Below are 47,497 nucleotides of genomic sequence, written 5' to 3'. Positions count from 1 at the left end.
GCGTGAGGCCCTGCAGGTGTGGGTGAACCACTACAACTATCATCGGCCTCATACCTCCTGCGGAGAGGCTCCTCCGGCCTCGTTGGCCCCGGTGCGTGTCAACAACGTCATGACCTCTTACACCTAGTGAGGCCGCCCACGCCTCACCAGGGGACGCCCGCGCCGGGGCCGTGGGCGCGGTCACCCCACCGGGTGAGACCGTCCACTCGGCCGCGTCTCAGGCAGGGAGCCGGCGTGCGGGACCACGTAAGGTCGGGAGGATGAGCGATCCGACACCGCCCTCGACCGAGCCCATGATCCCCGAGCAACCCGGGAACCATCCGTCCTCGGCGACCGCCCCCGACGCCGGCGTCGCCCCTGCCACCTCCGCCGCGGCCGCCCGCGACCGCGTCCTGCTGCCGTGGGTGTTCTGGCCCTCCGCGGTCATCGTGCTCTCCTTCGTGGGGGCCACGCTGCTCGCCCCCGACCAGATGACCGTGGGCATCGGCCTGGTCCAGCAGGCCATCATCACGAACTTCTCGTGGTGGTACGCGCTCGTCGCTCTGTTCTTCGTGCTGTTCTGCGGCTACCTCGCGTTCTCCCGCAAGGGCGGGATCACGCTGGGCAAGCCCGATGAGAAGCCCGAGTTCTCCACGCTGTCCTGGTTCTCCCTGCTCTTCGCGGCGGGCATGGGCATCGGCCTCGTGTTCTTCGGCATGACCGAGCCGCTCATGCACTTCACCGATCCGCGGCCCGACGTGGCGGCCGCCAACCCCACCCAGGCGGAGGCCGCCCAGTCGGCGCTGGCCACCACGTTCCTGCACTGGGGCCTGCAGCCCTGGGCGATCTACGCGGTGGTGGGCGTGGCGGTCGCGCTGGCCATCCACCGGCGCGGCCGTCCCCTCGCGCTGCGCTGGGCCTTCGAGCCGCTGATCGGCGAGCGCCGCGTGCGCGGCGGCTGGGGCCACCTGATCGACAACATCGCCCTCATCGGCACCGTCTTCGGCGTGGCCACCTCGCTGGGCCTCGGGGTCACCCAGATGTCCGCGGGCCTGCGCGCGCTGGGCATCGTGCCCGAGGACAGCCCCTGGCTCGAGTACGCCATGATCGGCGCGGTCACCTGCGTGGTGCTCTACACCGTGGTCTCCGGCGTGGAGCGCGGCATGAAGTGGCTGTCCAACACCAACCTGATCCTGGCCGCCGGCCTGCTGCTGTTCATCGCGATCGTGGGACCCACCGCGTTCCTGTTCAAGGAGATGGTGCAGTCCCTCGGCTCCTACATGCAGTACTTCTTCGCGAACTCGCTCAACGTCTCCGCGTTCTACGGCGCCGAGGGCGACGCGTGGCAGGCCGGCTGGAGCGCGTACTACTGGGGCTGGTGGATGTCCTGGACGCCGTTCGTCGGCATCTTCATCGCCCGCATCTCGCGCGGTCGCACCGTGCGCGAGTTCATCGCCGGCGTGCTGCTGGTGCCCACCATGGTGGGCGTGGTCTGGTTCGGCATCCTGGGCGGCACCGCGATCTTCCTCGAGACCACCCGCCCGGCCGGGTACACCTCCGTGGTGGGCGCGGACGGCGCCATCGACTCGAACACCGCGCTCTTCCAGGTGCTCGAGCAGCTGCCCGCGGGCACGATGCTCGTGGTCGGCGCCATTATCCTCTCGGGCATCTTCTTCATCACCTCCGCCGACTCGGGCTCGCTCGTGATGGGCATGCTCGCCACGGGCGGCGACGTGAACCCGAAGGCCACGGTGAAGATCTTCTTCGCCATCGCCACCTCGCTCATGGCCGCGGCCCTGCTGGCCGCCGGCGGCCTGTCCGCGATCCAGGTCCTGGCCATCACCATCGGCCTGCCGTTCTCCGTGATGATGCTGCTGATCTGCCTGGCCACGTTCCGCTCGCTCGGCTACTCCGTGGCGCGGGTGGAGGCGGTGCGCCGCCAGGCCATGCTGGCCTCCATCAAGGACCGCCTGGGCCTCGAGTCCGACGACGACGAGGTGATCGACGCCGGCCCCGTGGCGGCGTCGCAGTGGTGGGCCTCGCTCAGCCGCGACCACCAGCAGCGGATCGCCGATGCGGCCGCCGGCGTCCCGGCCTCGGAGGGGCCCCGCCGCACCCGGCTGCGCCGCCACGAGCACTGACGTCCGCCCCCGGGCGCCCTCCCGGCCCCGACGAGAACGGCCCCTGTCCCGCGCGGGACAGGGGCCGTCGTCGTCGTGGGGGTCAGTCCTCGTGGGACTGGCGGGTGCGGACCACCGGCAGGGTGCCGGTGCGGCTGTGGGCCGCGGCCGACGTGCGGGTGCCCGTGACGAACCAGGCGAGGGTCAGGACCGCGACCCACACGAGACCGATGATGAGCGCGCGGCGCGAATCCGGGATGGTAGCCATGGTGATCACCACGGTGGCCACAAACGCCAGGCCCAGGTAGGTGCCGACGTTGCCCAGCGGCATGGGGAAGGGGGACGGCTCCGCGCCCTGCTCCGCGACGCGCCTGCGCATGGCGCGGTGGGACAGGAAGATCATGGCCCAGGTCAGCACCACGGCGAACGAGGCGACGCCGGCCACCAGGCTGAAGGCGTTCGGGTCCACGGTGATCAGCACCGCGCCGAGCACCATCACGCCCAGCGTCACGGCCACGGACAGCCACGGCACGCCGCCGCGGTTGGTGTGGGTGAAGGCCCGGGGCGCCTGGCCGTCATGGGCCATCGCGTAGAGCAGGCGACCGGACGCGTAGATGCAGGCGTTGATCGCGGAGACGGCGGCCGTGAGCACCACGAAGTTCAGCAGGTGCGGGGCGAAGGGGACGCCGAGGCCCTCGAAGATCTGCACGAACGGGCTGGCCTTGCCGTCCACCTGGTTCCAGGGGACGAGGGCCATGATGACCGCCATCGTCAGCACGTAGAACAACAGGATGCGGATCGGCACCGTGTTGATGGCCTTGGGCAGCACCTTCTCCGGGTTCTTGGCCTCGCCCGCGGCCACGCCGAGGGTCTCGATGCCGCCGAAGGAGAACGTCACGATGGTGAGCGCGGTCAGCACGCCCAGGATGCCGTGCGGCAGGAATCCGCCGTGGTCCACGAGGTTCGCCAGGCTGGCTTGGGTGCCGTCCGCGGTGGAGGCGCCGGTGAAGAGCAGGATCACACCGCCGAAGATCATCGCCACGATGGCCCCGACCTTCACGAGCGTCAGCCAGAACTCGGCCTCGCCGAAGTTCCCGACGTGCGTGAAGTTGATCAGGCCGACCACGAGGATCGTGGCGGCGACCCAGGCCCAGGCCGGGACCCCCGGGAACCAGAACGCCATGTACGTGGTGATGGCGGCGGTGTCCGCGATGATCACGACGGCCAGCTCGAAGACGAAGGTCCAGCCGGTCACGTAGCCGGCGAAGGGGCCGAGATAACGGGAGGCATAGGCGGCGAAGGAGCCGGAGACGGGCTCACGGAGCGTCATCTCGCCGAGGGCGCGCATCACGAGGAACACGGCGGCGCCGGCGACGAGGAAGGACAGGATCACGCCCGGCCCGGCGGCCTGGATGCCGCCGGCCGAGCCGTAGAAGAGGCCGGTGCCCACCGCCGTGCCCAGGGCGATGAACATGATGTGCCGCTGGCTCAGGCCGCGGTGCAGCTGCCCGCGGTCCGTGGTGGCCGCGTCGGGCTCGGCGACGCGGGAGCCGGAGGGGGAGGTGCTCACGTGAAGTCTCCGCTCGAAGGGGGTGGATCAGGACACGCCATGGTGACTCGTGACACAGCGTTCATGCCACTTTGTCCGGTGTGATGCGAGTCATCGTGGACGTTACGTCGAGTTCATCCGACCGTGCCGGATGATGTGGCCTCGGCCACCGCTGATTCCTCGCGGAAGATCTGTGGCGCCCCGGCGGGTCCCGGGGCGTGCCCGGCTCAGTCCATGAGCAGCCACGCGGCGGCGTCGTGCGCGAGCTGCCCGTCCTGCACGGCCTCTGCCTCCTCGAGGGAGAACAGGGCCCGGGAATGGCCCGCGGGCAGGTCGACGGGATCGGTCGACAGGTTCGCCATCACGAGCACGGTGCGCGCCGGGATCGGCTCGCCCGAGCCCAGGTGCCGGCCACCGCCCGAGGTGACCGTGAACGCCAGCACCCCGCGTGCGGGGTCGTGGTGCTCGGACCACGCGAACGTGCCCGTGCCCAGGTCGAGCTCGCCGCGGATCTGCAGCAGACGCCGGTACAGCTCGAACACGGAGCCCTCGACGCCGACCTGCCGGTCCGCCGCCAGCGCCCGGAAGGACGCGGGCTGGGGCAGCCACGGCGCGGCGACGCCCTCGGCGGCGGACGCGGGGCCGTCGTCGTCCGCGGGGGTCGAGAAGCCGTAGGACGTCTCGTCCGCGGCCCACGGCAGAGGGATGCGGCAGCCGTCGCGGCCGGGCTCCTTGCCGTCCGTGCGGAAGAAGTACGGGTCCTGGCGATGCTCGGCGGCGAGGGTGGTGTGCTCGGGCAGGCCCAGCTCGTCGCCCTGGTAGATGTACGCGGAGCCGGGCAGGCCCAGCTCCACCATCGCGGCGGCGCGGGCCCGACGGCGACCGACCGCCTCGTCTGGCTGCTCGTCCTCGGCCGTGATGCCGGCGGGGTAGGAGCTCGGGTCGGCGAGGCCGTAGCGGGAGGCGTGGCGCACCGTGTCGTGGTTCGAGAGCACCCAGGTGTTCGGGGCGCCGACCCGGCCGGCCTGCTCGAAGGACCGGTCGATCGCGTGGGTCAGCGAGGCGGCGTCCCAGCCGGCCATGAGGTAGGTGAAGTTGAAGGTCTGGTGCATCTCGCCGGGGCGGACGTACCGGAACATCCGCGAGAGCGGGGCCACCCACGCCTCGGCCACCATCATCGGCTCGTGGTCGTAGGAGTCCAGGACCCGCCGCCAGTCCCGGTAGACTTCGTGGACGCGGTCCTGGTCCATGAACGGGGTGAGCGGCTCGAAGGTGTCCGGGTCGAACGTGGGGTCGGCGTCCTCGCCCGCGTCCGTGACCATGCCCATGCGGGAGTGCTCGGCGTCCGGGTAGCCGGGCTGCTTGATGAGCCCGTGGGCCACGTCCACCCGGAAGCCGTCCACGCCGCGGTCCAGCCAGAACCGCAGGATGGAGCGGAACTCCTCGCGCACCTCCTCGTTCTCCCAGTTCAGGTCCGGCTGCGTGGTGTCGAACAGGTGCAGGTACCACTGGCCCGGGGTGCCGTCCGCCTCGGTCACACGGGTCCAGGCCCCGCCGCCGAACGTGGACTCCCAGTTGTTGGGGGGCAGCTCGCCGTGCTCGCCGCGGCCCTCGGCGAAGTGGTAGCGGGCGCGCTCGGGGGAGCCGGGGGCGGCGGCCAGGGCGGCCTGGAACCACGCGTGCTCGGACGAGGTGTGGTTCGGCACGAGGTCCACGACCACGCGGATGCCGGCCTCGTGCGCGGCGGCGATCATCTCGTCCGCGTCCGCGAGCGTGCCGAACCGCGGGTCCACGGCGCGGTAGTCCGCGACGTCGTAGCCGGCGTCGTGCTGCGGGGAGAGGTAGAAGGGCGAGAGCCAGATCGCGTCCACGCCGAGCTGGGCCAGGTAGTCGAGGCGCGAGGTGACGCCGCGCAGGTCGCCCATGCCGTCCCCGTCCGCGTCCGCGAAGGAGCGCGGGTACACCTGGTAGATCACGGCGTCCACCCACCACGGTGTGACGGGCCGGTTCCGGGCTTCCGAGGGCGGGGTGCTCAGGCGCTGCGTGGTCATGGGATCCACCCTAGGCCCGACGCGGGAGCGCGCGCCCCGCGTGAGCGGCGTCGGCGGCGTGGTGTGCGTCTCGGCCGCCTCGGGGCGGCCCCACCCCGGTGCGCCGGGCCGGCTCAGGTCAGCCGGGCCAGCATCCCGACGGTGGCCCAGCGACGGTTCAGCCGTTCCTGCGCGACGCCGGCGGTCGCCTCGTCACCCTCCTCGAGGGCGTCGATGAGCGTCCACAGGTCGAAGACGGAGTCGTCCGGCCACACGTGCCGCGTGAGGCCGCCGTAGTCCAGCTCGATCCACGAGTCGGGGTGGAACGCGCCGAGCCACTCCACCATCACCGTGAGCTCGCCGATCAGCTCCGCATCCGGGGCGTGCCGCGCGAGCACCGCCGCCGCGTGCCCGGCCCGCTCCCGGGCGGCCACGATCGGGGCGCGCCGGTACGCCGTGCGCTCGCCGTCCACGAGGCGCTTCACCGGCTCCTCGGGGTCGAACACCGTGAGCCAGCCGTGCGGCACACCCCACGTGGCCGTGCGCGTCTGCACGCGGTGGTGCTCCGGCGCGCCGCCCTCGTCCTGCGGGTCCTGGCCCGCCGCGTCCGGGTCGGGGGAGAGGCCCCACTCGTCCTCGAGCGCCACGAGCGCGCGGCCGCGGTTCATGGCGCGCGCCGCCGGCGGGATGGCGGCCTCGTGCAGCCGCGGCAGCATCGTCTCCTCGAGCATGGCCGCGGCCATCTCGGCGCGCAGGCCCCGCTCGTCCGGGCAGTAGAAGGCGGAGCGGTGCTCGTCCTGGAGGACCCGCACCAGGTCGTCCTCACCGGGTTCCGGGAACGGGTCGGCCACGGGCCGGGCCAGGCGACGCCGGGCCCGTTCGGCCGCCTCGGCCTCGACCTCGGCACGGGTGCGGTGGCCGCCGGCGATCAGCCGCGCCTGGACCGCGTCCGGGAACGCGGCCAGCGGCTGGAAGACGCGCAGGTGCGCGGTGCCGCGCGCGACACCCGGGGGCGGGCCGCCGTCGTCGTGGGTCATCGCGGGCTCGTCCGTGGTTCAGCCCAGCTCGACGACCACGGGCGCGTGGTCCGAGGCGCCCTTGCCCTTGCGCTCCTCGCGGTCGATCCAGGCGTCCGTGACCGTCCGTGCGAGGGCGGGGGAGCACAGCTGGAAGTCGATGCGCATGCCCTTCTTCTTGGGGAAGGCCAGGCCCGTGTAGTCCCAGTACGTGTACACGCCGGGGCCGGGGTGGCGCGGGCGCACCACGTCCACCAGCCCGGCGTCCTCGAACGCGTGGAACGCCGCGCGCTCGGCCGGGGAGACGTGCGTGTAGCCCTCGCGCTGGAACAGCTCGATGTCCCACACGTCCTCGTCCTGCGGAGCGATGTTCCAGTCGCCGGCCAGGGCGAGCCGGGTGTCCGGGTCCTCGGCGAGGCGCTCGGCCGCGTGCTCCTGGAGCACGCGCAGCCACTCGAGCTTGTAGCCCATGTGCTCGTTCTCCAGGCCGCGCCCGTTGGGCACGTAGAGGCTCCACAGGCGGACCGGGGCGACGCCGTCGGCCGCCTCGGCGCCCACGGTCGCCCCGATGGCGCGGGACTCCTCCTGCGGGTCCACGCCGCCCTTGCCGAAGTGCGGCTGGCCGGGGAAGCCGCGCTGCACGTCGCTCAGGCCGACGCGGGAGGCGATGGCCACGCCGTTCCACTGCGAGGTGCCGTTGTGGACCACCTCGTAGCCGGCGCGCTCGAAGAGCTCCCACGGGAAGTTCTCGTCCCGGCACTTGGTCTCCTGGATGGCCAGGACGTCGATGTCATGGCGCTCGAGGAAGGCCTCGACGCGGTCGGCGCGGGCACGGAGGGAGTTGACGTTCCAGGTGGCGATCTTCACCCGGCCAGGCTATCGAAGGGCGCGGACACCGTGGGATCGGCGCCTCAGCGCCACCAGTCGTCGTGGATCGTCACCGGCGTGGTGCGCTTGTGGCGGCTGCGGAGCCAGATGCCCTCGAGCTTCTCCGCGACCTCGGTCGGGACGTCCTTGCCCTCGAGGTAGTCGTCGATGTCCTCGTACGTCATCCCGAGTTCGGCCTCGTCCGTCTGGCCCGGCGTGCCGTCCAGCAGGTCCGCGGTGGGCACCTTGTTCCACAGGGGCTCGGGGGCTCCGAGTTCGCGGCCCAGCGCCCGCACCTGCCGCTTGTTCAGGCCGGCCAGCGGCAGGACGTCCGCGCCGCCGTCGCCGAACTTCGTGTAGAACCCGGTGACGGCCTCGGCCGCGTGGTCCGTGCCGATCACCAGCTGCCCGTGGGCGCCGGCCACCGCGTACTGGGCCGTCATGCGGATGCGGGCCTTCACGTTGCCCTGGTTGTAGTCCGAGATCGGCTCCCCCACGGCCTCAGCGAAGGCGGCGGCCAGACCCTGCACGGCCTCCGCGATGTTCAGGGTGACGTCCTGATCCGCACCCACGAAGTCCATGGCCGCCCGGGCATCCGCCTCGTCGTGCTGCACCTTGTAGGGCAGGCGCACGGCGGTGAACCGGGGGTTCTCGCGGGAGGGCACGACGTCGGCGCCCACCCCCGCCTCACCCGGCGGGGCGGTGCCGGGGCCGCCCAGGGCGACGGCGTCCGTGACGCCGAGCTGGGCGCGGCGACGCTCGACGGCGAGCTGGGCCAGCCGGCCACCCACCGTGGAGTCCACGCCGCCGGAGATGCCCAGGACGAAGCCGGACGCGCCCGTGGCCGCGAGGTAGTCGGCGAGGAAGGCCACGCGCCGTTCGACTTCGGCCGCCGGGTCGATCTCGGGGAGGACGCCCTGCTGGGCGATGATCCGCTGCTGGAGTTCACGCATGCCGGTCAGCGTAGGACCGGCCCCGCGCACGGGGACAGGGTCGGTCGGCGACGACGGCTCACGCGTCCGGGTGCCCCAGGTTGCGGGCGATGCGGCGCAGGACGCGGACGGCGTCGTCGATCTGGTCCCGCGGGACGTCCGCCGTCGCTTCGGCACGCAGGGCCTCGACCGCCTCGCCCACGCGGGCGCCCGCAGTGCGGCCCGTGGCGGTGAGGGTGTAGAGGTCGCCCTCGACCGTCACCCAGTGGGACTCGACCAGCTCCTCGATCTGACCGGGCACCGCGCCGCGCTGCTCCTCCTCGAAGCCGGCCTCGAGCTCGGCGCGGGACTGCGGGGCCACCGTGAGGGTGTTCAGCAGCTGCCACTGGGCGCGGGTGAGGCCGTGCTCCTCGAGGCTCTCGGCCACGCGCGCCGCGATCAGGCCCTCGGTGAGGGTGAGCCAGTGCGCCAGGGGCAGGCCGGAGGGGTGCTGGACGGCGGCGTCGTCGTGCGGGATCTCGCTCATGACCCGAGCCTAGCCAGGCCGGGACGGAAGCGGCAGGGGCGGTCGGGCCCGCACTAGCATGGGCGGCATGACCGACGCGCAGACCCCCACCGTCCCCACGCCCGAGCAGGACCGCGAGCGGCTCAAGCAGCTCATCCAGGAGCTGGCCGTGGTGCACGGCCGCGTGACCCTGTCCTCCGGCAAGGAGGCGGACTACTACGTGGACCTGCGTCGCGTCACCCTGCACCACGAGGCCGCCCCGCTGATCGGCCGCGTGATGCTGCGCCTGCTCGAGGAGAACGGGATCGGGTTCGACGCCGTGGGCGGTCTCACCATGGGCGCCGACCCCGTGGCCACCGCGATGATGCACCAGGCCGGCGCCGCGGGCCGCGCGCTCGACGCGTTCGTGGTGCGCAAGGCGCAGAAGTCGTACGGCATGGGCCGGCAGGTGGAGGGCCCGGGCGTGGACGGCCGCCGCGTCGTCGTGCTGGAGGACACCTCGACGACGGGCGGCTCCGCGCTCACCGCCGTCGAGGGCGTGCGCAACGCCGGCGGCGACGTCCAGGCCGTGGCCGTGATCGTGGACCGTGCGACCGGCGCCGCCGAACGCGTGGCCGAGGAAGCGGGGGTGCCGTACCTGTACGCGTTCGGCAAGGACGAGCTCGGCCTCGACTGAGCCTCGGACGGCCCCGCGCGCCGCCCGCCTAGAGCCAGTCCGCGCGCTTGAACAGCACGAACAGCGTGAGGGCCACCGCCAGCATGAGTCCCAGGGCGAACGGATAGCCGAACGCCCAGTGCAGCTCGGGCATGCCGTCGAAGTTCATGCCGTACACCGAGCCCACCAGCTGCGGCGCGAAGATGATCGCCGCCCAGGACGAGATCTGCTTGACCTGCTCGTTCTGGGCGATCGACTGCTCGGCCAGCCGCTTCGAGGCCAGCGTCGAGTCCAGCTCGAGGGCGCTGTTGAGCATCTGGCGCATGGTCATCACGCGCTCGTTGATCTGGACGGCGTGGTCGTGGACGTCGCGCAGGCGGCGCAGGTTCTCCACCTCGAGGCGCGCCTGATCGCTGAGCTCCTCGTCCTCCCAGGCGTGGGCGTCGTCGCGCCGGGGCAGGCCGTCGGCGTCGAGGCGGCGGGTGTCCTCGTGCAGGCGGGTGCGCACCTCCTCCTGGAGCTGCTCCACGATGAACGGCAGCGCGCGGATGGCGTGCTGGAAGTTCAGCACCTCGCGGGAGAGCTCGTAGATGCGCCGGGAGACGTGCCCGTCGCCGGCGAAGACCTGGTCCTCGATCTCCGCGATGTCCTGTTCGAGGCCGTCGGCCACCGGGAAGTAGTCGTCCACGACCCGGTCCAGGATCTCCAGGGTGACCTGCCACGGCCCCATCGCGAGACGCTCGCGGCCCTCCGTCTCCAGGGACCGACGCACGGCGGCCAGGTCCGGCTCCTCCGCGTGGCGCACCGTCACCACGTAGTGCTCGCCGGTGAAGACGCTCAGCTCGCCGAACTCCACGGTCTCGGTGCGGTCGATGTAGCGGGCCGGGTGCAGGACCATGAACGAGTCCTCGCCGTAGCGGTCCAGCTTGGCGCGCTCGCCTCCGGCGAGGGCGTCCTCGACGGCGAGCGGGTGCAGGCGCAGCTCCTCCGCGACCGCTTGGAGCTCGGCCACGTCCGGGCGGTACAGGCCCAGCCAGGCCATGCCGCCGGTGCGCTCGCACTCCTCCCAGGTGTCCTCGAGGGTGGAGGGGGCGTGGACGCGCCGCCCGTCCACGTACACGGCGTTGTCGATCATGCTCACCAGGACATTCTCCCCGACGGTGGCCCCCGGCGTATTCCAGGATGCGCGCGCTACGGTGGCGCCATGAAGACTCCGCGCCATGCCCCGCCCGTCGTCCGCGACGGCAAGACCCTGCTCCCCGCCCACGCCGTCTCCACGGCCCCGGTCACCGCATTCGGTCTGATCGGCGGCTACCTGACCGCCCGTGAGACCGGCATCCGCCCGCTCGGCGGCGTCGTGCTGGCAGCCGCCGGCCTGTACGCCGGCCGGACGTGGCTGGCCAAGCGGGGGCCGGCCGTCGCCGGGGGCCTGGCCGCCCTGTACCTCGGCGGCTTCGGCGCCTCCCACCCGCTGGCCAAGAAGATCGGCGCGTGGCCGGCGGTGCTCTCCGTGGCCGCGGTGTCCGCCGGGGCCGCCTGGGCCGCCGTCGACCGGTCCGAGGCCGGCCGCTGAGCGAGCCCGCGCCGGCCGAGGACGGCGCCGCGCCCCGCGAGGTCGGCGTCGGCCCGTGGACCGGCCCGTGGCCGGAGGACCCCCGCTACGACCCGGAGCTGCTCGCGCTTGGCGACCGCCGCAACGTGCTCGACCGCTACCGCTACTGGAGCCTCGAGGCGATCGTCGCGGACCTCGACGCGCGGCGGCACCCGTTCCACGTGGCCATCGAGAACTGGCAGCACGACCTGAACATCGGCACCGTCGTGCGCACCGCCAACGCGTTCAACGCCGCCGGGGTGCACATCATCGGGCGGCGCCGCTGGAACCGGCGCGGCGCCATGGTCACCGACCGGTACCTGCACGTGCGCCACCACGAGACGGTGGCGGCGTTCACCGGGTGGGCGGCGGGGGAGGGGCTGCCCGTGCTCGGCGTGGACCTGTTCCCCGAGTCGGTGCCGGTGGAGACCTTCGACTTCCCGCGTGCCTGCGTGCTCGTCTTCGGGCAGGAGGGGCCGGGACTCTCGGCGGAGGTGCGCGCGGCGTCGAGCGCGGTGCTGTCCATCGCGCAGTACGGCTCCACCCGCTCGATCAACGCGGGCGTGGCCGCCGGCATCGCGATGCACGCGTGGATCCGGCAGCACGCGGCCGTCCCCTGAGTCCGGCGCGAGCCAGACGATTCCGCGCTGAAAGGAGCCTCTGGACCGCAGATTCGTCTGGCTCGCCGCGCAGAACGGCGCAGGACCGCGCAGGACCGCGCCGACGACGTGCGGCGTGACGGCCTCAGCCCGCGAAGGGCCGGGCCGGCAGACCCGTCACCCCCGGGCGGACGGCGAACAGGGCCCCGGCCAGCGGGTCCTCGCCGCGCTCCAGGTTCTCCCAGGAGGTGGTGATGTAGAGGGTGCCGAGGTCGTCGCCGCCGAAGGTGCACGCCGTCGTCTTCTGCACGGGCACCTCGACCACCTCGTCGAGCGTCCCCTCGGGCGTGTACCGGTGGATCTGCCCGTGGCTGATCACGGCCACCCAGATCCCGCCCTCGGCGTCCACGGTGAGTCCGTCCGGCTTGCCCTCCCCGTCGAGCACGTCCACGAGCACGCGGCGGTTCGTCAGGCCCTCCTCGCGGGAGTAGTCGAACACGGCCACCTGCCGTGTGGGGGTGTCGTTGTAGTAGGCCCGCGTGCCGTCGGGGCTCCACTCCAGGCCGTTGGACGTCGTCGCGCCGGTCAGCACGACGTCCACCTCGCCGGCGCCGCCGTCGGGCCCGGGGGCGAGCCGGTAGAGGTTCGCCGCGCCGGGGGTCTTGGCGTACGCCATGGTGCCGCAGTGGAACCGGCCGTCCGGGTCGCAGCCGCCCTCGTTCATCCGGATCCCGGCGTCCGCGCCCCACAGCTCGGGCAGCGTCGTCAGCTCGCCCTCGGGCGAGATCAGGGCGAAGCCCCGCTCCACCGCGACGACGGCGCCACCCCCCGCACGCGGGCGCAGCGCGGCGGCCACGTCGCCGACGTGCGTGCGGTCCACCGTCCCGTCGGTGCGCAGGGACAGGACGTCCCCGGCGAGCATGTCCACCCAGCGCAGGCCGCCGCCGGCGGTCACGCCCTCGGCGGCGCTGCCCCACGAGGCGGCCCAGACGGGGCCCTCGCCGTGGTAGGCGATGGGATCGGTGACCTGCTCGGCGCGCATGACTGCTCCTTCGGTGGGCGGGACGGTCCTGGCCCCGACGCTAGCCGAGGCTCAGAACCACCCGCACGAGTCGGCGGTCCAGCGGTCGGCGAGGGTCGCGTCCAGGAACGCCCCCATCCGCGGCAGCGAGGCCACGTGGCCGCCCACGTGGGTCGGGGTGAGGAGCGGGTCGAAACGCACCCGCGCGCCCTCCGCGCACCAGCGGCGGCCCAGGTCGCGGCCGGTGCGGTACGGGATGACGTCGTCCGTGACGGAGTGCGCGATCATCACCGGCACGTCCGGACGGCGGCCCGGTGCGCCGATCCGCTGCTCGGCGAGGATCCCGGCCAGCTCGGCATCGGAGCGGACGAGCTCAGGGAAGTCCTGCCCCGTGTGGGTCAGTGTGGCGGAGTCGAGGTGCGCGTAGGCGAGGCTGCCCACCATGCAGGTCTCGGCCGCGCCGGCGAGGGCCGTCAGGCCGGTCTCGTTGAGGTGCGTGGCCGGGTCCACGTCGTACGCGGCGAGCTGCCCGGCCATCGCGTAGAGCAGGAAGGCCGCGTACAGGCCGCCGTCGATCCGGTCCGCGACCTGCACGAGGTCGGCCGGCGGGGCGCCCACGTAGGCGCCCTTGAGGTCCAGCTCCGGGGCGTAGTCGGACGCGAGCTCGGCGGCGGCCGCGGCCGCCCCGCCGCCCTGCGAGTAGCCCGCGAGCGCGACCGGCGCGGTCGCGGTGACGCCCGACCCCGACACCTGGGCGGCCGCGCGCACCGCGTCGAGGACGGCGTGCGCCTGGGCCTCCCGGACCATGTAGGTGTGCGTGCCCGGGGTGCCCAGGCCCTCGTAGTCGGTGACCACCACGGCGTGGCCGCGACTCAGCAGGGAGGTGATCCCCACGCCTTCGTACTGTTCGCCGGTCGAGAGGGTCCGCGAGGGGGCGCAGCGGTCCGCCGCCCCCTGGGTCCCCACCGCGTAGCTGATCACGGGACGCTCGCCGCTGCCCGTCCAGGGCGCGGTGGGGGTCAGCACGGTGCCGGTCACGGCGATGGGTCGGCCCTGGGCATCCTGCGAGGCGTACATGATGCGCGTGGCGTGCGCCGGCACCTGCACCAGCCGCACCGGGTCCAGGTAGAAGGCGGTGGGCTCGGTGCGGATCAGGGCGCCGGGGGTCGCGGGCACGGTGGCGGGCGGCAGGTAGAAGGGGTCGTCGGCCGAGGCCGCCGCCAGGGTGTCCCGGGCCGCGTTCCAGCGGGCGTCCTCGGCCGTCGTGGCCGGCTGCGAGAGGTCCGCGACGGCGGAGCTCACCTCCGGTGCGTCCGGGGCCGGGGCGGACTCCTGGGCCAGGGCCGCGTGTGGCGCGCCGAACCCGGCGACGACAGCCAGGGCGGCGGCCAGGGCGAGGGGGCGGGAGGGGCGGTGGGCGGGGGCCATGGCGGTCTCCGGTCTCTCGGATGCGAATGTGACGCCGCTCACCCTAGGCAAACGGCGGGGTCGTGCCCAGGCCGGCGTCGCCGTCGGGTCCGGGACCCTGGGGCGGGTCCGGCCGCGCGGATAGGATGTGCCCGAGGGTGTCGCGCTCGCCGCGCTCCCCCGCCTGCCCGAGTCGACGACGCCTAGGAGCTGCAGCATGCCCATCGCATCCCCGGAGAAGTACGCCGAGATGATCGACGCCGCCAAGAACGGCGCCTTCGCCTTCCCGGCGATCAACGTCACCAGCTCCCAGACCCTGAACGCCGCCATCCGCGGCTTCGCCGAGGCCGGCTCGGACGGCATCGTCCAGGTCTCCACCGGCGGCGCCGCCTACTTCTCCGGCTCCTCCGTGAAGGACATGGTCGCCGGCTCGCTGGCCTTCGCCGCGTTCGCGCGCGAGGTCGCCAAGAAGTACTCCGTGAACATCGCCCTGCACACGGACCACTGCCCCCAGGACAAGCTCGAGGGCTTCGTCCTGCCCCTGCTGGACGCCTCGGAGGCCGAGGTGAAGGCCGGGCGCGACCCGATCTTCAACTCCCACATGTGGGACGGCTCCGCCGAGACCCTCGAGGAGAACCTGCGGATCGGCCGCGAGCTGCTCGCGCGCACCCACGCCAACAAGCAGATCCTCGAGGTGGAGATCGGCGTCGTGGGCGGCGAGGAGGACGGCGTGGCCCACGAGATCAACGAGAAGCTCTACACCACCGTCCAGGACGGCATCGCCACGGTGGAGGCCCTCGGCCTCGGCGAGCACGGTCGCTACCTCACCGCGCTGACCTTCGGCAACGTGCACGGCGTCTACAAGCCGGGCAACGTGAAGCTGCGCCCGGAGATCCTGCAGGAGATCCAGCAGGCCGTGGGCGAGAAGTTCGGCAAGGAGCGCCCGTTCGACCTCGTGTTCCACGGCGGCTCCGGCTCCGCCGCCCAGGAGATCGCCGACTCGGTGGAGTACGGCGTCGTGAAGATGAACGTGGACACGGACACCCAGTACGCGTTCACCCGCCCGGTGGCCGGGCACATGTTCGAGAACTACGACGGCGTCCTGAAGGTCGACGGCGAGGTCGGCGACAAGAAGCAGTACGACCCCCGCGTGTGGGGCGCCAAGGCCGAGGAGGCCATGGCCGCCCGCGTGGTCCAGGCCTGCACCGAGCTGAACTCGGCCGGCAAGAGCATCGGCTGACCCCGCCGTCCGCCGCGCCGGCCCGCACCCTCGCGTGAGGGTGCGGGCCGGCGTCGTCCTCAGCCCTCCCGCTCCTCCTGGGCCTGGAGGAACTCGAAGACCTCGCGCTCGTCCACACCGGGGAAGGTCTGCGTGGGCATGGCCGCCAGCAGATGCGCGTGCATGCGGGCCGCGGGCCACACGTGCCCGCCCCACGCGGCCTCGAGCTCGGGGTCGGGGCGGCGGCAGCAGCGCGGATCCGGGCACGTGGAGGTGACCCGGTGGCGGGTGTCCGCGCCGCGGAAGTACCGGGCATGCTCGAACGGGGTGCCCACGGAGAGGGCGAACAGTCCGTCGGGGCCGTTCTCGATCATCGAGGTGCACCAGAACGTCCCGTTGGGCGAGTCCGTGTACTGGGCGTGGGCGCGGAACCGGTCGTTGCGGGAGAACGCCTGCCGTGCGCCCCACTTCCGGCACGCCTGCTGGCCCTCGATCGCACCGGTGTGGTCGGCGGGGAACACGATCCCGTCATTCTCGTAGGCCTTGTGGATCACCCCGGTCTCGTGGACCTTCTGGAAGTGGCAGCGGATGCCCAGGTCCACGGTGGCCAGGTTGGTGAACCGGTGCGCGGCGGCCTCGTAGGAGACGCCGAACGCGTCCTTCAGGTCGTCCACGGACAGGTCCCGGCGCTTCTGGGCGGCCCGCAGCAGCGACGACGCCGCCCGCTGCGGCATGAGCAGCGCGCCCGCCAGGTAGTTCACCGCCACACGCTGGGCGAGGAAGTCCTCGTAGTCCCGCGGCTCGCCGTGGCCCAGGACGGCGGCGGCGAGGGCCTGGAGCACCACGGTGCGGCGGTCATGGTCTGAGGAGCGGGAGCCGCTGATGTGGATGCGCCCGTGCTTGAGGTCCGTGACGGAGCGCGTGGAGTGCGGCAGGTCCGGGACGAAGCGCAGGGTGAAGCCGAGGTGCTCGGCCAGCTCCGAGACCGCGTGCAGGCCCAGCGGCCCGCCCGTGTGGCCGATCGCGTCGAGCAGCCGATGCGCCTCGGCCTCGAGGTCGGGGTAGTGGTTGTCCACCGCGCGCATCTGGGCGCGCAGCTGGGCGTTGGCGCGGCGCGCCTCCTCGGGGGTGGCGGCCTGCTCCTCCAGGCGACGGCGCAGCTCGGCCTCCAACCCCGCGATCACCTCGAGGACCTCGGTGGGGGTGCGGGGCCCGATGCGCAGCGGCGGCAGGCCGAGGGAGGCGTAGTGCTCCGAGCGCGCGAACCGTTCGACCTCGATCTCCAGTTCGGCCCGCCGGGTGGGGGCCCGGCCGGTGAGCAGGTCCTCGACCGGCACGCCCAAAACCTCGGCGATCCGCTGGACCAGCGAGAGCCGCGGCTCGCGGCGGGCGTTCTCCACGAGGGACAGGTGCGAGCCGCTCACTCCCGTGCGCTCCGCGAGCTGGTCCAGGGTGAGGCCGGCCTGCTTGCGCAGGTGCCGAACGCGGCGGCCCAGCGCGACGGCGTCCACGGTCGCGCTGTCCTCGGGAAGCGGGCGGGTCATCATGCGCGGAACTGTAGACGGAACCGGGGAGGAGATCACGTGTTTCGGAAAGAAAGTCACATTCTTGACAAGCGGGGGGCCGTTGCCGTGATCCAGGCCACATGGGGGCGCAAGGACCGTCACGTTCTGACCCAGTGGCAGGAACAGCCGGAGTTTCCACCGATTTTGTGCTCCAGAGGGCCTTGCCCGGGGCCAAGGTGGATGTCAACGGCAGCGACGGACACGTCGCACCGAACCCTTCACGAACCGGACCGATCCTCAGGAGGACGTCATGACCACCCAGCCCCACCACTCCACTCCCGCCTCCGCCGAACAGCTCCAGCACGACTGGGACAACAACCCCCGCTGGGCCGGCGTCGAGCGCAGCTTCACCGCCGAGGACGTCGTCCGTCTCCGCGGCCGCATCCAGGAGGAGCACACGCTGGCCCGCCGCGGCGCCGAGAAGCTGTGGACCCAGCTGAAGGACGAGAACGCCCGCGGTGAGTTCACCAACGCCCTCGGCGCCCTCACCGGCAACCAGGCCGTCCAGCAGGTCAAGGCCGGGCTGCGCGCCATCTACCTCTCCGGCTGGCAGGTCGCCGCGGACGCCAACCTCTCCGGCCACACGTACCCGGACCAGTCCCTGTACCCGGCCAACTCCGTGCCGCAGGTGGTGCGCCGCATCAACAACGCCCTGCTGCGCGCGGACCAGATCGAGCACGCCGAGGGCGTCAGCAGCGTCGAGGACTGGCTCGTGCCGATCGTGGCCGACGCCGAGGCCGGCTTCGGCGGCCCGCTCAACGCCTACGAGCTCATGAAGTCGATGATCACCGCCGGCGCCTCCGGTGTGCACTGGGAGGACCAGCTGGCCTCCGAGAAGAAGTGCGGCCACCTCGGCGGCAAGGTGCTCATCCCCACCGGCCAGCACATCCGCACGCTCAACGCCGCCCGCCTGGCCGCCGACGTCGCCGACGTGCCCAGCGTGATCATCGCCCGCACTGATGCCGAGGCGGCCACCCTGATCACCTCGGACGTGGACGAGCGCGACGCCGAGTTCATCACCGGTGAGCGCACCGCGGAGGGCTTCTACAAGGTCCGCAACGGCGTCGAGCCCTGCATCGCCCGCGCCAAGGCCTACGCCCCCCACTCGGATCTGATCTGGATGGAGACCGGCACCCCGGACCTCGAGCTGGCCCGGAAGTTCGCCGAGGCCGTCAAGGCCGAGTTCCCGGACCAGATGCTGGCCTACAACTGCTCGCCGTCGTTCAACTGGAAGAAGAACCTCGACGACGACACCATCGCCAAGTTCCAGCGCGAGCTGGGCGCCATGGGCTACACCTTCCAGTTCATCACGCTGGCCGGCTTCCACGCCCTGAACCACTCGATGTTCGACCTGGCCAAGGGATACAACGAGCGCCAGATGTCCGCGTACGTCGAGCTGCAGGAGCGCGAGTTCGCCGACGAGGCCCGCGGCTACACCGCGACCAAGCACCAGCGCGAGGTCGGCACCGGCTACTTCGACGCCGTGTCCACCGCCATCAACCCGGACAGCTCCACGGTGGCCCTGGCGGGCTCCACGGAGTCCGGCCAGTTCCACTGATCCGCTCAGCCGAGACCGCGAGGAGGCAGTCCCATGAGCCCGCAGACCACGACCCCCACCCTGCACGAGATCCATGCCGACGACGTTCGGGAGCACACGCCCCTGCCGCATGACGTGAGCACCCAGGCCATCCCCGTCGTCATCCCCGAGGGCGCCGCCCCCGTGGTGACCGTCCACGGGCCGGTCGACGGGCGGCAGGCCGAGATCCTCACGGACGAGGCGCTGGCGTTCCTCGGCCGCCTGCACCGGCTGGCCGAGGACCGCCGCCGGCGGCTGCTCGAGGAGCGGGAGTACACCCAGCGCCGCATCACCGACGGATGGAACCCGCACTACCTGCGGTCCACCCGCCGGGTCCGCGAGGACGACTCCTGGCGTGTGGCGCCGCTGGCCCCCGGCCTGCAGGACCGCCGCGTGGAGATCACCGGCCCCGTGGATCGGAAGATGACGATCAACGCCCTCAACTCGGGCGCCTCGGGCTGGCTCGCCGACTTCGAGGACTCCTCGACGCCGTCCTGGGACCGGATGCTGGACGGGCAGGTCAACCTGTTCGACGCGATCCGCGACCAGATCGACTTCACCTCCCCCGAGGGCAAGGAGTACCGGCTGCGCGAGCGCGAGCTCACGGACCGGCCGACCATCATCGTCCGCCCGCGCGGCTGGCACCTCATCGAGGACCACATCCGTGTGGACGGCGAGCCGATGGCCGGCGCCCTCGTGGACTTCGGCCTGTACTTCTTCCACAACGCCCACGAGCTGATCCGCCGCGGCCACGGCCCGTACTTCTACCTGCCCAAGCTCGAGTCCCATCTCGAGGCGCGGCTGTGGAACTGCGTGTTCGTGGCGGCGCAGGACGAGCTGGGCATCCCCCAGGGCACCATCCGGGCCACCGTGCTGATCGAGACGATCACCGCGGCGTTCCAGATGGAGGAGATCCTGTACCAGCTGCGCAACCACGCCGCGGGCCTCAACGCCGGCCGCTGGGACTACATCTTCTCCATCATCAAGAACTTCCGGGACCGCGGGGCCGAGTTCGTCCTCCCGGACCGCTCGGAGGTGACCATGACCCAGCCGATGATGCGGGCCTACACGGAGCAGCTGGTCCGGGCCTGCCACCGGCGCGGCGCCTCGGCGATCGGCGGCATGTCCGCCGTGATCCCGGACCGCCGGAACGAGGAGGCCAACGCCGCCGCGCTGGAGAAGGTGCGCGCGGACAAGGCCCGCGAGGCCGGCGACGGCTTCGACGGCTCGTGGGTGGCGCACCCGGACCTCGTGCCGGTCGCCCGGGAGGAGTTCGACGCCGTGCTCGGCGAGGCCCCGAACCAGATCCGCACCCGCCGTCGCGAGGACGTGGAGCCGGACGAGGCCGCCCTGCTCGACGTCGCCGCGACCACGGGCTCGGTGACCGAGGCCGGCGTGCGGATGAACATCGAGGTCGGGATCCGCTACATCGAGTCCTGGCTGCGGGGGAACGGCGCCGCCGCGATCCACGGACTCATGGAGGACGCCGCCACGGCGGAGATCTCCCGGTCCCAGATCTGGCAGTGGGCCCACAACGGCACCGGTGTGCAGCTGACCGAGGGCGGCGTGCGGACCGCCAACCGCGGCTGGATGGAGCAGCTGATCCGCGAGGAGCACGCTCGGATCCTCGCCGGCCCGCTGCCCGAGGGCCACCGGTTCGAGGACGCGGTGCGCGTGTTCTGCGAGTCGGCCCTGCCGCCGGAGTACCCGGCGTTCCTCACCCTGGGCGCGTACCGCCGGCACTTCGCCAGTCAGGACGACGCCGCGGCGAAGGCCTGATCCGCCGGGCCCCACGACGACGGCCGGTCACCTCACGAGGTGACCGGCCGTCGTCGTGCCGGGACGTCACTCCCCGGACGTGGAGGGGGACGGCGAGGCCGAGGCCGAGGCCGACTTCGTCGGTGACGGGCTGGCCGACGCCGAGGCGGACGCCTCCGCGGCCCGCTGGGATTCGGCGGCCTCCCGCGCGGCGCCCTGGAACGGCCGCGGCGGCTGGCCGGGGGCCACGGGGCCGGGGGCGCCCTCGGGGCGGTCGATCGTGGACTGGTTGTTCAGCAGCTCGTCGGGCACGCGGCCGGTGGGGATCTCCCGGGCCTGGGCCAGGGTCTCCTCGTCCATCTGCGCGTTCAGGAAGAACGGCGAGCTGAGCTTGATGACCTCCTGGAAGTCCCCGGCGTCCTTCAGCACGGTGTCCGCGAGGTGGTCGCGGGTCTCGGTGACGAGGGTGGTGCTCTGCGCGACCGGCGAGTTCTTCACCTGGGTGAGGCCGCCGTTGGCGTCGCCGAAGCCCTCCATGGAGCCCATGGTCACGGAGACCATCTCGCTGCCGTCCTCGGAGCAGGCCCACGCGGTGCGCTGGGGCAGCAGGGGGGCGCCGTCCTGGCCGCCGACCATGCCGGGGCGCAGCAGGGCGAGCAGCCCCTTGCCGGTCTTCGGGTCGAACGTGTACTCGTCCGCCACGGCGGCGGGCTCCTCCTGGCACCACTCCAGGCGGGAGCCGTCGAGGTTGTGCTGGTAGTGGACCTGCGCCAGGGGCATGCCGGGGCTGTACTCGAAGTAGCCGTTGTAGACGCAGGTGAGGAACTCGTGGGTCTCGTCCTGCGAGGCGAACAGCTGCACGATCTCGATGTTCGAGCTGTCCGGGATGTGCGTGGCGACGGCGTCCAGGGTGCGCTGGTCCAGGACGTCGCGCGTGCAGTCCATCACGGAGACGGTGTCGTTGCGGACCGCGGCCGTGTTCTTCCAGGCCTCGGTGGCGGCGCCGTCCTTGATGCCCGGGCCGACGGTCTCGAACGCCTGACGCGGCTCGGCGCGCGGGGTGCCCTCGGCGGACTCCGACGCGAGGGCCTCACGGACGCGGGACGCCGCGGCGGACGCGGGGTCGGTGGGGCTCTCCGTGGCCGAGCCGGCCGCGGCCGAGGCCGCCGATCCGCTGGGCGCCGCGGCGGTCGACGAGGCGGGCTCACCGGACTGGCCGGCCGAGCCGCAGCCGGCCAGGGCGAGGGCGAGGGCGGCGACGCCGACGGCCAGCGGGGCACGGCGGCGGGCGGGCGCGGGGTGGGTCATGGAGGCTCCTTCGACGGCATCGGCGGCCCGGCCCCGGGAGCGTGGGGCGGCGGACGGACGCTGCGCCTACGGTACCGGACCGTCCTGGACGCGGGGACGGCGATCCGTCCGGCGTCCGGCGCCGTCGATAGACTCGGCCGCGACCGCATCGTCCGCGAGGAGAAGAGGCATCCCATGTCCGAGTCCCTGATCGGCAAGAACCTGATGGAGCCGCCGGCCACGCGCCTGCCGGAGGAGCCGGAGGTGCTGGCCCGGCTCGAGGCAGGTGACCTGCCCGAGGACATCGTGCCGGTGGCGCCCGAGTCCTCCCTGGTGTGGGCGCTCATGGCGGAGGACGCGTGGGCCGAGGGTCGGACCGTGGACTCCTATGCGTACGCCCGCGTCGGCTACCACCGGGGCCTGGACGCGCTGCGCCGGGCGGGGTGGCGCGGCGCCGGCCCGGTGCCGTACGCCCATGAGCCCAACCGCGGCTTCCTGCGCGCCCTGTACGCGCTGGGCCGCGCGGCCGCCGGGATCGGGGAGTCCGAGGAGGTCGAGCGCATCCGCACCTTCCTGCGGGACTCGGACCCCACGGCCGCGGAGCAGATCGAGGCCGACCAGGGCCGCGCCCAGGGCTGAGCGGAGCCGTGGCCAAGCTCTACTTCCGCTACGGGGCCATGAACTCCGGCAAGTCCACGGGCCTGCTGCAGGCCGCCTTCAACTACGAGGAGCGCGGCCAGCGGGTGCTGCTGGCCAAGCCGGAGGTCGACGTGAAGGGGGAGGGCGACGTCGTGTCCCGCCTCGGTGTGACCCGCGCCGTGGACTTCCTCGTCCCGGCGGGAGCGGACGTGCGGGAGCTGTTCCGCCGGCACGCCACCGGTGACGACCCGGACGCCCTCGTGGGGCACGTGGAGGCTCCGCCCGTGGCGTGTCTGCTCGTGGACGAGGCACAGTTCCTCGAGCCGGCGCAGGTGGACGACCTGCTGCGCATCGCCGTGCTCGACGGCGTCCCCGTGATCGCCTACGGGCTGCGCACCGACTTCCGCACCCGCTCCTTCCCGGGCTCCGCGCGGCTGCTGGAGCTGGCGCACTCCCTCGAGGAGCTGAAGACCATCTGCCGGTGCGGCCGGAAGGCGGTGTTCAACACGCGCAAGGTCGTGGACCCGACCACGGGCGCCGAGCACTTCGTGTTCGAGGGGGACCAGGTGGCGATCGACGGTGTTCAGGTGACCTACGAGTCTCTGTGCGGCACGTGCTACCTGGCCGAGTCCGGCGGTGCACTGGGCTGAGGCGGCCATTGCCAGGCAACTGCCAGGCTGCGTGACGGCTGCGCCCATGCTCGGTTCGTACGGTGGAACCACTTCATCGAGGTGCGAGTGATGAAGGTGCGAGTGATGACAGGCGAAGGGCCCCGGTGATCCCGGGGTCCTTCGTCTGTCCGGACCCGGCCCGCATCGGCCGGCCGGCTCAGAGCGAGACGAGCAGGAGTGTGCCGCCGAAGACGAGCCCCGACGCGAGCAGCACGACCGTGGTGTACCCCAGGATGTCGCGCATCTTCAGGCCGGCGATCGCCAGAAGGGGGATCGCCCAGAACGGCTGGATCATGTTGGTCCACTGGTCGCCGTAGGAGACGGCCATGATGGTGATGGCCGGGTCCACGCCGAGCGCGTCGCCGGCCTGGAGCATGATCGGGCCCTGCACGGCGAACTGTCCGCCGCCGGAGGGGACGAAGAAGTTCACGAGGCCCGCGGCCAGGAACGCCAGCAGGCCGAACGTCACCGGGTTCGAGATCGCCACGAAGGCGTCCGAGAGCACCGCCACCAGGCCGGTGGTCGTCATCATGCCGAGGATGCCCGCGTAGAGGGGGAACTGCAGCAGGATCTCGCCCACGTTGGACGCGGCCCCCTGGGTGAGGCCGATCAGCTCGTGCGGGCTGCGCACCAGCAGCAGGATCAGCGCGAGGAAGGACCAGTTGACGATGTCCAGGGTGAGGGTGCCGCCGCCGACGAAGTGCATCACCAGATAGGTCACGAGCATGGCGCCGACGAGGAGCGTGGGGACACGGGAGGCGTCGAGACGGTCCGCCGGCGTCTCGATCTCCGGTGCGGACACCGCGTCCTGGTCCCGCGCGTCGATCTCCAGCTCCACGATCCGGTCCCCGGCGCGCGGGGCGACGAGGAACAGGGCCAGGGCCACGACGAGCACGGTCACCACGGCGGCGGTGATGTTCCACCAGGAGAAGGTGGTCTCCGAGACCGGGACCGTCCGGCCGTCCAGGCTCTCCGTGAGGAACGAACCGGGGGTGGCGGCCGTCAGCGGGCCGGAGCCCGAGTACCCCATGTGCCACACCACGAACCCGGAGAACCCGGCGGCCACCAGCATCGGGAAGTGCAGGACCAGCCCGCGCTCACGGGCCTGCGCCGCGACCTCCTTGGCCAGCAGCGCACCGACCACCAGGCCCAGGCCCCACGTGATGAGGGAGGCCGCCGCCACCACGAACACGAAGATGTAGGCGGCCAGGGGCGTGCGGGGAATGCTGGCGAGCCGGGCGAGCAGGCGGCGCACCGGACCGGTGTTCGCCAGGATGTGGCCGAGCATGAGCACGAGCGCCATCTGCGTGATGAACGCCAGCAGTCCGGACAGGCCGTCACCCCAGCCCACGACGACGTCGGCCGGCCCGGCCGGAGTGAGCAGCGAGGACCTCCTCTGTTGTGAGGCGGGCCTCGGCGCTGGAGATGGCCTAGGGCGTGTCTGAGAATGGCTCCAGGGACCCGCTGAGATCCGGGGAGCCATGTCCCGGTTGCACGTCGTCTCCGATGCCCGATCGGAGCTGATCGCCCCGCTGCTCCAGACCGCACGGGCCGGCAGGGTCGACCCTTCTCGAATGTCCACACGATGGTCGAAGCGATCATCTGCCGGTGCAGGTGCGGGACTCCGTGGCGGGATCTGCCCGAGGTCAACGGGCCCTGGCAGACCGCGTGGACCTGGCATCGACGCAGGGTGTGGGCACTGGTCTGTCCGGGGGCTGACTCGAGGACTCTTGTTCGTACCCTGTCTGTCATGGCCACCCCTCTCCTGGAGCTCGCCGCGAGTCGAGGCGTCTGCTTCCCGCTGCGAGCCCGCCGGCTGACCCTCACTCCGTTCCGGGGTCTCGATGCGCCCGCCGTGTGGAGCTTCTGCCGTCTCGAGCAGGTGTGGTCGTGGACCTCCGGCCGCCCGGAGAGTGAGAACGCGCTGCGCGAGTCCTACCTCGGGGCGGGGGACCGCCTCACCGTGCGGGCCGGAGACGTCATCGTCGGTGTCGGGAAGGTCGCGGTGCGGGACGCGTGGAGTCAGGGCGGCCCGCGGGAGGAAGGCCGGGACGCCCAGGCCGAGATCGGCTGGACGATCGATCCGCGCCAGGCCGGGCAGGGCTATGGCACCGAGCTTGCGCGAGCCCTGCTGGGCTTCGCGTTCGACGATCTGGGTGTGCGACGCGTGGAGGCTCATGCCTTCGCGGACAACGCTCCGAGTCTGCGCATCATGGAGAAGGTGGGGATGCGTCACGAGGGCACGTTCAAGGAGGAGTCTCTGCATCTCACGCGCGGCTGGGTGGATGGTGCCACCTACGCGATGCTCGCCTCGGAGTTCCATTCGCCCCTTACGCAGGAGTGATCCCGGCGGCCACGACCGCATGATCTGCCGCTCCACCGCCGAGGGCCGTGTGCCAGCAGGGGGCTGTGAGCCGGGTGGGGAATGAGCGTGAGTGGCGGTGGCGCATCGGTGTGGCGTCTGCCCTGGTGGGTTCGACCGGTGTGTTCGCGGGGCTGCGGCAGGACCTGGGGCTGGGCTGGGGTCTGACGCTGGTGGCCGTCACGGCCCTCGGAGCGATGCTCGCCTTGCGAGGGGTGCATCACCGGGTCGAGGCGGAGCAGGCTCGCCGCAACGTGTTCGACGCCGGAGCCGGCTCCACCGCGTGGGTGATGCTGCTGATGGGGGCCGCGGTCATTCCGGGGCTGGCGCTGAACGTGATCGGCGACGCCGGCGTCCGGGCGGTCGTGGCCGGTCTGCTCGGCGCGGTGCTCGCTGCCGCCGCCCACGGCATCCTCGCGGCGACGACGACGCTCGAGGAGCAGCCTCGGCCCGAGCCGGTCCCTCTGGACCGGCGCAGGCGCTGACGTCGGGGTCATGGTCCCGCGCTCCTGAACACTGTTCAATGAACACTGTTAGAGTCCCTCGGGTCAGACCCGCCCGGGGCCGAGCCCCGCCCACCGGAGAGGCCATCATGACCGCCACCCAGGACGCCCCCGCCGTCGACCCCCGCCCCGCCGCCCTCGACCCCGAGGCCCTCGTGGACCGCATCGAGGCGGGCCACGTGCTTACCGCTGAGGAGGCCGTCGCTGTGCTGGACGCCCCGGACGCGGACACGTTCCGCATCGTCGCGGCGGCCTCGCGCCTGCGCGAGAAGCACTTCGGCCGCACCGTCAAGGTCAACTACCTGGTCAGCCTCAAGACCGGCCTCTGCCCGGAGAACTGCACCTACTGCTCCCAGCGTCTCGGCACCGAGGCCGAGATCCTGCGCTACACGTGGCTCAAGCCGGAGGAGGCCGTCCGCCAGGCGGGCCTGGGCATCGCCGGCGGCGCCTCGCGCGTGTGCATGGTCGCCTCCGGCACCGGCCCCACGGATCGCGACGTCGACCGCGTGGCCGGCATGGTCGGCGACCTCAAGGCCCAGCACCCGGACGTCGAGGTGTGCGCGTGCCTCGGCTTCCTCAAGGACGGCCAGGCCGAGAAGCTCAAGGACGCCGGCGTCGACGCCTACAACCACAACCTCAACACGGCCGAGTCCCACTACGAGTCCATCTGCACCTCCCACACCTACGAGCAGCGCGTGGACACCGTGCAGCGCGCCGGCGCCGCCGGCCTGTCCTCCTGCAGCGGCCTGATCGCGGGCATGGGGGAGACGCACGAGCAGCTCGTCGAGGCCGTCCTCGCGCTCCGCGACCTGGACTCCGACTCCATCCCCGTCAACTTCCTCATGCCCTTCGACGGCACCCCGCTGCAGGGCCACCAGCAGCTCACCCCGCTCGAGTGCCTCCGGATCCTCGCCATGGTCCGCCTGGCCTGCCCGGACAAGGAGCTGCGCATCGCCGGCGGCCGCGAGATGCACCTGCGTTCCCTGCAGCCGGTCGGCCTGCAGGTGGCCAACTCGATCTTCCTCGGCGACTACCTCACCTCCGAGGGCCAGGACGCCGAGGCGGATCTGCAGATGATCGCCGACGCCGGCTTCACCGTGCTCGGCGCCGAGGAGCGTGCACAGCAGGCCGCGGCCGACGACGGCGCCCCGGCCGGCGGCTGCTGCGGCGGCACGGACGACGCCGGCCCGTGCGGCTCCGGTGCGGCCGTCACTGCGGAGGCCGGGGCCGCAGAGGACGTCCGCCCCGACACGGGCGCCGAGGGCACCGTGAAGCCCGAGCTGCGCCGCCGGGGCGCGGGCACGGCCGAGCCCGCCAACGCCTGAACCCGCGCTGACCGCCGTCGTCGGGAGCGTGCTCAGCGAACGGCGCGGATCCGCCGCACCACGCACACCACGATCACCGCGAGACCGGTGACCGCGCTGACGGCCACGAGGGCGAGGCCGCCCACGATGCCGACGTCCATCGCGGTGCTCGTGCCGAGCAGGTCCATGAGCACCGGGGTCGTGGCGCCGGAGTCCGGGTGGTCGCCGCCGTCGGGGAAGATGATCGCGGCCAGCGCGAAGGACCCCCAGGAGACGCCCAGCAGCGTGTGCAGCAGGCGCCCCAGCCGGATGCCGCCCCGCTGCTCATCCTGCGGGTTCACGCGGGGCAGGAGGAACAGGCTTCCCACCAGGACCATGAGGACGAGTTCGTGGGGCAGGGCGCCGAAGACCATGTAGATGACCGTCATCCAGCCGTTCGCGCCGAAGTTGGAGCGCAGGGCGAGCGCGATCAAGGGCAGGGCGAGGAGGGCCAGCGCCCACGGCAGCACGGCCCAGGGACGCCACGTGCCCACGCTCGGACCCTTGCGGGTGGGGGTCGGGGAGGGGAAGTCCGAGTGCTGGGTGTGGGGCGCTGCGGTGCTCATGGCGTCAGCGTAGCCAGAGGGTGGCATCCGTCACGCTGGTAGGATTCGGGGGTACGGCCTCCGTGCGCACCGCAAGGGGGCGTTTTCCATGTACGGGCCGGTCCGGGACGACCCGCCGCCCTGAGGAGAGATGCAGATGCCAGCGATCGCGATCGTCGGAGCCCAGTGGGGCGACGAGGGCAAGGGCAAGGCCACCGACCTGCTGGGCGGGCGAGTGGACTACGTCGTCAAGCCGAACGGCGGCAACAACGCCGGGCACACCGTCGTCGTCAACGGGGAGAAGTTCGAGCTCAAGCTGCTGCCCGCCGGCATCCTCTCGCCCAACGCGGTGCCGGTGATCGGCAACGGCGTGGTGGTGAACCTGGAGGCGCTGTTCGAGGAGATCGACGGGCTCGAGTCCCGCGGCCACTCGTGCGAGCACCTGAAGATCTCCGCCAACGCCCACCTCGTGGCGCCGTACCACCAGACCATGGACAAGGTGACCGAGCGGTTCCTGGGCAAGCGTGCGATCGGCACCACCGGCCGCGGCATCGGCCCCACCTACATGGACAAGGTGGCCCGCCTGGGCATCCGCGTGCAGGACATCTTCGACGAGTCGATCCTGCGCCAGAAGATCGAGGGCGCCCTGCGGCAGAAGAACGAGCTGCTGGTGAAGCTCTACAACCGCCGCGCCGTCACCGTGGACGAGATCGCCGAGTACTTCCTGGGCTACGCGGACCGCCTGCGCCCCATGGTCGTGGACTCCGTGAACCTGCTCAACGACGCCCTGGACGAGGGCAAGGTGGTGCTCATGGAGGGCGGCCAGGCCACCTATCTGGACGTGGACCACGGCACCTACCCGTTCGTGACCTCGTCCAACCCGACCGCCGGCGGCGCGGCCGTGGGCGCGGGCATCGGCCCCACCCGCTTCTCCCGCACCATCGGCATCGTGAAGGCCTACACCACGCGCGTCGGCGCCGGCCCGTTCCCCACGGAGCTCTTCGACGAGATGGGCGAGCAGCTGCGCACCACCGGCGGCGAGTTCGGCGTGAACACCGGCCGCCCGCGGCGCACCGGCTGGTACGACGCCGTCATGGCCCACTACGCCGCGCGGATCAACGGCTTCACGGACTACTTCCTCACCAAGCTGGACGTGCTCACCGGCATCGAGAAGATCCCGGTGTGCGTGGCCTACGAGGTGGACGGCGTGCGCCACGACCGCATGCCCATGACCCAGACCGAGTTCCATCACGCGAAGCCGGTGTACGAGCACTTCGACGGGTGGACCGAGGACATCTCCGGTGCCCGCGCGTTCACCGACCTGCCGCTGAACGCCCAGCGCTACGTGGAGGCCCTCGAGAAGCTCTCCGGGTGCCGGATCTCCGCGATCGGCGTGGGCCCGGGCCGCGACCAGGTGGTCCAGGTCCGGGACCTCATCGAGGACTGACCCGGCCCGCCGCCCCGGCCCGGCCCGCCCTGGCCTGCACTTTCGAACGTGAAAGAGGGCGAATGGGCGCTTTCGAACGTGAGATAGGCCCTATCTCACGTTCGAAAGCGCCCGGGGGTCCGCCGGTCAGTCGGCCAGGCGGCCCGTCGTCGGGAAGCGGTCCCACACGCGGTGCGCGGGCAGCAGCTCCGTCAGCCGGCTGACGGCGGAGGCGCCGTCCGCCGCGGACTCGACGCCCTTGCCGGACACCTGGGCGGCCGCGAGGACGGCCTCCGCCGGCTCGAGGGCGAGGATCGCCTTGGAGTGGCGCCACATCTCCTGCAGCACCTTGACGACGCGCGGGTCCACCGCCTCGGGGTCGGCGGCGCCGGCCTTCTGGTCCAGGCCGGGGGCGGCGTCGGCGGCGGGGGCCGCCGGCGAGGCCACGACCACGGCATCCAGCTCGATGGACGCGGCGGTCAGGTAGGTCCGCTGGGCCACGATCTCCCCGGCCACGGGGCCGCCCTTCGGCGCGATGACCAGCGGGACCATGCCCGCACCGTGGATGCCCTGCACGAGGGCGTCCAGCTCCTTCTCGTCCACGGACTCGCCCACCACGACGCCGACCTGACGGCCGTCGAGCGGCCACGCGCCGCCGATCTGGGACAGCACGGGGGAGGGCTGCACGTCGGCCGGGGTCTCGGTCGGCGCGGGAACGGGGATGCCCAGGCCGTCCGCGACCTGCTGGGCCAGTCGCGTGTCGATCGCGGCGAGGTGGGCCAGCTGGCGCTCGCGGATGGTCTGCTCGTAGCACTTGCCGAGCTCGAACGTGTACGCCTGCGCCACGTGCTCGCGCTCCACCTCGGAGAGGGAGAGGAAGAACAGGCGCGCCTGCGAGAAGTGGTCGTCGAAGGACGCGGCGTGCGCGCGCTCCTTCACCGACGCCGGCAGCGGCTCCGGGTGCTCGATGAACGCGTGGTCGTCCGCGGGGGTTTCGTACGGCAGGCCGCCGTCGAGCGAGTTGGGCCGGTACGGCGCCACGCCGCGATGCACGGCGCTCTGGTGGAAGCCGTCACGCAGCATGTCGTTGACCGGGGCGTGCGGGCGGTTGATGGGCAGCTGGTTCCAGTTCGGCCCGCCGAGGCGGGTGAGCTGCGTGTCCAGGTAGGAGAAGAGGCGGCCCTGCAGGAGTGGGTCGTTGGTGACGTCGATGCCGGGCACGAGGTTGGCCGGGTTGAAGGCCACCTGCTCCGTCTCCGCGAAGTAGTTGGACGGGTTGGCGTTCAGCGTCATGCGGCCGAGGGGCTGCACGGGGGCGAGCTCCTCCGGGACCAGCTTCGTGGGGTCGAGCAGGTCGATGCCCTCGAACATCTGCTCCTCGTTGTCCTCGAACACCTGCACGCCGAGCTCCCACTCGGGGAAGGCGCCGGCCTCGATGGCGTCGGCGAGGTCACGCCGGTGGAAGTCCGGGTCCATGCCGTTGGTGAGCAGCGCCTCCTCCCAGGTCACGGAGTGCACGCCGAGCATCGGCTTCCAGTGGAACTTGACCAGCACGGTGGAGCCGTCCGCCGCGATCAGGCGGTAGGTGTGGACGCCGAAGCCCTCCATCATGCGGTAGGAGCGCGGGATGCCGCGGTCGGACATGTTCCACAGGGTGTGGTGCTGGGCCTCGGTGTGCAGGGACACGAAGTCCCAGAACGTGTCGTGCGCGGACTGCGCCTGCGGGATCTCGCGGTCCGGGTGCGGCTTCACCGAGTGCACCACGTCCGGGAACTTGATGGCGTCCTGCACGAAGAACACGGGGATGTTGTTGCCCACCAGGTCCCACGTGCCCTCGTCCGTGTAGAACTTGGTGGCGAAGCCGCGGGTGTCGCGGGCCAGGTCCATGGAGCCGCGGGAGCCGGCCACGGTGGAGAAGCGGACGAACACCTCCGTCTCCTTGTCCTTGGCGAAGAGCCCGGCCCGGCTGATCTTCGCGGCGGTGCCGTAGCCGCGGAACACGCCGTGGGCGCCGGCGCCGCGGGCGTGGACCACGCGCTCGGGGATGCGCTCGTGGTCGAAGTGGCTGAGCTTCTCCCGCAGGTGGTGGTCCTGCAGCAGGGTGGGGCCGCGGCGGCCGGCCTTGAGCGAGTGGTCCGAGTCCTGCAGGCGGACGCCGTGCGCGGTGGTCAGGTACGGGCAGCCCTGCGCGGCGGTCGCGGGGTCGGCGCCGGTGTCCTGGCCGGTGGGGGAGACCTGTGCCGGACCGCGCTGGTCCGGGGCCGGGACGGCCACGGGCTGGTCCGGGTGGGTGAGGGCGGTGTGCTCCTCGAGGTCGGGGGTGATCGGCCCCGGCGTGCCGGGGATGTCGGGCTGCTGGGTGGTCATCGCGTCTGCTCCTGTGGTGTCGACGTGCCGCGCGGTGCCGCGCGGATCGGGGGCGGAGGACGACGGCGGCCGATGCGGGCCGACGTCGTGCCCGGCTTCCAGCGTGGCGGCTGGCCTCGGCGCTGACCAGGGCTGACGGCCACCGGCAGGGGCCTGGCTACCCTGGGGGCATGAGGATCAGCGTCGGACAGTTCGGGCCCGTGGGCGACGTCGAGGAGAACCTGGCCGTGATGGCCCGCCTCGCCGCCCGCGCCGCGGGCGAGGGGGCGGACCTCCTGGTGCTGCCCGAGGAGGCCATGCTCGGGGCCCGCGAGGTGGGGGAGGAGTTCCCCGGCGCCGTCGCCGCGGCCTGGGAGCCGTTCGCCGCGGGCCTGGCCGCGCTGGCGCGGGAGCACGGGATCGCCGTCGTCGCGGGCGGTTACGAGCCGGGACCGGACCGGCGTCCCTACAACACGCTGCTGGCGGTGGGCGCGGACGGCGCCCGGCTGGGCGCGTACCGCAAGCTCCACCTCTACGACGCGTTCGCGCACCGCGAGTCGGACCGGATCACCCCCGGCGACGGCGGCGTCGCCGCGATCGAGCTCGGCGGGCTCCGCCTGGGCCTGCTCACCTGCTACGACCTGCGCTTCCCCGAGCTGTCCCGGCGTCTCGCGGTGGAGGGCGCGGACGTGCTCGTGATCCCCGCGGCGTGGTTCTCCGGCGAGCACAAGGTGGAGCACTGGCGCACCCTGCTCAAGGCCCGCGCGGTGGAGAACACCGTGTGGGTGGCCGCGGCGGACACGTGCTCGGACGGCACCGTGGGCCACTCGATGATCGTGGACCCGCTGGCGCTGCCCGTCGCCGAGCTCGCCGACGAGCGGGAGGCCGTGGCGACCGCGGAGGTCACCCGCGAGCGGATCGACGAGGTCCGGGAGTTCCTCCCCTCGCTCGCCAACCGCCGCACCGACGTCCTCTGAGCCGTCCCCGCCCGGCGGACGGGTCACCATTACCCCCTCGGGCTGGGAAAAGCCTAAAATCGCGTCAGACGTGCAACCAGACGGGCGCCCCGGCGCTCGGAACGCGCCCCGCCCGGGGCGGGACGGGAGATCAGAGATGACCATCAACGCCGACGGCAGCCACGCCGTCCAGCCCCACACCGCGGACGCCCACACCGCCCCGGCCCGCCCCGTGCGCCACGCCGTGGTGGAGGAGGAGGTGCTCGAGCCGCTGCGCCCGGTGGACGGCTGGGGCTTCACCAACCGCGTCATCCTCGTCTCGGTGCTCGTCGTGATCATCGGCGACGTCGTGCGCGTGCTCACCGGCGGTCTGGGTGATCCGAACGGCTCCGTGGCGCTGGGCGAGACCGGCCGCGGCTGGGTCGTGCTGGTGCAGTCGTTCATGTTCGGCCTGGTGGGCGGCGCCCTGGCGGGCGCGGCCGGCTACCTGGTCGTGCTGCTGATGGGCGGGGCCGCCCGCTCCGTCGTGCGCTACGTGGTCGGTGGCGTGGTCGGTGGCTTCCTCGGTGCCGTGGGCCTGTTCGCGGTGTTCTCCAACACCGTCCTCTACGGGTCGGGCGTGCACCTGTTCTGGATGCTGCCGGTGGCCGGCCTGCTCGGCGGCCTCTGGGCGGGTCTCGTCTCCTCCCGCCGCTGATCCCGGACCCGGCGCCACCGGCGCCGGCCGCAGAGAAAGGCCCCGGTTCCGGCTCTCGCCGGGCCCGGGGCCTTCTCCGTCATCACTCGCACCTTCGATGAGGTGGCTTCAGCCTAGGAACGCGCCTTGGGCTTTCCAGGGGAATCGGCTGGGCGTTCCCTGGGAGTGTCGACCGCCCCGAGCAGGTGCGCCAGCTCGTCGGTGGCGGCGACGAGGGCCGCCCCGCACCGGTCCGCCAGCTCGTCCGTGCAGCGGTAGGCCGGCACGAGCGTGCTGAGCGCCCCGACCACCGTGCCTGCCACGCTGATGGGGGAGGACAGCGAGGTGACGTCCTTCTCCACGGAACGGGTGCGCAGCGTGTAGTCCCCCGCGGCCACGCTGCCGCGCAGGGCGTCGCCCACGGCCGTGCCCGCCAGGGGGACGGTGCGTCCGACCCAGTTCGTGTGGCGGACCGAATGCGTGCCCTCCACGATCGCCAGGTAGACGGCGGAGTCCGGAGGGGTCGTCACCGAGAGGTAGACGGATTCGCCCGTGGCGGCCACGACGTGGTCCATCGGCCCGCGGGCCAGCTGCACGAGCGAGTCCCGGGAGAAGGCCCGCGCCCCGAGCTGGATGAGGCGCACGCCGGGGCGGTAGGCGCCGTCGTCGTCGCGGGCCACGAAGCCGGATCCCTCGAGGCTGCGCAGCAGGCGCAGCGCCGTGGACGCCGGCAGCTCCGTGGCGCGGGCGGCCTCGGCCAGGCTCAGCCGGGGCTGCTCGGTGACGGCGGCGAGCAGGTCCAGGGCCCGGTCCACGGTGCGCGTCGAGGCGGTGGGGGTGGTGGTCATGAGAGGGAGCGTAACGGGTGCGGGACACGCGGATCGGGCTTGCGCGTGAGCCGAGTCACTGTTTCAATGTTCGGAAAGTGCATGCCGAGCCGTGAAATCACCGGGGCTACCCGTCCCGGCGGCGCACGCACCCCGTCGAGAGGAACTGCCATGGCCGAGGGCTTCACCCAGCACGACCCGTCCCGCACCATCCGCGCCCCACGCGGCACCGAGCTCTCCGCCAAGTCCTGGCAGACCGAGGCCCCGCTGCGGATGCTCATGAACAACCTCGACCCCGAGGTCGCCGAGCGTCCCGAGGACCTCGTCGTCTACGGCGGCACCGGCCGCGCGGCCCGCTCCTGGGAGGCCTACGACGCCATCGTCGCCACCCTCAAGGACCTCGAGGAGGACGAGACCCTCCTGGTGCAGTCCGGCAAGCCGGTGGGCGTGTTCCGCACCAACAAGTGGGCCCCGCGCGTGCTGATCGCCAACTCCAACCTCGTGGGCGACTGGGCCACGTGGCCGGAGTTCCGCAAGCTCGAGGCCGAGGGCCTGATGATGTACGGCCAGATGACCGCCGGCTCGTGGATCTACATCGCCACCCAGGGCATCCTGCAGGGCACCTACGAGACCTTCGCCGCGATCGGCCGCAAGCGCTACGACGGCTCCCTCCAGGGCACCCTCACCCTCACCGGCGGCTGCGGCGGCATGGGCGGCGCCCAGCCCCTGGCCGTCACCCTCAACGGGGGCGTCTGCCTGATCGTGGACGTCTCGGAGGACCGCCTGCGCCGCCGCATGGGCAAGCGCTACCTGGACGAGGTGGAGACGGACATCGACAAGGCCGTCGAGCGCGTCATGCAGGCCAAGAACGACGGCGAGGCCGTCTCCGTGGGCCTCGTGGGCAACGCCGCCGAGGTGTTCCCCGAGCTGCTCGAGCGCCAGAAGGCCGGCACCGTCGAGATCGACATCGTCACCGACCAGACCTCCGCGCACGACCCGCTGTCCTACCTGCCGATCGAGATCGACGAGAAGGACTGGCACGCCGAGGCCGAGGCCGACCCGGACACCTTCACCAAGAAGGCCCAGGAGTCCATGGCCCGCCAGGTCGAGGCCATGGTCGGCTTCCAGGACATCGGCGCCGAGGTGTTCGACTACGGCAACTCCATCCGCGACGAGGCCCGCAAGGCCGGCTACTCCCGCGCGTTCGAGTTCCCGGGCTTCGTCCCGGCCTACATCCGCCCGCTGTTCTGCGAGGGCCTCGGCCCCTTCCGCTGGGCCGCGCTCTCCGGCGACCCGGAGGACATCCGCGTGACCGACGAGGCCCTGAAGGAGCTGTTCCCCGAGAACGAGCACCTGCACCGCTGGCTCGACGGCGCCGCCGAGTTCGTGGAGTTCGAGGGCCTGCCGGCCCGCATCTGCTGGCTGGGCTACGGCGAGCGCCACAAGGCCGGCCTGCTCTTCAACCAGCTCGTGGCCGAGGGCAAGGTCAAGGCGCCGATCGTGATCGGCCGCGACCACCTCGACTCGGGCTCCGTGGCCTCCCCGTACCGCGAGACCGAGTCCATGCTGGACGGCTCCGACGCGATCGCCGACTGGCCGCTGCTGAACGCGCTGACCGCCACCTCCTCGGGTGCCACCTGGGTGTCGATCCACCACGGCGGCGGCGTCGGCATCGGCCGGTCCATCCACGCCGGCCAGGTGGGCGTGGCCGACGGCACCGAGCTGGCCGCGGCCAAGCTCGAGGCGCTGCTCACCAACGACCCGGGCATGGGCGTCATCCGCCACGTCGACGCCGGCTACTCCCGCGCCGCCGAGGTGGCGAAGGAGCGCGGCGTCCGTGTGCCCATGGAGGCCACGATCCGGGACTGACCCCGGTCACGTCGTCGGACGACGACGGTGCCGCCGCGCCGTCGCCGTCCGACGACTTCACCGCCGCGAGCCGGACGGGCGTCCGCCCGTCCGGCTCGCGATCGAAAGGACACCACGATGGACTCGTCCCGCCCCGCAGACCACGAGCTGCACACCGACACCACCGCGATGGCCGCGATCGAGGCCGACGCGCCCCGCCCGCCGGCGCGCTGGCGCATGATCGTCTACTCGGCGATCGGCATCGTCATGTTCTTCGTGCCCATCACGATCAACGGGGCGAGCTCCATCCCCCTGGACCACCTGGTGACCTGGGTGCGCGGGCTGCTCGGCCCGGCCGACCGCTGGGTGGGCCTGGCCATCATCGCCGCCGGCGCCGTGTACCCGTTCGCCTCGGGCCGCTGGCGGACCAGCACCACGCGGACGGTCTTCGCCCTCCTCGCCGTGCTCGGCCTGGTCGCCTCGGCGATGGTCGTGTTCGGCGTGGGCCCGAGCTGGATCCTGGACAAGAGCATCGGCCCGTTCCTGATGGACAAGCTCGTGGTGCCCGTGGGCCTGATCGTGCCCATCGGCGGCGTCTTCCTGGCCCTCGTGATCGGCTACGGCCTCATGGAGTTCGTGGGCGTCTACCTGCGCCCGGCCATGCGGCCGATCTGGCGCGTGCCCGGCCGCGCCGCCGTCGACGCCGTGGCCTCCTTCGTGGGCTCCTACGCCCTGGGCCTGCTGCTCACGAACCGCATGTACACCGGCGGCCGCTACACGGCCCGCGAGGCGGCGATCATCGCCGCCGGCTTCTCCACGGTGTCCGCGACCTTCATGGTGATCGTCGCCAAGACGCTGGGCCTGATGGACATCTGGCTCTGGTACTTCTTCGGCACCCTCCTGGTGACGTTCGTGGTCACGGCCATCACCGTGCGCATCCCGCCGCTGAGCCGCATCCCGGACGAGGTGTACCCCGGCGCGGTGCACTCGCCCGAGCAGGCCGTCACCCGGGACCGCTTCCGCGTGGCCCGTCGCGCCGCCGAGCAGACCCTCGCCGAGGCACCGTCCCTGCCGAAGAACATCTGGGTCAACTTCCGGGACGGCCTCGTGATGGTGCTCCAGATCCTGCCGTCCATCATGTCCGTGGGCCTGATCGCCCTGGTCCTGGCCACGTACACGCCCGTGTTCGAGTGGATCGGTGTGATCTTCTACCCGCTGTTCTGGGCGTTCGGGTACTCCGACCCCGGCCTGCTGGCCTCGGCCTCCGCCACCTCGATCGCCGAGATGTTCATCCCGGCCACGATGGCGGCCGGCCACGAGGACCTCGTCGCCCGGTTCGTGATCGGCGTCGTCTGCGTCTCCGCGATCATCTTCTTCTCCGCGGTGGTGCCTGCCATCCTGGCCACGGACATCCCCGTGAAGATGTGGCACCTCCTGGTGATCTGGGTCGAGCGCGTGGCGCTCACCATCGTGCTGGCCACGCCGCTGGCCCACCTGGTGGTCGCGCTCACCTGAGGCCCACCCCACCGCCCCACCCCCCGTCCGTCCCGCAGAGAGAGGCCCCATGCGCTCCACGCTCATCACCGACATCGCCGAGCTGACCACCGTCGACCCCGAGGGGCGGGTGCTCACGGACGCGGCCGTCGTCGTCGAGGACGAGCGGATCGCCTGGATCGGCGCCGCCGCGGACGCCCCGGACGCGGACGACCGGGTGTCCGTCGAGGGCCGCGCCGTGCTGCCGGGTTGGGTGGACTCCCACACGCATCTCGTGTTCGACGGGGACCGCTCCGCCGAGTTCGAGGCCCGCATGGCGGGCGAGTCCTACGCGGCCGGCGGCATCGGCGTGACCACCTCCGCCACCCGTGCCGCCTCGGACGACCGCCTGGCCGAGCTGGTCCGCGGCCGGGTGGCCGACGCGGTGGCCGGCGGCACCACGTACCTCGAGACCAAGACCGGCTACGGGCTCACCGTGGCGGAGGAGGCGCGCCACGCGCGCCTGCTGGCCGGGCTGCGCGAGGAGGGCCTCGTGGACGAGGTGACCTTCCTCGGCGCCCACCTCGTGCCCCCGGGCCGGGACGCGGAGGACTACCTCGACGACGTCGTCGGGCCGATGCTCGAGGCCGTGCGGGAGCACGCGGGCTGGGTGGACGTGTTCTGCGACACCGGCGCCTTCGACGCCGAGCAGACCCGCCGCGTGCTCGCCGCGGGCGTGGCGGCGGGACTGGGCGTGCGCCTGCACGGCAACCAGATCGAGCAGGGCCCGGGCGTGGGCGTGGCCGTGGAGTTCGGCGCCGCCTCCGTGGACCACGTCAACCACCTCTCCGACGCGGACGTCGAGGCCCTGGCCGGCACCTGGGCCGGCTGGGACCGCGCCTCGGCCACCGGCACGCCCGGCACCGTGGCCGGCTGCCTGCCCGCGTGCGACCTGTCCACCCGCGCCCCGCTGGCGCCCGCGCGCCGCCTGCTCGACGCCGGCATCGAGGTCTCCCTGGCCTCGAACTGCAACCCGGGCACCAGCTACACCACGTCCATGAACTTCAACGTGGGCACCGCCGTGCTGCAGATGCACCTGACCCTCGCCGAGGCCGTGCGCGCCGCCACCCTCGGCGGGGCCATCGGCCTGCGGGCGCAGGACCGCGTCGGCAGCCTCGAGGTCGGCAAGCGCGCCGACCTGCACGTGCTCGACGCCCCCGCCGCCATCCACCTGGCCTACCGCCCCGGCATGCCGCTGACCCATGCGGTCTGGCGCGCGGGCCGCCGCGCCGTCTGATCGACCGACATCAAGGAGAACGCATCACCATGACCACCCCTCCCGTCACCGTCACGCTCGGCACGTCCGGGGCCACCCTGGACGACGTCGTCGCCGTGGCCCGCCACGACGCCCGCGTGGTGCTCGCCGACGACGTGCTCGAGACCGTCGGCGCGGTGCGCCGCCACGTCGAGGCGCTGGCCGAGGCCGAGACCCCCACCTACGGCGTCTCCACCGGCTTCGGCGCGCTCGCGGACAAGCACATCCCGCTCGAGTCCCGCGCGCAGCTGCAGAAGTCCCTGATCCGCTCCCACGCCGCCGGCATGGGCCCCGTGGTGGAGCGCGAGGTCGTCCGCGCGCTGATGTTCCTGCGGGCCACCACGCTGGCCTCCGGCCGCACGGGCGTGCGCCCCGTGGTGGTCGAGACCTTCGCGGCCATGCTCAACGCGGGCATCACCCCCGCCGTGCGCGAGTTCGGCTCGCTGGGCTGCTCCGGTGACCTCGCCCCGCTCTCCCACGTGGCCCTGGCGCTGATGGGCGAGGGCGACGTCGTCGGGGAGGACGGCGCGCTGCGTCCGGCCGGCGAGGCGCTCGCCGAGGCCGGGATCGAGCCGGTCGAGCTGCGGGAGAAGGAGGGCCTGGCCCTCGTCAACGGCACCGAGGGCATGCTCGGCATGCTGATCATGGCGCTGGCCGACCTCGAGGAGCTCGCCGACACCGTGGACCTCACCGCCGCGATGTCCGTGGAGGCGCTGCTCGGCACCGACCGCGTGTTCGTGCCGGAGCTGCACCTGCCGCTGCGCCCCCACCCGGGCCAGGCGGCCTCCGCCGACCGGATGCTGAAGATCCTGGCGGGCTCGCCGATCGTGGCCAGCCACAAGGAGGGCGACTCCCGGGTGCAGGACGCCTACTCGCTGCGCTGCGCCCCGCAGGTGGCCGGCGGCCTGCGCGACACCCTCGCGTACGTGCGCACCGTGGCCGAGCGCGAGCTCGCCGCCACCGTGGACAACCCGGTGGTGCTCGACGACGGCCGGGTGAGCTCGAACGGCAACTTCCACGGGGCGCCCGTGGCGTACGTGCTGGACTTCCTGGCCATCCCGGTGGCCGACGTCGCCAGCATGTCCGAGCGCCGCACCGACCGCATGCTGGACCCGGCCCGCTCGCACGGGCTGCCCGCGTTCCTCGTGGACGACCCGGGCGTGGACTCCGGCATGATGATCGCCCAGTACACGCAGGCCGGGCTCGTCTCGGACATGAAGCGCCTGGCCGTGCCCGCGTCCGTGGACTCCATCCCGTCCTCCGCGATGCAGGAGGACCACGTCTCCATGGGCTGGCATGCCGCCCGCAAGCTGCGCTCGGCCGTGGAGAACTTCCGCCGTGTGCTCGCCGTCGAGCTCGTGGCCGCCGCCCGCGCGATCGAGCTGCGCGCCCCGCTGCAGCCCTCCGCCGCGACCGGTGCCGCCGTCCGCGTGATCCGGGAGGCCGGCGTCCCCGGCCCCGGCCCGGACCAGTACATGGCCCCGCAGCTGGCCGCCGCCGAGCAGGCCCTGCGCGACGGGTCCGTGCTGGCCGCCGTGGCGGAGGCGCTCGCGGGCGTGTCCGCCGACGCCGAGCCGCAGGACCTGGCCGAGGAGTCCGAGGGCGCCGAGGCCGAGGGGCACTGACGCCGCAGCGTGGTCCGACGCCGCAGAGTGGTCACGACACGCCGCGTGCGTCTGCGCGAGACGGCGTGTCGTGACCACTCTGTGTGTGGAGGGGCGGCCTGCGGGTCGGGTCGGTTGGCCCCGGCTCAGGCCGCCAGGTCCACGTCCTTCGTCTCCTTCATGAACAGGCCGGTCAGGCCGGTGAGGCCGCCGACCACCATGAGGTAGATCGGGAACGCGCTGGTCCACCCCTGCGCCGTCAGCCACGTGATCAGGTACGGCGCCGTGCCGCCGAAGATCGCGGTGGCCAGTGAGAGCATGGTGGCCACGCCCTTGGCGCGCACCGCCGTGGGCAGCGCCTCGGACCAGACGGCGCCGTTGACGCCGAACAGCAGCGCCACGGCCAGCAGGGCGATGGTCTGCACGAGCAGGAACGAGGCGAAGGTGCCGTCCAGCATGCCGAACAGCGGGAACGGCAGCACCACGAAGAGCAGGCCGAAGGCGATGACCAGCGGACGGCGGCCGACCCGGTCGCCCAGCAGGCCCGCCCCGAGGATGGCGGCCAGGAAGATCACCTGGGCCACGAGCGAGGCCGAGAGGGTGGTGGACTTGTCCATCTGATGGGTCACCTGCGCGTGCGTGGGCAGGTAGATCAGCCACGTGTAGAACATCAGGGAGCCGCCCGCGGAGACCAGGAAGATCGTCAGCAGGCCGCGCCGCACCGCGCCCGGCTCCCGGCGCGGGGCCTCGTCGGCGGTGGGCACCACCTGCTGCGCCGCCGTGAAGTGCTCCGACTCCGTCAGGCTCCGTCGCAGGTACAGCGCGTAGAGGCCGAGGACGCCACCGATGCCGAACGCCACGCGCCAGCCCCAGGACGCCACCTGCTCGTGGGAGAGCAGCGTGTTGATGGCCAGGCCCACGAGCGTGGCCAGGATCGTGCCCACCACCACGGACACCCACGACGTCGCCCCGAACAGCCCGCGCCGGCCCTGCGGCGCCCGCTCCACGAGGTAGGTCACGGAGGTGCCCATCTCGCCGCCGTGCGCCAGGCCCTGCAGCAGACGGGCGATGACGAGGATCACCGAGGCGAGGACGCCCACCGTGCCGTAGGTGGGGGTGAAGGCGATGATCAGGCTGCCGAGCGCGGTGATCATCATCGCCGCGAAGAGGCTGCGCTTGCGGCCCACCCGGTCCGCGTAGGCGCCGAACACGTAGCCGCCGATGGGGCGGGCGACGAAGCCCACCGCGAAGACGGCCAGGGTGGCGAGCAGCTCGGAGGTGGGGTTGTCCGCGTGGAAGATCTGCGCCGCGAAGACCGGGGCGAAGATCGTGTAGACGTTCCAGTCGTACCACTCCAGCGCGTTGCCGAAGTTCACGGCCAGCATGTCCTTCAGGCTCCGGGGGCGGGCCCCGGGCACGGGAGCGGGCCGGGCCGCACCGGTGGCCGCGGTGCTCATGACCGCCCCTCGAGGCCGGCCTGGGCATCGCCGTCGGCGCCGGGCACCCGCATCTCGAAGGTCTCCCGCACCACGGTGTAGTCGAAGTAGCCCAGGCGGGCGATCGGCTGGATGCGCGGGATGTCGATGCGCCCGTCGGAGGTGATGACGTCGTCGTCGATGTGGATGGTGTCCACGTGGGCGAAGACCACGTCGATGGTGCCGACGTTCGAGTCGCCCTTGATGCGGTGCGTCGAGTGGTAGCGGCACTCGAAGCGCACGGGGGACTCGGCGACCATCGGGATGGGGTGGTTGTCCGCGTAGACCTTGGTGACGCCGTGCTCCGCGATGCGGTCCCACTCGCTCTCGCCCGGCTCCAGGGCCATGGCGGAGACGTTGACGGCCTCGCGCAGGTCGTAGGTGGCCATGTTCCACACGAACCAGCCGGTCTGCTCCGCGTTGAGGACGGTGTCCTTGCGGCGTCCGTCCGGGTACTGGTTCGCGGAGAACATCACCATGGGCGGGTCGAAGGTGAGGTTCTGCCACTGGCTGTAGGGGGCGATGTTCTCCCGGCCGTCTGTGCTCACGGAGGACAGCCAGCCGATGGGCCGCGGCACGGTGGAGCTCTTGAAGGGGGAGAAGGGCAGGGGGTTGGCCTCGTGCTGCGGGCGGGTACTTCACGGGTCCTCCATGTGATGCCGGTAACAGGATGCGGGCCACGCTACGCCGCATATTCTGGATATATCAAGCGGAGGGGGGGGTAGCTGACTGCCTAGGCTGGGCCCCATGAACAAGTCGGAGGAGGCCTACGCCCGCCTGACGCAGAAGATCGAGACCGGGGAGCTGCCACCGGGCGCCATCCTCAGCGAGGCGGACCTCATCGCCGCCGCCGAGACGGGGCGCACGCCCCTGCGCGAGGCCGTGCAGCGCCTCATCCGAGACCACTGGCTCCTGGCCGGTGGGGGACGTGGCCTGCAGGTGCCCCCGATCTCCGTGGACGACCAGCTGGAGAGGCTGGAGGTGCGGCGGTCGCTCGAGGCGCTGGCCGTGGGACTGGCCTGCGCGCGGGCGGACGAGGAGCAGCTGGCCGCCGTCGCGGCCCACGTGCGGCACCTGCGCACGGTGGAGGACCTGGCGGCGTACGTCGCTGCCGTCGGGCGCTCGCACGAACTCCTGCGCACGATCGCGAACAACCGCTATCTCGCCGATTCCCTGGTCCCGCTCCAGGGGCTGTGCCGCCGGTTCTGGCTCGCCACCACGAAGGGCCTGCCCGACGAGGTCGAACGCGGCCGGGCGTTCTACGTCCCGGCGCTGGAGGCGGTGACCCGGAGGGACTCGGCAGGAGCCCGGGCCGGGGTGCTGGCCCTGCACGACTTCCTGGCACGCTCGGCACTGGACTACGCCGCCCGACGCGCGGCCCACGGCAGCGCCGAGCCCCCGGCCCCGTGGGCGGAGGGACGCTGACGCCCGCGGCCCCCCGCGCCGGAAGGGACCCCCGGCCCGCTCAGGCCAGCAGCGACGCGTCCGTCCGGTGACGGCTGACGATCGTGTGGATCAGCCGGGCCGCGGCCTTCGCCGTGCGGCCGTCCACGTCCAGGGCGGGGTTGAGCTCCACGACGTCGGCCAGGGCCAGCTTCCCGGACTGGGTGGCCTCCAGCGCGCACGCGTGGATCACCTCGTACGGCACGCCGAAGCCGGCCGGTGCGCTCACCCCCGGGGCGACGGCGGCCGGCAGCACATCCAGGTCGATCGTCAGGTAGAGCACGTCCACCGCGTTGATGAACGAGCGCACCCAGCGGCGGACGCCGGTGACGTCGGCGGTCTGGGCCTGCTCGTCGGTCACCCACGTGACCCCGCGTTCGCGCGCGGTGTCGAACAGGGCCCGGGTGTTGTTGGCCTCGCTGATGCCCACCACCGCGTAGGAGAGCTGATGCTCCGCCCCCTCGGCGTCCCGCAGCGCCTGCAGGAACGGGGTGCCGGAGCTGGGCCGCGGCGCCTCGCGCAGGTCGAAGTGCGCGTCCAGGTTGAGGATGCCCACGCGCGTGCCCGCGCCCACGCGCGTGGAGCCGGTCAGGCCCGTGATCGAGGCGTAGGCGGTCTCGTGTCCGCCGCCGAGCACCACGGCCAGGTCGTGGGCGTTCAGCAGCCCGCTGACCACCGTGCCCAGCTCGGCCTGGCCCGCCTCGAGCTCGCCCGGGGCGTCGTCGTCGCCGCGGTCCACGGACACGTCGCCCGCGTCCACGAGCGCGCCCGTGCCCTCGAGGTACGCGAGCGAGGCGAGCGCACCGCGCAGCGCCTCCGGGCCGTCCTCGGCGCCCACGCGGCCGTGGTTCCGGCGCACGCCCTCGTCCGAGGCGAAGCCGACGAGCGCCGTGGACCGCGCGCCCGACGTCGGAGCGCCGGCACCGGGGTGGCGCTGCGTCGTCGTGGGCTCGCCGCGGCCGTCGGCGGGGCGGACGACCTGGTGCCAGCGCAGGTGCTCGGGGGTGTCGCCGTCGGTGCGGCCGGTCCAGGCGGGGGAGAGGGACGAGGAGGGGAGCTCGGAGGTCATGGGCCCATCTCACGCCATCGACGGGCGGGTGCGCAACGAGGGCCGGACGACGCCCGACACGGGGCGTCGTCCGCCTAGCGGTCCAGTTCCTGGCGCCGCGAGCTGATCACGCCGGTGACGAAGCCGGCGAGGTTGAGCCCGCCGTGGAAGCGGGCGTGCTCGATCTTCACACAGCGGTCCATCACGACCTCCAGGCCCGCGGCCTCGGCCTGACGCGCGGCGTCCTCGTTCCAGATGCCCAGCTGCAGCCACACGGTCCGGGCGCCCACGCGGGCGGCGTCCGCCACCACCTCGGGGGCGTCGGAGGACTTGCGGAACACCTCCACGAGGTCCGGGGTGACGGGCAGGTCGTCGAGCGAGGCGTACACGCGGTGGCCGAGGATCTCCTTGCCGGCCGCGGCGAGCACGGGATTCACGAAGTAGACGTCGTACGTGGTCGAGCTCAGCAGGTACGTGGCCACGAAGTACGACGCACGGGCCGGCTTGTCCGAGGCGCCGACGATCGCGATCGACCGGGTGCGCCGCAGGATCGCCAGGCGCTCGGGGGCGCCGGGGCCGGTCCAGGTGCGCTCGGGGTGGGTGGTGCTCATGGCTCAGGCCTCCTGCTCTGCGGGGACGACGGCGCCGTCGCGGGCGCGGCCGGTGGCCTCGGTCAGGGCCTGGTCCAGGTCCCAGAGGATGTCCTCGAGGTCCTCGATGCCCACCGAGATGCGGATGAGGTCCGCCGGGATGCCCGCGGCCACGAGCTGCTCGGCGGTGAGCTGCTGATGGGTCGTCGTGGCGGGGTGCAGCACCAGCGTCTTCGCGTCGCCGATGTTGGCCAGGTGGGAGGCCAGCTGCAGCGCGGAGATGAAGCGCGACGCCGTCGCGCGCCCGGCCTCCGGGCCGGAGGCGCCGTCGTCGGTGTCCGTGGCTGCCGGGGCCACGCCGAAGCTGAACACCGAGCCGACGCCCCGGGGCAGCAGCTGCTGCGCGCGGGCGTGGTGCGGGTGGTCGGGCAGGCCGGCGTAGCGGACCCAGGAGACGCGCGGGTCCTCGTCCAGCCACTGCGCCACGGCCTGCGCATTCGCCAGGTGGGCGTCCATGCGCGGGGCCAGCGTCTCGACGCCGAGCAGCAGCTGGAACGCCGACTGCGGGGCCAGCGACGGGCCGAAGTCGCGCAGCTGCTCCGAGCGGAGCTTGGTGAGGAAACCGTACTCGCCGAAGTTGCCCCACCAGGAGACGCCGCCGTACGAGGGCACGGGCTCGGTCATGGACGGGAACTTGCCGTTGTCCCACGGGAAGCGGCCGGACTCCACCACGACGCCGCCGAGCGTGGTGCCCTGCCCGCCGAGGAACTTCGTGGCCGAATGGATGACGATGTCCGCGCCGTGCTCGATCGGCCGGATCAGGTAGGGCGGGGTGAGGGTCGCGTCCACGACGAGCGGCACGCCGTGCCGGTGGGCGACGTCGGCCAGGCCCAGCAGGTCCACGACGTCACCGGAGGGGTTGGCGACGATCTCCGTGTAGACGGCCTTGGTGTTGGGCTGGAGGGCGGCCTCGAAGTCCGCGGCCTCGGCGGAGTCCACGAACGTGGTCTCGACGCCGAACCGGCGCAGGGACACGTCCAGCTGGGTGATCGTGCCGCCGTAGAGCTTCGAGGACGCCACGATGTGGTCGCCGGCCCCGGCGAGGGCCGCGAAGGTGACGAACTCGGCAGCCATGCCGGACGCCGTCGCGACGGCCCCGATCCCGCCCTCGAGCGTGGCGACCCGCTCCTCGAACGCGGCGACCGTGGGGTTGCCGATCCGCGAGTAGATGTTGCCGTACTTCTGCAGCGCGAAGAGGTTGGCGGCGTCCTCGGCGGACTCGAACACGAAGGAGCTGGTCTGGTGGATCGGCACCGCGCGGGAGCCGTGGACGGCATCCGGGACGGCGCCCGCGTGCAGCGCCTGGGTGCGGAAGCCGAACTCGTGGTCAGCCACGGGGGTCCTTTCGATGGAGGCTTCGGGACAGTCCGCCCCATTGTCCCGGGCGAGGCGCGCCGGGGGCAGGGTGGGCACGTCGCAGAGCGTCACGCGGCGCCGGCCGGTGCCGTGCAACGCGGGTTGAGTTATCACCGGTTACGCGGGCCTGGACCCGTGACAACTCAACCCGCGTTGGACGGGACCCGTGACAACTCAACCCGTGTTGGCCGCGGGGGCGGATCAGCGCGTGCGGGCGAGCCGACGCCGGACCAGCCCCACGATCCGCCCGAACCCAGCGCGCTGGTCCTCCCAGGTGCAGCGCAGGGTCGTCCATTCCCGCTCGAGGCAGTACGCGTCCCGACGGGCGTCCCTCGCCTGCTGCTGAGCCGTGCGGTGGCCGGCGCCGTCGTACTGGAGGGCCAGGCGCGCCCCCCGGTACCCGAGGTCCACGACGGGCGAGGCCGGGTCGGCCGGGTCGACGGCGACCTGCAGCTCCGGCTCCGGCAGCCCGGCCCGGATCAGCGCGAGCCGGAGGAAGGTCTCGGGCGGGGAGTCGGCCCCGACGCGCACCTCCGCCAGCGCGGCACGTGCGAGACGGACACCCGGCCGGCCACGGCAGCGGGCGAGCACCTCCGACAGCTCGGACACGGTGGCCACGGGGTCCGCCCGGCCCGTCGGCGTCCACGGCGGACGCACCACGTGGTCGCCGGCCGCGATGAGCCAGTCCACCTCGTGGGGGCGGAGCATCCCGGCGAGGTCGAACCAGGTGCGCGCCGCCGTCGTGACGCGCTGGCCGTCGGGAAGCTCGAGCACGTGGTCGGAGGGCAGCCGCACCCGGTGGCTGACGACGCCGTCCAGGTCGGTCCGGTGCGTGCGCGCGGAGCGGTCGAAGGTCAGGTGCAGTCCGGCGGGCCGCGCGAGGCGGGGCGGCAGCGGCAGTCCGTGCCAGAGGGCGGCAGAGACGTGGGAGACCACCCCGCCCGTGAGGCGGACCAGCGCGGCCGCGCCGTCCGGGGCGCACGGGTCGGGGATGCCCGCGGTGTGCACGCCGCGGCAGATCCGGGCGAGGTCTGCCGCGAGGGTGCGGCGCCACGGCAGGCCGGCGGCGTGCAGCTCGGCCGTCGTGAAGGCGCCCGCGGCGAGGGTGGACGGCAGGGGCGTGCGCGCGGTCATGGGGTGAGCCTGCCGCCCCCGGGCCCTGCGACGGACCGGACCGACGCGCCCTGGGGAGGGCCGCCGTCGTCGTGGTGGCTGTGCAGGAGCGGCCGGCCCGCCGGACACGGCGGCCCCGGCGCGACGCGGGTTGAGTTATCACGGGTGCGCGCCGCCTGGACCGGTGATAACTCAACCCGCG

41 protein-coding genes and 2 pseudogenes are annotated in these 47,497 nt (G+C 72.6%); 22 read left to right on the top strand and 21 right to left on the bottom strand.

The window, feature by feature from the left end:
* Positions 1 to 127: integrase core domain-containing protein (locus tag MF605_RS05495; RefSeq protein WP_242821245.1), on the top strand; the 127-nt coding region annotated here is incomplete at its 5' end.
* 133 nt (positions 128 to 260) lie between these two features.
* Positions 261 to 2,120, top strand: a complete 1,860-nt coding sequence (locus tag MF605_RS05490) for a BCCT family transporter (protein ID WP_134416820.1) — start codon at positions 261 to 263, stop codon at positions 2,118 to 2,120.
* Positions 2,121 to 2,202: 82 nt separating this feature from the next.
* Here MF605_RS05490 and MF605_RS05485 read toward each other — a convergent pair whose 3' ends face one another.
* The 6 genes from MF605_RS05485 to MF605_RS05460 form a co-directional block, all read right to left on the bottom strand.
* A complete protein-coding gene (locus MF605_RS05485) occupies positions 2,203 to 3,669 on the bottom strand; it encodes an amino acid permease (protein WP_134416819.1) in 1,467 nt (488 codons plus the stop codon).
* 206 nt (positions 3,670 to 3,875) lie between these two features.
* Complete coding sequence (locus MF605_RS05480) at positions 3,876 to 5,699, bottom strand: glycoside hydrolase family 13 protein (protein ID WP_134416818.1); 1,824 nt, start codon at positions 5,697 to 5,699, stop codon at positions 3,876 to 3,878.
* Between the two features lie 113 nt (positions 5,700 to 5,812).
* Positions 5,813 to 6,715, bottom strand: a complete 903-nt coding sequence (locus tag MF605_RS05475) for a DUF8083 family protein (RefSeq protein WP_041103609.1) — start codon at positions 6,713 to 6,715, stop codon at positions 5,813 to 5,815.
* Positions 6,716 to 6,733: 18 nt separating this feature from the next.
* Positions 6,734 to 7,561 carry an exodeoxyribonuclease III gene (locus MF605_RS05470; RefSeq protein WP_041103610.1) on the bottom strand — a complete coding sequence of 276 codons (828 nt, stop codon included), beginning with the start codon at positions 7,559 to 7,561 and terminating at the stop codon, positions 6,734 to 6,736.
* A gap of 44 nt (positions 7,562 to 7,605) precedes the next feature.
* The gene (gene nadE / locus MF605_RS05465) at positions 7,606 to 8,514 is read right to left on the bottom strand and encodes an NAD(+) synthase (protein WP_134416817.1); all 909 of its coding nucleotides are present in this window, start codon (positions 8,512 to 8,514) and stop codon (positions 7,606 to 7,608) included.
* Between the two features lie 58 nt (positions 8,515 to 8,572).
* Positions 8,573 to 9,019: a MarR family winged helix-turn-helix transcriptional regulator gene (locus tag MF605_RS05460; protein WP_134416816.1), complete on the bottom strand. Its 447-nt coding sequence runs from the start codon at positions 9,017 to 9,019 to the stop codon at positions 8,573 to 8,575.
* 58 nt (positions 9,020 to 9,077) lie between these two features.
* Here MF605_RS05460 and pyrE point away from each other — a divergent pair, with 58 nt between their 5' ends.
* Positions 9,078 to 9,674, top strand: a complete 597-nt coding sequence (pyrE, locus tag MF605_RS05455) for an orotate phosphoribosyltransferase (protein WP_073116238.1) — start codon at positions 9,078 to 9,080, stop codon at positions 9,672 to 9,674.
* Between the two features lie 28 nt (positions 9,675 to 9,702).
* Here the strand turns inward: pyrE and MF605_RS05450 are convergent, their stop codons facing one another.
* On the bottom strand, positions 9,703 to 10,788 hold the full coding sequence (locus MF605_RS05450) for a magnesium and cobalt transport protein CorA (RefSeq protein ID WP_134416824.1): 1,086 nt from the start codon (positions 10,786 to 10,788) through the stop codon (positions 9,703 to 9,705).
* A 69-nt stretch (positions 10,789 to 10,857) separates the two neighbouring features.
* On the opposite strand from MF605_RS05450, the gene MF605_RS05445 reads away from it, so the two are divergent.
* Together MF605_RS05445 and MF605_RS05440 are read left to right on the top strand one after the other, a co-directional pair.
* Entirely contained in the window at positions 10,858 to 11,226 is a 369-nt protein-coding gene (locus MF605_RS05445; protein WP_020626754.1) for a hypothetical protein, read from the top strand.
* A complete protein-coding gene (locus tag MF605_RS05440; protein ID WP_225348933.1) occupies positions 11,223 to 11,864 on the top strand; it encodes a TrmH family RNA methyltransferase in 642 nt (213 codons plus the stop codon). The genes MF605_RS05445 and MF605_RS05440 overlap by 4 nt, the downstream gene beginning before the upstream one ends.
* 124 nt (positions 11,865 to 11,988) lie before the next feature.
* On the opposite strand, the gene MF605_RS05435 is transcribed toward MF605_RS05440, so the two are convergent.
* Positions 11,989 to 12,885: an SMP-30/gluconolactonase/LRE family protein gene (locus MF605_RS05435; protein WP_020626752.1), complete on the bottom strand. Its 897-nt coding sequence runs from the start codon at positions 12,883 to 12,885 to the stop codon at positions 11,989 to 11,991.
* Positions 12,886 to 12,936: 51 nt separating this feature from the next.
* Positions 12,937 to 14,292: a lipase family protein gene (locus tag MF605_RS05430; RefSeq protein WP_134416815.1), complete on the bottom strand. Its 1,356-nt coding sequence runs from the start codon at positions 14,290 to 14,292 to the stop codon at positions 12,937 to 12,939.
* A 196-nt stretch (positions 14,293 to 14,488) separates the two neighbouring features.
* Between MF605_RS05430 and fbaA the strand changes: the two genes are divergently transcribed.
* Positions 14,489 to 15,511, top strand: coding sequence for a class II fructose-bisphosphate aldolase (gene fbaA, locus MF605_RS05425; RefSeq protein WP_020626750.1), 1,023 nt, complete (start codon positions 14,489 to 14,491; stop codon positions 15,509 to 15,511).
* A gap of 59 nt (positions 15,512 to 15,570) precedes the next feature.
* Here the strand turns inward: fbaA and MF605_RS05420 are convergent, their stop codons facing one another.
* Positions 15,571 to 17,037, bottom strand: coding sequence for a type II toxin-antitoxin system RelB family anti-toxin (locus MF605_RS05420; protein WP_134416814.1), 1,467 nt, complete (start codon positions 17,035 to 17,037; stop codon positions 15,571 to 15,573).
* 268 nt (positions 17,038 to 17,305) lie between these two features.
* Between MF605_RS05420 and aceA the strand changes: the two genes are divergently transcribed.
* Together aceA and aceB are read left to right on the top strand one after the other, a co-directional pair.
* Positions 17,306 to 18,613: an isocitrate lyase gene (aceA, locus tag MF605_RS05415; protein WP_129043255.1), complete on the top strand. Its 1,308-nt coding sequence runs from the start codon at positions 17,306 to 17,308 to the stop codon at positions 18,611 to 18,613.
* 33 nt (positions 18,614 to 18,646) lie between these two features.
* On the top strand, positions 18,647 to 20,410 hold the full coding sequence (gene aceB, locus MF605_RS05410; RefSeq protein ID WP_134416813.1) for a malate synthase A: 1,764 nt from the start codon (positions 18,647 to 18,649) through the stop codon (positions 20,408 to 20,410).
* A 66-nt stretch (positions 20,411 to 20,476) separates the two neighbouring features.
* Here aceB and MF605_RS05405 read toward each other — a convergent pair whose 3' ends face one another.
* Entirely contained in the window at positions 20,477 to 21,697 is a 1,221-nt protein-coding gene (locus tag MF605_RS05405; protein ID WP_134416812.1) for a hypothetical protein, read from the bottom strand.
* 174 nt (positions 21,698 to 21,871) lie between these two features.
* Here MF605_RS05405 and MF605_RS05400 point away from each other — a divergent pair, with 174 nt between their 5' ends.
* Together MF605_RS05400 and MF605_RS05395 are read left to right on the top strand one after the other, a co-directional pair.
* On the top strand, positions 21,872 to 22,315 hold the full coding sequence (locus MF605_RS05400) for a DUF3151 domain-containing protein (RefSeq protein ID WP_095695231.1): 444 nt from the start codon (positions 21,872 to 21,874) through the stop codon (positions 22,313 to 22,315).
* 8 nt (positions 22,316 to 22,323) lie between these two features.
* Positions 22,324 to 22,965 carry a thymidine kinase gene (locus MF605_RS05395; protein ID WP_087115174.1) on the top strand — a complete coding sequence of 214 codons (642 nt, stop codon included), beginning with the start codon at positions 22,324 to 22,326 and terminating at the stop codon, positions 22,963 to 22,965.
* 178 nt (positions 22,966 to 23,143) lie between these two features.
* Here the strand turns inward: MF605_RS05395 and MF605_RS05390 are convergent.
* Positions 23,144 to 24,370 (bottom strand): annotated as a pseudogene (locus MF605_RS05390) (short-chain fatty acid transporter); the annotation flags it as partial.
* A gap of 97 nt (positions 24,371 to 24,467) precedes the next feature.
* On the opposite strand from MF605_RS05390, the pseudogene MF605_RS05385 reads away from it, so the two are divergent.
* The 4 genes and pseudogenes from MF605_RS05385 to bioB all read left to right on the top strand — a co-directional run.
* A pseudogene (locus tag MF605_RS05385) lies at positions 24,468 to 24,673 on the top strand (transposase); the annotation flags it as partial.
* Between the two features lie 63 nt (positions 24,674 to 24,736).
* Entirely contained in the window at positions 24,737 to 25,330 is a 594-nt protein-coding gene (locus MF605_RS05380) for a GNAT family N-acetyltransferase (RefSeq protein ID WP_230260495.1), read from the top strand.
* Positions 25,331 to 25,455: 125 nt separating this feature from the next.
* Positions 25,456 to 25,833, top strand: coding sequence for a hypothetical protein (locus tag MF605_RS05375; RefSeq protein ID WP_230260466.1), 378 nt, complete (start codon positions 25,456 to 25,458; stop codon positions 25,831 to 25,833).
* A gap of 107 nt (positions 25,834 to 25,940) precedes the next feature.
* Positions 25,941 to 27,176, top strand: coding sequence for a biotin synthase BioB (gene bioB, locus MF605_RS05370; RefSeq protein WP_134416810.1), 1,236 nt, complete (start codon positions 25,941 to 25,943; stop codon positions 27,174 to 27,176).
* 32 nt (positions 27,177 to 27,208) lie between these two features.
* Here the strand turns inward: bioB and MF605_RS05365 are convergent, their stop codons facing one another.
* Positions 27,209 to 27,760 carry a hypothetical protein gene (locus MF605_RS05365; protein WP_134416809.1) on the bottom strand — a complete coding sequence of 184 codons (552 nt, stop codon included), beginning with the start codon at positions 27,758 to 27,760 and terminating at the stop codon, positions 27,209 to 27,211.
* Positions 27,761 to 27,896: 136 nt separating this feature from the next.
* On the opposite strand from MF605_RS05365, the gene MF605_RS05360 reads away from it, so the two are divergent.
* Positions 27,897 to 29,186 carry an adenylosuccinate synthase gene (locus MF605_RS05360; protein ID WP_069941931.1) on the top strand — a complete coding sequence of 430 codons (1,290 nt, stop codon included), beginning with the start codon at positions 27,897 to 27,899 and terminating at the stop codon, positions 29,184 to 29,186.
* Between the two features lie 126 nt (positions 29,187 to 29,312).
* On the opposite strand, the gene MF605_RS05355 is transcribed toward MF605_RS05360, so the two are convergent.
* Positions 29,313 to 31,532, bottom strand: coding sequence for a catalase (locus MF605_RS05355; RefSeq protein WP_101963377.1), 2,220 nt, complete (start codon positions 31,530 to 31,532; stop codon positions 29,313 to 29,315).
* A 170-nt stretch (positions 31,533 to 31,702) separates the two neighbouring features.
* Between MF605_RS05355 and MF605_RS05350 the strand changes: the two genes are divergently transcribed.
* Positions 31,703 to 32,488 (top strand): carbon-nitrogen hydrolase family protein, encoded by a 786-nt coding sequence (locus tag MF605_RS05350; RefSeq protein WP_134416808.1) that lies wholly within the window; start codon positions 31,703 to 31,705, stop codon positions 32,486 to 32,488.
* Positions 32,489 to 32,624: 136 nt separating this feature from the next.
* Positions 32,625 to 33,164 (top strand): hypothetical protein, encoded by a 540-nt coding sequence (locus MF605_RS05345; protein WP_134416807.1) that lies wholly within the window; start codon positions 32,625 to 32,627, stop codon positions 33,162 to 33,164.
* 113 nt (positions 33,165 to 33,277) lie between these two features.
* On the opposite strand, the gene MF605_RS05340 is transcribed toward MF605_RS05345, so the two are convergent.
* On the bottom strand, positions 33,278 to 33,991 hold the full coding sequence (locus tag MF605_RS05340; protein ID WP_134416806.1) for an IclR family transcriptional regulator: 714 nt from the start codon (positions 33,989 to 33,991) through the stop codon (positions 33,278 to 33,280).
* A gap of 150 nt (positions 33,992 to 34,141) precedes the next feature.
* On the opposite strand from MF605_RS05340, the gene hutU reads away from it, so the two are divergent.
* The 4 genes from hutU (at position 34,142) to hutH (ending at position 40,231) form a co-directional block, all read left to right on the top strand.
* Positions 34,142 to 35,839 (top strand): urocanate hydratase, encoded by a 1,698-nt coding sequence (gene hutU, locus MF605_RS05335; protein ID WP_134416805.1) that lies wholly within the window; start codon positions 34,142 to 34,144, stop codon positions 35,837 to 35,839.
* 117 nt (positions 35,840 to 35,956) lie between these two features.
* On the top strand, positions 35,957 to 37,333 hold the full coding sequence (locus MF605_RS05330; protein WP_134416804.1) for a YjiH family protein: 1,377 nt from the start codon (positions 35,957 to 35,959) through the stop codon (positions 37,331 to 37,333).
* 49 nt (positions 37,334 to 37,382) lie between these two features.
* Complete coding sequence (gene hutI / locus MF605_RS05325) at positions 37,383 to 38,588, top strand: imidazolonepropionase (RefSeq protein WP_134416803.1); 1,206 nt, start codon at positions 37,383 to 37,385, stop codon at positions 38,586 to 38,588.
* Between the two features lie 29 nt (positions 38,589 to 38,617).
* Positions 38,618 to 40,231 (top strand): histidine ammonia-lyase, encoded by a 1,614-nt coding sequence (gene hutH / locus MF605_RS05320; RefSeq protein ID WP_134416802.1) that lies wholly within the window; start codon positions 38,618 to 38,620, stop codon positions 40,229 to 40,231.
* A 125-nt stretch (positions 40,232 to 40,356) separates the two neighbouring features.
* On the opposite strand, the gene MF605_RS05315 is transcribed toward hutH, so the two are convergent.
* Positions 40,357 to 41,667, bottom strand: coding sequence for an MFS transporter (locus tag MF605_RS05315; protein WP_134416801.1), 1,311 nt, complete (start codon positions 41,665 to 41,667; stop codon positions 40,357 to 40,359).
* Positions 41,664 to 42,293 carry a flavin reductase family protein gene (locus tag MF605_RS05310; RefSeq protein ID WP_134416800.1) on the bottom strand — a complete coding sequence of 210 codons (630 nt, stop codon included), beginning with the start codon at positions 42,291 to 42,293 and terminating at the stop codon, positions 41,664 to 41,666. Before MF605_RS05310 ends, MF605_RS05315 begins: the two co-directional genes overlap by 4 nt.
* Positions 42,294 to 42,432: 139 nt before the next feature.
* Here MF605_RS05310 and MF605_RS05305 point away from each other — a divergent pair, with 139 nt between their 5' ends.
* The gene (locus MF605_RS05305; RefSeq protein WP_063189876.1) at positions 42,433 to 43,110 is read left to right on the top strand and encodes a GntR family transcriptional regulator; all 678 of its coding nucleotides are present in this window, start codon (positions 42,433 to 42,435) and stop codon (positions 43,108 to 43,110) included.
* Positions 43,111 to 43,150: 40 nt separating this feature from the next.
* On the opposite strand, the gene hutG is transcribed toward MF605_RS05305, so the two are convergent.
* The 4 genes from hutG to MF605_RS05285 form a co-directional block, all read right to left on the bottom strand.
* Entirely contained in the window at positions 43,151 to 44,197 is a 1,047-nt protein-coding gene (hutG, locus tag MF605_RS05300) for a formimidoylglutamase (protein ID WP_134416799.1), read from the bottom strand.
* A 74-nt stretch (positions 44,198 to 44,271) separates the two neighbouring features.
* Positions 44,272 to 44,787: a CoA-binding protein gene (locus MF605_RS05295; RefSeq protein ID WP_041104443.1), complete on the bottom strand. Its 516-nt coding sequence runs from the start codon at positions 44,785 to 44,787 to the stop codon at positions 44,272 to 44,274.
* Positions 44,788 to 44,790: 3 nt separating this feature from the next.
* Entirely contained in the window at positions 44,791 to 46,161 is a 1,371-nt protein-coding gene (locus MF605_RS05290; protein ID WP_134416798.1) for an O-acetylhomoserine aminocarboxypropyltransferase/cysteine synthase family protein, read from the bottom strand.
* A 222-nt stretch (positions 46,162 to 46,383) separates the two neighbouring features.
* Positions 46,384 to 47,316: a hypothetical protein gene (locus MF605_RS05285; protein WP_134416796.1), complete on the bottom strand. Its 933-nt coding sequence runs from the start codon at positions 47,314 to 47,316 to the stop codon at positions 46,384 to 46,386.
* Between the last annotated feature and the right edge of the window lie 181 nt (positions 47,317 to 47,497).

This window comes from Micrococcus luteus (genome assembly GCF_022664405.1).
Classification (GTDB): domain Bacteria; phylum Actinomycetota; class Actinomycetes; order Actinomycetales; family Micrococcaceae; genus Micrococcus; species Micrococcus luteus.
This window is presented reverse-complemented; position numbering and strand designations above follow the sequence as displayed.

Bases quoted from the DNA above. Each gene is read 5' to 3' on its own strand.
- MF605_RS05285 (WP_134416796.1), bottom strand. From the start codon at position 47,316: ATGACCGCGCGCACGCCCCTGCCGTCCACCCTCGCCGCGGGCGCCTTC.
- MF605_RS05405 (WP_134416812.1), bottom strand. From the start codon at position 21,697: ATGACCCACCCCGCGCCCGCCCGCCGCCGTGCCCCGCTGGCCGTCGGC.
- MF605_RS05460 (WP_134416816.1), bottom strand. From the start codon at position 9,019: ATGAGCGAGATCCCGCACGACGACGCCGCCGTCCAGCACCCCTCCGGC.
- MF605_RS05475 (WP_041103609.1), bottom strand. From the start codon at position 6,715: ATGACCCACGACGACGGCGGCCCGCCCCCGGGTGTCGCGCGCGGCACC.
- hutI (WP_134416803.1), top strand. From the start codon at position 37,383: ATGCGCTCCACGCTCATCACCGACATCGCCGAGCTGACCACCGTCGAC.
- hutH (WP_134416802.1), top strand. From the start codon at position 38,618: ATGACCACCCCTCCCGTCACCGTCACGCTCGGCACGTCCGGGGCCACC.
- MF605_RS05480 (WP_134416818.1), bottom strand. From the start codon at position 5,699: ATGACCACGCAGCGCCTGAGCACCCCGCCCTCGGAAGCCCGGAACCGG.
- aceB (WP_134416813.1), top strand. From the start codon at position 18,647: ATGAGCCCGCAGACCACGACCCCCACCCTGCACGAGATCCATGCCGAC.
- MF605_RS05295 (WP_041104443.1), bottom strand. From the start codon at position 44,787: ATGAGCACCACCCACCCCGAGCGCACCTGGACCGGCCCCGGCGCCCCC.
- MF605_RS05430 (WP_134416815.1), bottom strand. From the start codon at position 14,292: ATGGCCCCCGCCCACCGCCCCTCCCGCCCCCTCGCCCTGGCCGCCGCC.
- hutU (WP_134416805.1), top strand. From the start codon at position 34,142: ATGGCCGAGGGCTTCACCCAGCACGACCCGTCCCGCACCATCCGCGCC.
- MF605_RS05450 (WP_134416824.1), bottom strand. From the start codon at position 10,788: ATGATCGACAACGCCGTGTACGTGGACGGGCGGCGCGTCCACGCCCCC.
- MF605_RS05365 (WP_134416809.1), bottom strand. From the start codon at position 27,760: ATGAGCACCGCAGCGCCCCACACCCAGCACTCGGACTTCCCCTCCCCG.
- MF605_RS05400 (WP_095695231.1), top strand. From the start codon at position 21,872: ATGTCCGAGTCCCTGATCGGCAAGAACCTGATGGAGCCGCCGGCCACG.
- MF605_RS05360 (WP_069941931.1), top strand. From the start codon at position 27,897: ATGCCAGCGATCGCGATCGTCGGAGCCCAGTGGGGCGACGAGGGCAAG.
- MF605_RS05445 (WP_020626754.1), top strand. From the start codon at position 10,858: ATGAAGACTCCGCGCCATGCCCCGCCCGTCGTCCGCGACGGCAAGACC.
- MF605_RS05350 (WP_134416808.1), top strand. From the start codon at position 31,703: ATGAGGATCAGCGTCGGACAGTTCGGGCCCGTGGGCGACGTCGAGGAG.
- MF605_RS05340 (WP_134416806.1), bottom strand. From the start codon at position 33,991: ATGACCACCACCCCCACCGCCTCGACGCGCACCGTGGACCGGGCCCTG.
- MF605_RS05435 (WP_020626752.1), bottom strand. From the start codon at position 12,885: ATGCGCGCCGAGCAGGTCACCGATCCCATCGCCTACCACGGCGAGGGC.
- bioB (WP_134416810.1), top strand. From the start codon at position 25,941: ATGACCGCCACCCAGGACGCCCCCGCCGTCGACCCCCGCCCCGCCGCC.
- MF605_RS05490 (WP_134416820.1), top strand. From the start codon at position 261: ATGAGCGATCCGACACCGCCCTCGACCGAGCCCATGATCCCCGAGCAA.
- MF605_RS05420 (WP_134416814.1), bottom strand. From the start codon at position 17,037: ATGATGACCCGCCCGCTTCCCGAGGACAGCGCGACCGTGGACGCCGTC.
- MF605_RS05315 (WP_134416801.1), bottom strand. From the start codon at position 41,667: ATGAGCACCGCGGCCACCGGTGCGGCCCGGCCCGCTCCCGTGCCCGGG.
- MF605_RS05380 (WP_230260495.1), top strand. From the start codon at position 24,737: ATGGCCACCCCTCTCCTGGAGCTCGCCGCGAGTCGAGGCGTCTGCTTC.
- hutG (WP_134416799.1), bottom strand. From the start codon at position 44,197: ATGACCTCCGAGCTCCCCTCCTCGTCCCTCTCCCCCGCCTGGACCGGC.
- MF605_RS05345 (WP_134416807.1), top strand. From the start codon at position 32,625: ATGACCATCAACGCCGACGGCAGCCACGCCGTCCAGCCCCACACCGCG.
- pyrE (WP_073116238.1), top strand. From the start codon at position 9,078: ATGGGCGGCATGACCGACGCGCAGACCCCCACCGTCCCCACGCCCGAG.
- MF605_RS05305 (WP_063189876.1), top strand. From the start codon at position 42,433: ATGAACAAGTCGGAGGAGGCCTACGCCCGCCTGACGCAGAAGATCGAG.
- aceA (WP_129043255.1), top strand. From the start codon at position 17,306: ATGACCACCCAGCCCCACCACTCCACTCCCGCCTCCGCCGAACAGCTC.
- MF605_RS05330 (WP_134416804.1), top strand. From the start codon at position 35,957: ATGGACTCGTCCCGCCCCGCAGACCACGAGCTGCACACCGACACCACC.
- fbaA (WP_020626750.1), top strand. From the start codon at position 14,489: ATGCCCATCGCATCCCCGGAGAAGTACGCCGAGATGATCGACGCCGCC.
- nadE (WP_134416817.1), bottom strand. From the start codon at position 8,514: ATGCGTGAACTCCAGCAGCGGATCATCGCCCAGCAGGGCGTCCTCCCC.
- MF605_RS05355 (WP_101963377.1), bottom strand. From the start codon at position 31,532: ATGACCACCCAGCAGCCCGACATCCCCGGCACGCCGGGGCCGATCACC.